Consider the following 51,407-nt stretch of genomic DNA (forward strand, 5'->3'; position numbering starts at 1 on the left):
GGCCAAATGTGGGGTCCAGATGGAAATCAAGCAGATACTAAATTTGTAATTCCAGACAGAAGTTATGCGGGTGTTTACCAAGAAGTTGTTGAGTTCTGTAAAAAGAATGGTGCTTTCGACCCGTCAACTATGGGTAGCGTACCAAACGTTGGTTTGATGGCACAAAAAGCTGAAGAATACGGTTCGCACGACAAAACTTTCGAAATTCCTGCAGCGGGTGAAGTTAAAGTTATCGACCAAGACGGTAACGTATTATTACAACACTCTGTTGAGCAAGGCGATATCTGGCGTATGTGTCAGGTTAAAGACGCACCAATTCGTGACTGGGTTAAATTAGCTGTTAACCGTGCACGTTTAAGCGATACACCTGCAGTATTCTGGTTAGATAAAAACCGTGCGCACGATGCACAACTTATCAAAAAAGTTGAAGCATACTTACCAGAGCACGACACTAGCGGTTTAGACATTCAAATTTTAGCGCCAGTTGAAGCAACTCGTTTCTCTTTAGAGCGCATTAAAGCGGGTCAAGACACTATCTCAGTAACTGGTAACGTTTTACGTGACTACTTAACTGACTTATTCCCAATTTTAGAACTAGGTACAAGTGCGAAAATGTTATCTATCGTTCCATTAATGAACGGTGGTGGCTTATTCGAAACTGGTGCTGGTGGTTCTGCGCCTAAGCACGTTGAGCAATTAGTTAACGAAAACTACTTACGTTGGGATTCTTTAGGTGAGTTCTTAGCATTAGCTGCTTCTTTTGAGCATTTGGCAAATGTAGCTGACAATGCACAAGCTAAAGTTTTAGCAGAAGCATTAGATGCAGCAACAGGTAAAGTATTAGATAACAACCGTTCGCCTTCACGCCGTTTAGGTGGTATCGACAACCGTGGTAGCCACTTCTACTTAGCATTGTACTGGGCACAAGCTTTAGCAGAGCAAACTGCAGATGCAGATTTAGCCGCTAAATTTAAGCCAGTAGCTGAGCAATTAACTGCTAACGAAGAGAAAATTGTTGCTGAATTAGTTGAAGTTCAAGGTAAAGCTGTTGAGATTGGCGGTTACTTCAAACCTGAAGACGACAAAGCTTCTAACGTTATGCGCGCAAGTGCTACACTAAACGCTGTAGTTGATTCGCTATAAGTTTTAGTGAATTAATTAGCTAAATAGCTGATAGTAATTAAAAATAAATCCCCCGCACTCACTGAGTACGGGGGATTTTTTAATTTTGAATATCCGAAAGTTAAATTTAAAAAATCATCTCTCGAAGGTAAGTCAGTTTGTTTGGCTTATTGAAGTAGATGGGTTGCAAATGAATGCCTTAGGGTATGTGGGATAATCGATTTTGTTATTTTCACTTTCACTACAGCCCTGCTAATCGCTTTGCGTACCAATGAATCTAAAAAGAGCTTCAGTTTCAATTGTTCTGAGCGAGTATTGACGTAATAACATGTACTCAGCAGTGCTATTTTTTTATTTAACTATGTTTATTTACGGCTATGTTGTGGTTTGGTGTTGGTAACATAAGGCCTCTTTTATCCACGTTTGCTCTAAATGATTCGTATTAGTCTCCATAAACCTAAACCAGCTCAAAATGTACCTGGCACAATTTGCGCTGAGAAATCGACAGATATGAACTGGTTTTAGTGCGAGTAGTCTGGCTTGTAGTTGGCCATGATTATGAGGGGTTGGGGAATAAGTGTTATTAGATCATATGGGATCTGGCAACTCAATGTTTCTTTTGGGTAAATTACAGATTAAACTTATTTTATTTATTAAAGTTGAGATTGGAGTTTTTCTACAGTCTCGTTATGTGTATCTAGAATGCGGAAGTTAACTCCAAAAGAAGCTGAAATTATTAATAAACTAGTTACATTGGCTAAATTAAAAATTGATACTAAAAATTTACTTGTGCGGCCTTTAAACGATGGTGGTATGGGGAGTCTAGCGTTAGGTGAGAATTATGATAAGCGCATGTTTGGGAAACAAGCGGCAGAGTTTATTTTCAAAGACCTTGACGACACCTTAATATCTGCGGCTCTCAATCTAGACCTTCAAGGTAACTTGTATGAACTAGACTTATGGAAAGTCGACTTTTCACCAACTCAAGTGTTACAGTAAATACGGCGTTATAACTCTTGGAGGTTTTGTGGAATTATCAAGTATTGTGAATTCATGTGAAAAGCTAATACATGCGCAATCATATAGTTTCAAAGAACTTCCAAATGAAATCGCAGCAATAAAATTAGACTTTGAAACGTTTAGTTGCTCTATCAGGTGTATTGAAAATTCTGATGAGCTTGAGCTATCCGATACAAATAAACTTGATGACCTGACTGCAACTAATTATTCACTATTACTTCAAAGCTGTTGCGGCTCCAAATTGCGTTGGGCTTGGGTGTTAGTTAATAATCAAGGCTACTCTGATGGTTTAAGATTTGAATTCGATAATAATCAAATAATTGAGCTCGTTGTTCTTGCATCTTCAATAAAGCAGTTCAGTGTAAACGAGCTATAATCGGGTAGCCAAGGGTATCTAATCCTCAAGCCGCCACAACACCCTGCATGCTGGTCTACCCCAAGGGCACTTTGTCGCTTCGCTCGGGCGCGAAGGGCGTTTCATTTAATAATTATCCATTCGGATAATGCACTTTGATCCATCCGTCTCTGAGTGAATATAATCCTTCTGATTTCAGATAATTTAAGTTTAAAGCCTGTTGAATACCCGGTGCCAAAGGCTAGCGGTTAACTAGCCTAAGCTTGCTCTCACATCCGCAATGGTGATGAAGAGTTTGTTTTCTGCGTCTTGAAATGCTTGAAAACCATAGCGTTCATAGAAATGTTTTGCTCCGCCTTTGGCATCAACGATAACAACTGGAAATGCAACGCTATCACTAGCGGCTAATAGCTTTCTGAGTGCGTCGATAAGCAGCCACTCACCAAAGCCTTTCCCTTTATATCGGTCATCGACAGCAAGACGGGCAATCAGACCACCAGAGGTGGATGATTGGTGCTTTTTTTGTAACTTATCAGGCAATGCATTTAAGTCAATTGGTGTCATTGTTAGCGTGTAAAAGCCGATGACATGTGAGTTGTCGCTATCATCTTCCAAAACAAACGTTCTGGTGTTGTCCTTCTTTGCTTGCTGACTCGCCATTACTTTTAAGTAATTATTGAGAGCTTCGATGCCACAGTTGAATCGGTTTCTATTGTGTTTAGCTTTATCTAGAAGCACCGTATTCATCTTTGACTTTTGCTCGAATATCGATCAGCAGCAGATTTTAGTTTTGAGTTCTGTATCGCAGGGCGGTCTAAAGCTTCCATAAGCAACATCGCATCAGCTTGGCTCAGCTTTAAAGCCTGTTCACGTTCGATAACTTGTTTAGCTTTTTCGATTGCAGCGCTTAAAACAAACGAGTTGATGCTAGACATGCCGGCGATCGCGGCGGCCTTAGTAAGTAAGTCTTGTGTATCGACATCAACTCTAGCGGTGATGCGAGGCAAAGTCGTAGCCATAATCTTATCTCCTGTCGTGTCAAAATGTCACATGTGTATTATGGTCTTAAAGTGTGCAATAAGCAATCTCTGTGTCACTTTGGCACGCAAACTAATCGGGTAGCCGAGGGGTTAGGAGAGTTTATGGCAACGGCACCAAACTCAGCGCTTGTTAAAGCGGCAAAGTTTACCGACGAGAGTGACATTTCCCGTTAATCCATAATCCCTTTAGGCGCATCAGCTTCATAGCTTTTGCAAAACCTTATACCGCTCGCGCAAATACCCAATATCTTCAACTGACAACTCGTTGTCCAACACCATTCGTTTATCTTGCTTAAATAGCGGCCAGTTTGGTATATCTACCCTATTTGGATTTAGGGTTTTGATAAACTGAATAAAATATTTCTGCATTTGCTCAGATGTTTTATAGTCTGCTGCTTGCCAGTCGTAAACTTTGTTATAACGCAAATTACCCAAGGCATATTCTATTTCTGCCGCATGAGCCGCGCCTCTGTCTGTTGACGGGCTTGGGCGAGGTCGTGCATATAAATAGTAATAAACTTGCTTCGGTTGACGTTGGCTAACAGCATCGGCCCATAACCATGTGCTCATACTTAAATATCTATCACTTGCAAGCTGCTGCGCCATTTCTAAAATTTGCTCTGGCGTAGATGCTGGATATAAAACTTTCACCTTGTCAGCATTGTCTGGGTATAGTTTTTCTATCGCTGCATGCCAATCCGCTTGAGTTAGCTTTTTCTTATCAGCCACCTGCCCTAATACAGCTTTATAGCTAGACTCTTGAGTATTTACGCCGGTTAATAACGGAACTTGGTTGTACTTGCCCTGCGCGTATAGTTTATGTGGGTCATCGGTAAAAAACTTACCATCAATTACAGGTTTAAACCAAACAAAGCGTTTTTCCGTCGCCTTTTTTAATAACTGCTCAGCTGATAACTTTCGCATCGCATCGACACTGGTTGCAGCTATCGCATGCTGTAATGCAACCCCTTCATCTTCACCTTCTGCTAAAGAGCGCGAACTAAAATCTAACCCCAGCATAGAGCCGCTTTGTGCCGTCACACCTTTGAGTAAGTTTTTATTGAGTGATGTCAGCATTTGTGCACTAACAGAAATTGAACCTGCTGATTCGCCACCCAATACTATATGTTCAGGGTTACCACCAAACTGCTTTATATTATTTTTTACCCATTGAATCGCTGCTTGTTGATCGTATAAGCCATAGTTGCCTGAGCCTTTGTAATTGGTTTCTTTAGATAACTCAGGGTGCGACAAAAAACCAAATACACCCAAACGATAATTGACTGATACAAATACTATGCCCTGCTTGGCAAAAGCTTCACCATCGTATCTTGCTTCATCACCACTCCCCACTGCGAAGCCACCACCGTGAAAGTAAACATATACAGGTGCATTTTTATTATCGGCTTTGCTCCATATGTTTAAATACAAACAATCTTCACTATGTTTATTTGAGCGGAATATAATGTCGTTAAATATTCTATTTTGTACACACCTAGCCGCAAACTGATTTGCTTGATGGATAACCTCTTTTTTAGAAGCTGATAGCTCTATTGGCTGTGGTAATTTCCAACGCAGCTCACCAACTGGCGGCTTAGCGAAAGGAACGCCTAAATAGCCTACAACACCTTGCTCTAGCTCTACCCCTTGGTATTGGCCTTGATTTAGCTTAACAATATTAGCTGAAGCGTGTGCTTGCGCCTTGGCACATACAGATATGGCTAAAGTGCATATTAGAAAGATGATTTTATTTATTTTCATAGATTTATCCGTGTGCAGTATGCTGATTGAAGCATATTAATCGCCGGTTAGTTACATTTTGGTTAAGCCCATAAAAAGATAAAAGCAAGCTTGAGCACACATCCTGTGCACTCGAGCATTGCTTTGACACACAACAAAATCAATATTACAAAAAGCTATCTAAACCTTTTTTAGATTCAGCTACAGCTTGTAAAGGTGTTAAGCCATTTGGATATTCTTCTTGCTCAACTACTAACCATAAAGTGCCGCCAACTTCTTTATTGGCTTTAATTAAATTTGGCCAATCAATGGTATCTTTGCCGATAATAGGCAACTTACCTTGAGTGCCTTCTGGCAAACGTACTTTATAGTGCGTGGTTAAAGTTCGGCCTGGATATTTGCGCACATATTCAACTGGATCATTGCCTGAGTACTCTGTCCAACCCACATCCTGCTGCAACACTACATTTTCAGAAGTATTTTGCGCCATGTAATCCCAATAGGTAGAATTTTTGTATGCTTCAAATTCTTGCGCATGGTTGTGGTAACCCACTTTCATACCATATGCTGCTAATTTATCTGATAATCTGTTTAGCTCAGCGACTACCCATTCAATGCCATCTGCACTGAAGGCTCTCTCATCGTAAGGTACTATTAACAGGTTGCAGTCTAGTGTTTTATAAAAAGCGACAGTAGATAAGAAGTTTTCATCGTCTAATGCAGAAAATGGCACATGCGCACCACTAGCTTGCAAGTTTAAGCTGGTTAAAAATTGCTTTAAGCCATGCGGGTTTTGTGCGTATGGGCCAAAGTCTCGCGCAAACTCAACGCCTTGAAAACCCATTTTAGATAATTGAGTTAAAGTACCTTTAAAGTCTTTTTTTACATCATCTTTAACTGACCAGAGTTGCACACTAATTTTTGGCATTTGTTCTTTGCTGTCCATTGTTTTTGACGTTGAGGTGGATGTTGCGTTGCAGCCCAGCACCAAAGTGCTTACAGCCGCTACACAAGCTAGTTTTTTAAGGGTGTGTATTATGTTTTTCATGTTTAGAGTCTCTATGTGTTTTATATAATTAATTATTAGATTCGACGGTTTTTCATTTCTTTAACGGCATAATCAACTGCACGAGCGGTTAAAGCCATAAAGGTTAATGACGGATTAACAACGGCAGACGAGCTAAAACTTGCACCATCAGTAACAAACAAGTTTGGAATGTCATGTGCTTGGTTATAGCCATTCAGTACTGAGTCTTTTGGATCGCGTCCCATACGCGCTGTGCCCACTTCGTGTATCGCGATCCCTGGCGGCCTTTCGGTTGCATAACCTTGAATGTTTTTAAAGCCGGCTTTTTCAAACATTTCGCTTGCAACTTCTACTGAGTTTTCCATCATTTTGCGTTCGTTATCCGACCATTCCACATTAAATTCTATTTGCGGTATGCCCCATTTATCTTTTTTAGTTGCATGTAAGGTCATTTGATTATCAGGATTCGGCAACATCTCTCCTTGTGCTTGCAAGCCTATTTTCCACTTACCAGGATGCTGTAATTTATTTTTAAACGATTCTCCAAAACCATCAGCATGGCCAAACGATTGCCAGTCTTCACGGTAAGCACCGCCAGATAACGCATAACCTCGCTTAAAGCCTTTGTGATATTTAGATGGCTCATAATAGAAATTGGGTACATATAAACCCGCTGGGCGGCGGCCAATGTAATATTCATCTTCAAAACCATCAATATCCGCACTGGTACGCGAATTGTAGTTGTGATCCATTAGGTATTTACCCAACACACCCGAGCTATTGGCTAAACCGTTTTTAAATTTATTGGTTTTGCTATTGAGTAATATTTGGGTACTGCCAATGGTTGAGGCACACAAGAACACCAATTTACCGTAGTACTCTCGCTGAGTTAAGTTATCGTTATCGATAACGCGCACGCCTTTTAACCGGTTAGTTGCTTCATCATAAATTAAACTTTCAACCACACTGTTTGGCGCAATATATAAATTGCCGGTTCGCGCTGCCGCTGGCAATGTCGCGCTTTGTGTTGAGAAATATGCTCCGAACGAACACCCTTTTTGGCATTCGTTACGTGCCATACATTTCATGCGACCAAGCTCAACATGAATTTGTTGAGGTTCAGTTAAATGGGCACACCGGCTAATAATAACGGGTTTGTCAGGAAAAGTACCCGCCATTTTCTGCCTAAATGATTTTTCAGGGCCATTCATTTCAAACGGTGGTAAAAATTGGCTGTCTGGCAGTTGTGGTAAGTTATCGTAGTTACCGCTAATACCAACAAATTTTTCTACGTAATCGTACCAAGGCGCTAAGTCTTTATAGCGAATAGGCCAGTCATTGCCAACTCCGTCAGCTTTATTGGCTTTAAAGTCGTAGTCACTTAAGCGATAGCTTTGCCTATGCCATAATAATGATTTACCACCCAATTGGTTGGCACGGATCCAACTAAATTCTGTACCATCTTTCGTTGTGTAGGGTAAATCTCGGTCGTTACCAAAAAAATGTTTAGTACCATCATGAAAGGCATAACATTGTTTTTGAATTTTGTATTGCTGTTCAACTAATAAGTTGTCTACTTTTGTGCGGTTTTCATATTGCCAAGGTGCTTTACCTTCTGCAATGTAGTCTTTGCGGTGTTCAACTACTCTGCCGCGTTCAACCATTAAGGTTTTAAATCCTTTTTCGCAAAACTCTTTTGCAGCCCAGCCGCCTGTCATGCCCGAGCCTATAACGATAACGTCATAAACCTCGCTCGATTCATTTATATACTTTGTCTCTTTCATGTAATGTGTAGTCCAAGGTTAATGCTGCGCTAAATTATTATTTTTATTGCCGCGAAGCTTATTAAATTTATAGTATTTAAATTTTAGTAATATGCTTTAGAACTCCACGCCCTACCTATTTGTTCATAGGGGACAGAGCCTTGATAACCACCTGGTACAGGTAAATATTTCAAAAACTTTAATGCCCCCTCTTCTGAAGTGCAGAAACCAAATACAGTTAGATTTTTAATAAACTTCAAGTTTGCTCTATCCACTTGGTTAAAACCATTACGTGCTTGCTCTGCATCTGTTAACAACGCGAGCTGCTGTTGGTCATTACACAAATAGAACTCCAACTGAAAACGTTTTACCGACATCTCATTCATTTTATTCACCAGCGACACTGCATTCTTTTGTTCTACAGCTGTATGAACATTCGCAAGCTGATGGTCAATAAAGCCATGGCAATCAACGTCTGTCGCGCCGACACTATCCGTAGTAGGAATAATCTGCCCGACTATACTGTGCAATATAATCATTTGATTTTTAGTAAATACACGACCGTCAATTTTGTAACTGTTTACATTTTTTGTGTAACAAAAAGCAGACTTAATTGCCTGCTCTCCTAACAGCTGGCTTGCGGCAGCTGTGCCAAGCACAGCGCCTAAGCCTTGTAACAGTCGTCGCCTATTGGTGACGATTGAACTCATAGAGCCTCTCCAGTTTGATTGGGGGTAACATCATTTTGTGCTTTATTTTTACGCATAAATAAATATAGCGCAGCGAAAGCAACTATGAGTATAGTTGGGAATATGGCTAAATTAGATAAAGCGACTTGACCAGCAACTAATTCGGCCTCTGCGCCAGTCAAGTTTTGCGCTTCTGCAGCTGCACGCGCTGCATCAATCCAACCACCGATAATTGGATTCCACATACTCACTGCAAACATGCCTGCACCACCAATAAGTGACATACCTAAGGCACCTGTTTTAGGTTGGTATTCTGCAATAAACCCAATCATGGTTGGCCAGAAATAAGTTACGCCTAATGCAAACACAATTGCAGCTACATAAACCATACCACCCGTTACAGTGCTCATTAAGTAGATACCTGCTGCAGAGAGCACAGCCGACATCAATAATATTCCAACTGGATTTAGCGTATGTACCAATGGGCCAGCAAAATAACGACCAACAGCCATAAGACCAGTAATCATTGCCATAATTAACATTGGAGATGCACCAGTTGCACCTAAAATGCGTTCAATCCATTGTTGTGTACCTAGCTCTGTGGTTGCAGTTAACGTCATACACAACACCATAAATAAGAACAGCGGTGAGAATAATGCTTTGATATTGGCAGAAGTAGAATTTTCGATATGTACCGCTTCTGGAAACTTCTGAGTAAACATCATGAAACCATAGATTACTGTTGGAATTAGCATAACTGCAATTTGTAACTCCCAACCTAAGCCCATATCTGTCATAAATTTAGAAATTAGTGCGCCAATTACAATACCGCCAGGGAACCACACGTGAAAACGATTCAACATTGTCGTTTTGTTTTTATTGTAAATGTCGGCTATTAGCGGGTTACACCCTGCTTCAACCGCCCCATTGGCAAAACCAACGAAGAAGCTAGAAACTAACAGCAGCCAGAAACCATCGGCCATTATGGTTAATGCTAACCCTAATAAATGGCCTATAAACGCAATTAAAATTAACTTACGCGCACCTATCCAATTATAAAGCAACCCACCAAACATGGTTGCGACCGGAAAGCCTAAAAAGGCCATCGCATTTATCCAACCTAATTGGCTGTCTGTTAAATTAAAACTTTCGCTTAACTGACCCAATATACCTGCGCGAATTGCGAAGGTCATTGCGGTAACCGTTAGTGCTATACAGCTTGCAATAAAAAGCCTATTGGCTTGCTGAGTATTCATATTGTTCGCCTCACAGTCCAAGTATTTTATTATTAAATTCGCGATCTGCTTCGACACCAGCAAAATCATCAAAAGCTTTATCAGTGGTGCGTATTAGGTGTTTAGCAATAAACGGCGCACCTTCTTGAGCACCTTGTTCAGGGTGCTTCATACAACATTCCCACTCCAACACAGCCCAACCTTTGAATCCGTATTGAGTTAATTTGCTAAAGATACCGCTGAAATCTATTTGACCATCCCCTAATGAGCGGAAGCGCCCAGGTCTTTCTTGCCAACCTTGATAACCGCCATAAACACCCGCTTTGCCGTTTGGCAAAAACTCTGCGTCTTTTACATGGAATGCTTTGATGCGATCGTGGTAAAAATCGATAAACTGTAAATAATCTAACTGCTGTAAAACGAAATGGCTTGGATCATAAAGAATGTTCGCTCTTGCATGATTATTAGTTGCTTCTAAGAAACGCTCAAAAGTAACACCGTCATGTAAGTCTTCACCTGGGTGAAGTTCGTAACAAACGTCGACACCATTTTCATCAAAGGTATTTAAGATTGGTAACCAGCGCTCCGCTAAAGCTTCAAAGCCTTGTTCAACTAATCCTGCAGGGCGCTGTGGCCAAGGGTAAACTGTATGCCATAAAAACGAACCCGAAAAACTCGCATGCGCAGTTAAGCCTAGTTTGTTGCTCGCAACCGCGGCGTATTTCATTTGTTGAATGGCCCATTCTGTGCGAGCAGCTGGATTGCCCTTCACTTCATCAGGCGCAAAACCATCAAACATGGTGTCGTATGCTGGATGTACTGCAACCAATTGGCCTTGTAAGTGCGTTGACAACTCACTGATAGCTAAGCCTTGCTCTGCTGCTATGCCTTTAATTTCATCACAATAATCACTGCTTTCTGCGGCGAGTTCCAAATTGAACAATCTCTTGTCCCATGTTGGTATTTGCACGGCTTTATACCCCATACCTGCAACCCATTTACAAATACTCTCAAATGAATTGTATGGTGCTTCATCACCTGCAAACTGCGCTAAAAAAATACCTGGGCCTTTAATTTGACTCATTATTAGTTGCTCCCAATTAAAGTGTTATATTTTGTGGTTCAATGACAAATGTGTGCCATTTAGTGTCTGATTGGCTAGATACAACGGCATTTTCAATAAAGGCCATACCACGCACAGCTTCTTTAATACCGGGTACATCTTGCTCAACGGCGGTAGCTTGAACGCCAGCGGCTTTTGCACGGACTTGCCCTGCAAAATTACGATAAATATTGGCAAATGCTTCTATATAACCTTCAGGATGGCCTGCTGGAATACGCAAATTTGCATTGGCAATATCTGATAATGGGCCAACGCCTGAACGAACAATTTGAATTGGTTGGTCGTTGTATTTAACAATTAAGCTGTTTGGTTCTTGCTGCGACCATTCCAACGCGGCTTTAGTACCGTATGCACGAATACGTAAATTGTTTTCTTCACCCACTGAAATTTGGCTCGCCATTAATACACCACGGCAGCCCGATCTAAATTTCAATAAAATTGTGCCATCGTCATCTAATTTACGCCCTTCAACAACCGAGCCTAAATCAGCACATATTTGCGAAATTTCATCCCCACAAACATATTCAGCTAAGTTCGCCGCGTGAACGCCAATATCGCCCATACAGCAGCTAATGCCTGCTTGTTTTGGGTCTAACCGCCAGCTTGCTTGTTTGTTATCTTCACCCGGCGCTTGAGCTAACCAACCCTGTGGGTATTCAACGACAACTTTGGTAATGTCGCCTAAATCACCATTTGCAATGCGCTGACGTGCTTCTTTTACTAAAGGATAACCAGTGTAGGTGTGAGTTAATCCGTACAACACATCGTGTTTTGAAAGCAAGGATTGTAGCTCTAGCGTTTCTGCTAAGGTAAAGGTTGCAGGTTTATCTGACATCACATGAAAGCCATATTCAAACGCCATTTTTGCAACCGGAAAGTGCATATGATTTGGCGTCACAATGGCAACAAATTGCATGCGTTGCTCGGCTGGTAACTGAGCTTCTTGCTCAAACATTTGTTGGTACGATGCATAACAACGTGCTGGGTCTAAATATAATGCTTTGCCCGATTCAATGCTGCGAGTTTCATTGCTGCTGAATGCACCACAGACTAATTCAATTTGTCCGTCTAAATTTGCAGCCATACGATGTACAGCACCGATAAAGGCCCCCTGGCCGCCACCGACCATACCCATTCTAATTTTTTTAGTCATAAAACCACTCCCAAAGTTATTTTATTGTTAACCATGTTAGGACAAGTTAAACAACTTGAGTTAGAATGAATTCGGTTTATACTAGGACAAATTCGGCGTAGCAAATATAAAAAACTAGATTCATCCCGTTTACTATGAGTGGCTGAATGAAAAAATAGAACGAAGTAGATAATTAAACCACACAAAAATCACGGTATTTTAATAACATATGATTGGCTCCAACAAAATTGAACATCTAAATTCGTTTTTGCAGCAAACTAACATCGCCCAATTGGTTAGCATGTTTGATTTATTGCCCGATATGCTATTTTGGATAAAAAACACCGACAGTCAGATTATTTATGCCAACAGTGCCTTTCAACAACATATTGGGGCGAACAGTTTAGAGCAAGCAATAGGCTTAACCGATTATGATTTTGCACCGCCACATTTAGCCCGGCAATATGTTGTCGACGACCAAAGGGTGATGGCTGGACAGACAGTTGATGATAGATTGGAGATGAACATACTAAAAAACGGTGAACTAAGGTGGTTTACCACATCCAAACGTATTTTATTAGACCAGCATCAACAAGTGATAGGCACCTACGGCGTTTCTCGCCATCTGGAAAAAACGTCACTGGCTTTGACCGGAATGCAGGCCGTTAAAATTCCGGTGGAATATATACGAGCAAACTACATGCATGACATATGCATTGTAAAATTAGCCGAGTTATCACATCTATCCATTAGTGCGCTTGAACGCCGCTTTAAAAAATACTTAAACAAAACCCCCAAACAATTTATCAACGAAGTTCGGCTTGAAAACGCTAGGCGGTTATTGATTGAAACAACCTTACCAATAGCAATGATTGCCAGTGAATGTGGCTTTGCTGATCCTAGCTATTTTACTCGACAATTCACCAAATTATTTGATGAAAAGCCATCAGATTTTCGTTTATCTTTCAACACGGGCTAGTCAAAATTAAGTCAAGCAAAGCATATAAATTAGTCTATTGAATTTGCTTGAATTTTAACAACATGAGGCTAGAGTTAACCTTGACTGCAATTAAATTTAGCTAGGAATTACAAATGGAAGTCGTAAACTTTAGAGTGGGCCAGCGAATCGTATCATTTAACATCCTTGACATTCTCCTGACAGAGAAATTTGCCAATGATCAAACACAAGTGCCGACAAAAGATATCTCCTTTTTAGGGGTCAAAAATTTTATGCATAATGCAACGCCTATTTACGACTTAGGTGCAGCATTAAACGGCGAAACAACCCTTAGCCACAATAAAGCACAACTAAAATACATCCACCAAGCGGAAGAAATTCTTCAAACCGAACGAATTACTGACGCGGTTAAACTGCACAAATGCAACACAGTATTGGCTCAAATCCAATCTCATAACCAAGAAGTCGGCGAAGTATTAAACCAACTCATCTTAAGCCTACAACAAAATACTAAAGTTGATTTTCAGCGCTTGACTCAACAACTGGTTATGCTAGAAGAGTTAATTGTTTCCAGCCATAAACCTGTAACTGTATATACGACAACCAACGGTCAAGTGGCTAACGCTGGATTTGTAGTTGACAAAGTAGAAGATTCAATGCATATAGATGGTCAAAACATACAAAAATTAAATGACCTAGAGTTCCACACTGGCAAGATAGATCCCAGGGTACGCAATATGCTAAAAGGATTGATTTCAAACGAAAAAACATCGAGTCTATTGTTAGACCCAGCGGCTTTCTATCAAGAAGTCGACTTTGCCCCAACCTAACCAAATATTAGCTGTGAGTATAATGAGTAGTTCTGAATTAGAGATTGAATGGATTAGTTTAGAGAATGCATCTGAAATTACAGGAGCTTCTTTGGCGATCATTCAAGATACAATTCGAAAATATCAAGACAATCCACTAGCCTTACGTTGTCAAAGCATAGATGGAGAGGTATTCGTTGACAAAAAACAAATCATCAATCTCTTCCCTGCGTCTGCAAGCGCACTAGAAAAAGAAAAGATCCCAGGTACACTATTTCGCTGGTTTGATGATTTACGCCGTGCATACGAGACCAGTGTAAACACTATGTTTAAACGCGTTGAACAAGTGAAAGATCAACACAAGTTGGACGTAGAAACTCAATACAAACTACATATAAAAATGCTCGAAAAAAAGCATCAGCAGCAACTCAAACAATTTGCGGTGCACTACAAACAAATGCTTGTACATAACAAAAAAACCATTGAAAAATTAGAGCAAGACAGCGAATTCTATCAGCAACAAATCACAGCTCAACAACAAACCATCGCCAAACTTAATTCACGGTATGATGCTGTTATTTTAGCGTTAAAAGATAAAGAAAGACTGACAGAAAAAGACATTACTCCGTCCATGCCCAGTGCGCATGAAACTCACAAAACAATCGAGCAAACAACGGCTGATACAACTGCCCCCGACAACACAGATATTGCAGAAATACTCAACCAAGCATTTGCTGCTCGAGCAGACAAAGACCTTAATCTAGCTGCAGAATTATTTACTCAAGCCGCATATTTAGGAGATGAAAAAGCAATGGGCGCACTAGGGCGCTGTTATTGCATTGGTGAAGGTGTCGATAAAAACCTAGAACAAGGGCTGGCATGGCTGTATTTAGCGGCCGAATTTAATTTTGAGCCGGCAGTTATTAAAATTAACCAAGCTAAACACAAAACACCAGAGGCGTTAGAAAAAGCAATTCAATTAGCTGACGCACTGGCAATTCAAATAAAACTTAAACAAACTGAAAATTCATGAACCTTGAAGACAAAAGACAGCTATTCGAAGCATTTTTTACCTTACCTTTCGAAGTAAAAATAAATCTAGAACAAATAGAACAAAATCACGCGTTTGACCAGCAAGGTTTAGAATTAGAAATCCCCTACCCTTTTAAACTAGCTAGTGAGTTAAACAAAATTGATAACTCAAATAGCTATATGAATTCAAACCAGCAACTCCCGAATGACGTGAGTCGGATTCTAGCCATACAAAACAAAAAAATAGACTTAATGCTGTCCTATTTGTTAATGCAAGAAGATCAACAAAAACATAGATATAGCACAACTCGCTTCGGTGCCGGTGGCCTAACAGTTAAAAGTAACAATAATTGGCTTATCGGTGACAAATTTAAACTAAAAATATTTATGCCAGAAGAAGCTTGTGCCGTATACTGCTTCGCCGAAATTATCGGCGTAATCGACAACGAGTCGGATAAGTTATACGAAATTGTCTATAGCGTGATTCGAGACGAAGACAGAGAGGTCTTGGTTAGAATGGCGTTGCATCAGCAAAGTAAACAACTTAGACAACTTGCATTAGAAAGAGCAAGTCAAGCAAACGAGAACCAATGAACGCATATTTCCTCCCACCAGAATGGTACGGCCAAGACGCTATAATGCTTACTTGGCCACATGAACAAACAGACTGGAAGTCCAACCTAGCTAAAGTTGAGCCTGTGTATGTTGAGCTTAGCCAGCAGATCTGTGCTCGACAAAACTTACTCATTGTTTGCAATCATGATGGGCTAAAACAATCTGTCGAGAAATTGCTAGAACAACAGCAAGTAGATTTAAAGCGAGTCCACTTTGTCGTGTGCCCAACAGACGATACCTGGGCAAGGGATCATGGGCCGATTACCCTAATTAATAAACAAGGCAACCTACTCGCGTTGGATTTTACCTTTAATGGTTGGGGAAACAAATTTAATGCATGCAACGACAACCAAATCAATCAACACATATTTAAGCAGTTTTCAATCAACTACCAAGCGCTAGAATTTGTTTTAGAAGGAGGCGCAATTGAAGCTGATGGTAATGGTTGTTTAATGGTAACGTCGGAATGTTTATTAAATCCAAACCGCAACCCCAGTTTTACCAAGGATGAAATTGAACAACAGCTAAAACGACACTTTGGCTGCAGCAAAGTATTGTGGTTAGAGCATGGAGCGTTAGACGGCGATGACACTGACGCACACATAGATACACTAGCGCGTTTTGCACCGGCAAATAAAATTGTCTATCAGGGATGCGATGATCCACAAGATAACCATTTTAGCTCATTAGCGAAAATGAAATCACAGCTGGCAAAATTTACCAATCATTTAGACCAGCCGTATAAACTTTATCAATTGCCTTGGCCCGACGCCCAATACGACATGCATAATCAGCGTTTACCTGCAACCTATGCTAACTTTTTAATTATCAACGGTGCTGTATTGCTGCCAGTGTATGGTGTTAAGCAAGACCAACAGGCAATCAAAATTATGCAACAAGTGTTCGATAAACATGAAGTTATTCCGATTAACTGTCTTCCCATCATTGAGCAGTTTGGCAGTTTGCATTGCATCACCATGCAGTTACCACAAGGTTTTTTACAACAAGTTTAGTTGAAGTGAATTATGAAAAATTTAAAAGTTGCTTTAATCCAACACGCGAATACCTCAGATACCGCACATAATTTGGCAAAAAGTATCGAAGGTATCAAAGAAGCCGCGCACAAAGGTGCTAAATTAGTAGTTCTGCAAGAATTGCATAGGTCACTATATTTCTGCCAAACCGAAGATGTTGATATGTTTGAATTGGCTGAAACAATTCCAGGCCCCACCACTGACAAGCTATCTGAAGTCGCCAAATCTTTAGGGGTAGTGATTGTAAGCTCACTTTTTGAAAAACGCGCAACTGGGTTATATCACAACACAGCGGTCGTCATTGAGGCTGATGGCACAATTGCTGGGAAATACCGCAAGATGCACATCCCTGACGATCCTGGTTTTTATGAAAAGTTTTATTTTACGCCGGGAGACCTAGGTTTTGAGCCTATACAAACCAGTGTCGGTAAACTCGGGGTATTAGTTTGTTGGGACCAGTGGTTCCCAGAAGGTGCACGTTTAATGTCTATGGCTGGCGCAGAGTTGCTTATTTACCCCACTGCAATAGGCTGGGATCCTACTGACGACCAACAAGAACAACAACGACAACTAGACGCTTGGGTGATTGTGCAGCGGGCACATGCTGTCGCCAACGGTGTACCAGTGCTCAGTTGTAACCGAGTAGGCCACGAAACCGACCCCAGTGACAATAGCCAAGGTATACATTTTTGGGGAAATAGTTTTGTAACTGGACCACAAGGCGAAATTCTCGCCCATGCCGACAGCCAAGACGAAGAAATTTTACTCGCAGATATAGATTTAAACAGAAGCGAAAATGTACGCAGAATTTGGCCATATTTGCGTGATCGTAGAATAGACCACTACCAAGACTTAACTAAAATCTATCGAGATTAGCCAAAGATCACAGTCAAATTTAACGCAGAAATTAAGTGGTAAACGCTTGATTTCCGCGCTTATTCCACAAATTCAGATAAATTGTAGAAATGACTTTACCTTTAACCAAAGTGGTCTAATGTTATAAATACAAACTCATATAGTTTGGCATGTCAGCTAATTCATGGAAGTTTAGGTAGAAGGTATGGCTCAAATACAACAACTGAACAAAAACAAGTGGTTTTGGGGTTCTGTTTTAATTTTTACAACTTCAATCACATTATTGCAGTTTTTTGTAGAAAGCGAACTGGTCAAATCTCATCAGAAACAATTAGCCCGAATCGCTAGTTTGAATATCACCATATTTAATCAAATCTATGTGAAAGAATTAGAACCTGCCTACCACGAAACACAGCAAGTATTTTATCAAGGTCGTAATCCTGACCTACAAGTATCTGTATTGAATGAAGATGCCGAGCTGATTGTACACTCACCAGTGCATTGGAGTGAAATGGCGAGCTTAGTCGATCAATCATCTATGCAAGAGGTCAAGCTATTACAATCAGAGCAAAGTGCATACCTACATAGAATTGATCAACAATCAAATACGCCTTATATCTATTATGCACAGAAGTTCAAATCACCTGACAATAAAAATTACATTATTAGAATCGGGGTACCCAAGAATATTTTTCGCACTGTTTTGAATAATTTTCGGATGCAAATTGCGGTATTTATCATAGTCTTTATATCTTTTTATTGGTTAAGTCATAAATTAGAGCGCAAAAATATCCTCAAACTCGCCAGCGAACATAATGTCGAACTAAAACGTAAAATCGCCCAAACCGCAAATAATTATATTGAGCTACAAAACGCAAGTTCCTGTTTAGCAGTTGCTAAAACAACGGATGAAGCGGTCAACATCAGCCAGCAGTTATTAAAAAGCATATTTGATGATATTTATTCAACAATCGAATTATCTGACAACATTTACAAAAGCAATTCGATTTCATGCTGGGCAATACGAACAGGCCATAGCTACACTGCAAGTGATCCGCAAAGTTATTGCCAACACGCGGTCGCCCCACTGCAACAATATCAGTGTACTCACCATTTGTGTTACCCACTGCTAGCAGAAGGTCGAACATTCGGCGTTTTAACCATACTATTTGCTGAAGATAAAAGCATTATGGTTAAACAAGAACATGAAATACAATTTGAGTTTATCGCACAGAACCTAGCCTTAAACTTAGCTAGAATTGAATTAAAAGATAAATTGAATAAAAAAGCGAACACCGACTCTTTAACAGGTTTGTGGAATCGCCGTTACTTCTTTTCACATATCAATCAGTGGCGGCAAAATAAAGCAAACTTAAAAAAATCAGCTGCTGTTTTAATGTTAGACGTTGATTTTTTTAAACAGGTGAATGACACGCTAGGCCATGATGCTGGTGATGAAGCCTTGCGTATAATTGCAGAAGCTTTAATGACAAATTCACGTAGCGACAAGGATGTGGTCGCCCGCATCGGTGGTGAAGAGTTTGCAATCTTTTGTGAAAACATTGAAGTTGAGCAAGCCACATTAATGTTTTCACGAATCAGCAAATATCTAAAAGAAAATCCATTAAGGGGCCAACGCTTTATCACCGTATCCATGGGGGTTGCTTTTTACCCCAACTTCACCTTAGAAGGTGATGAGCTTGTCCGCCACGCAGACAAAGCGCTTTATGTTGCCAAAGAAAGAGGTCGAGACCAAATTTGTTTTGCACCATCCACTAAGTCTGTGAGAGATGTTAAAGCTACATCCACTAGAAAGACGTAGCCACCGAACATTCGGATTAACAGGTTAACTAAAGTGGCCAACCACCTTTGCTGGCTCAACTTTACTTGCTTTTACAGCTGGGTAAATTGTAGAGATTATTGATAAAAGCAAGGCTACACCGATAGTCAGTGCAACGTCAGACCAGACTAACTCGGTTGGTAAAAAATCGATAAAATAGATATCACCAGATAAAAATTTGCTACCGATTAATTGTTCAATAAAGGCAAAAATATTGCCCAGATAAAGCCCACCGACAACCCCCACTGCACTGCCAATAAGCGTACCTGTTACTCCGGATAAAATCCCCTGAAACACGAAAATCTGTACGATTTGTTGGTTGCGCATACCCATGGTTTTATATATTGCAATATCACCACGTTTTTCGTTAACAGCCATAACTAATGTCGACACAATATTAAAACACGCGACTGCAATAACAAGCGTTAACACTATATACATTACGCTTCTAACGAGCTGAATATCATGGTAAATGTGGCCAAACTGATGCGTCCAATCTTGTATATACACATAAACAGGCAATGTAAAGCCAATTTGCCGAGCAATTCTAGGGGCGTTGAACACATCATCTACTTTTAGCCGAACGCCTTGCACCCCATTTTGCCAACCAGACATTTCTGCAGCTTGATTAAGCTGCACATAACCTAATAGGTGGTCCAACTGACCGTTAGATTGAAATACACCTATTAGCGGTAATCTCGTCAGTTTTGGTGGTTTTATTCGACTCCCTGAATCTAATTGTGGTACCAGAATTTCAACCCAATCACCCACTTCTAGCGATAACTCATTGGCCAACCCCTGCCCCAATAGCAAGCCATTTTGCTGCCTGAATGCATTCTGCACGTCATCTGTGACATATTGACTGAGCGACGAAACAGACAACTCAGCTTGCCAATCAATCCCTCTAATTTCAACTGGCTTTAATTCAGCGCCATTTTGAATTAAGGCGCCTAAAGTAATAAAAGGTGCGACACCTTCGACTTCATCGCTTGATTGCATTATTTGCGTTTTCAACGACTGCCAGTCGTCAATCCCGCTGGCTTCCACTGAGGTATACTCAATATGGGGGATCACCGACAATAGACGTTGTTTTAACTCTCTTTCAAAGCCGTTCATCACAGACAACACCCAAATTAGCACACACGTCCCTAATGCAATGCCGACAACCGACGAAGCAGAAATAAAACGAATAAAACCATTTTGTTTACGGCTGCGGGCGTATCTAAAGCCGATAAACTTTGCCAGTGAACTATACATTTGTAATCTCTAACCCTGACTGGATTTCACCTTTTACCAATCGAAACTGTTTATCCATGCGCGAGGCAAGTGACAAGTCATGTGTCACAAATACAAATGACGTGGCCAAGTTTTGTTTTAAATCATCAATCAGTTTAAAAATACTTTGTGCATTTTCAGCATCTAAATTACCTGTCGGTTCATCCGCCAAAACGATTTTAGGCTGATTTACAATTGCTCTTGCAATCGCTACTCGCTGCCTTTCGCCACCAGACAAAGCCGAAGGAAAGTGTTTAGTTCTATGACTAAGACCGACTAAATCAAGCGTTTGTTGGGCTTTTTTTAATGCTGTGGCTCGTTTATTGCCAGCAATCAATAACGGCATAGCAACATTTTCTAGTGCATTAAACTCAGCCAACAAATGATGAAATTGGTAAACAAAACCTAACGATTGATTACGAAACTCAGCTTGTGCATCTGCCGACAATTGGTGAATATTTGTTTGTTCAAAGGTAACAACACCAGAAGTTGGCTGATCTAAAACCCCCATAATATGCAGCAAAGTACTTTTGCCCGAACCTGAAGAGCCAACAATAGCCACATGCTCTGCTCGATTTACCGTTAGGTTAACGCCCTTGAGCACGTTAACTTGATTGTCACCATCTTGGTAGGTTTTGGTTACATTAGTACACTGCATTATCACTTGTGAATTACTCATGTTTTAGAATCTCTGCTGGTTGCATTTTTGCAGCGGTATAAGCTGGGTAGATAGTTGCTAAAAAGCTCATAACAATGGCTGAAAGAGATGTTAATACCACTTGATTGGCTTCAATGACAACTGGCAAGCCACTCGCTTCATAAGCAGGGTTTACCATTATATGTATTCCCATTAGTTGCATTAGATCATTTAAATAAATGCACAACAACAAACCAAAAATGGTACCGACAACGGCACCACCAACCCCTTTGTACATACCTTGAAAGATAAAAATACTGACGATATCTTTGTCAGTCATCCCCATTGTTTTCAGTGACGCGATTTCAGCTTTTTTGTCATTAACCAACATCACCAATGCTGAGACGATATTAAAAGTAGCCACGGCAATAATGAGTGCCAGCATTAGCCACATAATATTTTTTTCCATTTTGACAGCTTGAAAAAGTTGCCCTTGGGTTTGCCGCCAATCTACTATTTTTAAGTCTGCGTTTTGTGCGGAAATCTGTTGTACAACTTTATCAACTAAAAAAGCGTTTTCTAAATATACTCTGTGAGTACTGATCTCTCCTATCGGTTGACGGAGCATTTTGTTTAGATCATATACATTTACTAACGCAACTGATGCATCTACATCAGAGCCAGCATCAAAAATACCGGCCACCATAAACTTTCGCTGAACAGGCATGCGGCCCATAGGCGTAAACACACTTTTTTCAGCAAGCATTATTCGAACTTTGTCACCCACACGCACATTTAAGCGAGTGGCGAGTTGTCGTCCAAGTACCAGTTGATAGGCACCTGGTTGCAATGCCATAAAATCGCCAACCTGAATATTTTTTGCAATCAGGGACAATGGCTGAGCACTATCGGGATCAACACCCTGAACACTAATCGCCTTCATTTGACTACTAGATTGAACTAACCCACTGGTTTGTATAAACGGAGTTATCCCCATTACATCTGGGATAGCGGCTAGAGAGGTCATATCAATCGCTGGATTTTTATTATTTTGTTCCACGACAACATGCGGAATCACACCTAAAATGCGATTTTTCAGTTCACTTTCAAAACCGTTCATCACAGATAACACTATAATTAGCGCCATAACTCCCAAGCCGATGCCAGCAACAGAAAAAAAAGTAATAAACGATACAAAACCGCTTTTACTCTTACTTTGACTATACCTTAGGGCTATAAAAAATCGATTGGCTTTAAACAATGTCACTTCAGCTTATATGTAAGGAGTTTATGGGCAAGCACTATACTCAATCTCAGCCGAGATTCAAATTTTTAAGTAAGCATATAAAAATTTATTAAACTGCATAATTATTCATCAAAAAAGCAGTTTTATGGTTGCTATTTAAGCCGTTTTCTATTCTAATCTGCACGCCTTTATTCGTCTTGAAAATTGTACACATTTTCTCCATAAATAATCCTATGAGGAACAAACTAAATGATATACACCATGCCACAAGCGCTGGTTAAAAATTTTTTGGGTCAAGCGCCTGATTGGTACAAATTTGCTATTATCGCCTTCCTAATTGTCAATCCAATACTATTTAATATTTCGCCATACATTGCAGGCTGGGTATTGGTCATTGAATTTATATTCACTTTGGCGATGGCGTTAAAATGTTATCCACTACAACCAGGTGGTTTATTAGCTATCGAAGCAATTGGTATAGGCATGACATCGGTTGACCATGTTATGCACGAAATTCAAGCAAACTTAGAAGTACTCCTGCTACTTGTGTTTATGGTTGCTGGTATTTACTTTATGAAGAACTTATTGTTATTTGCATTTACCAAAATGCTTTTAAGAGTACGTTCTAAAATGATGCTGTCGCTGGCATTTGTTTTTTCTTCAGCGGTTTTGTCAGCCTTCTTAGATGCGCTGACTGTTATCGCGGTTATCATCTCGGTTGCGGTAGGTTTTTATTCTATTTATCACAAAGTTGCTTCTGGAAAAGACTTTTCTGCAAAGCATGACCACACATCTGATGAAAAAATCGAACCACTATCCCATGAACAACTCGACCAGTTTAGAGCCTTCTTACGCAACCTATTGATGCATGCAGCGATTGGTACGGCTTTAGGTGGCGTAATGACCATGGTTGGCGAACCACAAAACTTAATTATTTCGGATAAAGCAGGCTGGGGATTTGCAGAATTTGCCATCCGCATGTCTCCTGTCACAATCCCGGTATTGTTATTTGGCTTAACCACCACTCTAGTCGTAGAACGTTTTAAAGTTTTTGGGTATGGCGCTGAACTACCACAGAAAATTCGTCAAATTCTAACCAATTATGATGAATACCAAGACAAAAAAATGACCAAAGTCGATGTGGCTAAATTTTGGGTGCAAGGTGTTATTGCTGTTTGGTTAATCCTAGCACTAGGTTTCCACTTAGCATCAGTTGGCTTAATCGGCCTTAGCATTATTATTTTAGCCACTGCGTTTTGTGGCGTTATTGAAGAACACGCAATAGGACATGCGTTTGAAGAAGCTTTGCCTTTTACCGCATTATTATGTGTATTTTTCGCAATTGTTGCGGTTATTATCGACCAGCAATTGTTTTTACCTGTTATCGATTGGGTGCTTACATTTGAAGGTCGTACGCAGTTAGCAGTGTTTTATTTAGCTAATGGTATGTTGTCTATGGTCAGCGATAATGTGTTTGTAGGCTCAGTGTATATTACCGAAGTTAAACAGGCATTATTAAATGGGCAGATAACTCGTGAGCAATTTGACTTGCTAGCTGTATCAATTAACACTGGTACTAATTTGCCAAGCGTTGCCACACCGAATGGCCAAGCTGCATTTCTATTCTTGTTGACCAGCACATTGGCACCTTTGTTACGTCTTTCATACGGTCGCATGGTATGGATGGCGTTGCCATATACAGTTGTGTTAACGCTAGTTGGTTTATTTTTCACTTGGGAGTTTTTACCTCAAGCAACTGAAACCTTGTATGAAATGCAGTTGATTGAGCACCACAGTGAAGTCGACACCCATGAAATTGACACATCTAGCGCTCATCATTAGGTGTCAATAAACTAGCTTTTATTTTGCAACTTATTGCATAATCAAGGTTCAAAGTCATAAATTTAATGGAGATTTCTTTTGTTGACTCAAATTACCCGTGTTACCAACTTACGTATATTTTGGGTATTGCTAGCACTCAGTGTGCTCGCGCTTGAGGTTGCGGCACTTGTCTTTCAATACGGATTTGGCTTTGAACCTTGCATAAAGTGTGTTTATCAAAGACTCGCACTGTGGGGCGTATTTGTTGCGTTATTGCCCGCTTGCCTTTTTCCCAAAGAAAAAGTCGTTAAGTTAGTCTCGAGTCTCGCCAGTGCTTTTTTTGCTGCTTGGGGTGCAAAAATCGCCATAGAGCACGTCGGTTTACAAAATGCGCCTAACCCGCTGTTTGCATTCTGTGAAGTGGTACCAGATTTTCCACAATGGTTTGCGCCTGACATTTGGTTTCCAGCGTTATTTGAACCAAGAGGCGACTGTAGCGCAATAGATTGGACATTTTTAACTTTGTCTATGCCGCAATGGATGCAAATAATATTTATTGGTTATGCTGTACTAGGTACTGCACTATTTATATTGACTGCAGTAAAAAAGTTTTCCGACATTAGAGGCAGTTAATCTTTGTTGATAATTTGAGCTGAGCGAAAATTGCCTTAGATAAAGCAAAAATAATACAAGGATAAACAGGTTTTATCGCTTAGATTTACGTTGCTGCTGCAGCTTTTTAATAAATTGCTTTTCTTGGTACTTGCGCCAAATTCGGCTGAACAAAGAAATAACCCCCACCAATAATACGACAAACCATAAAATTGGGCTCATCAGAGGGTTTTGGCTATGAGCCCCTTCCAACCATGATTGACCTTCGTCAAATAACCAAATAAACGCCAACGCAACCCCGAGCACACAAGCGGCGGTAATGATGACAACAACAAGTTGGGTAAACAATTGGCGGAATTTAATAATGATATTCTCGTTAATTGAGGTGTAATTATAGTGGGGGCAACTAGAACAAATACAAGAGAGTAGATTTACCGCAAAGCAAATCTACTCTGATATTGGTTAAGAATAAAAAGATTTTCCTTGCGCTTCGTAGTCCAATAAAATTTGCGCAGGTTCAAAGCGGTTTCCAAAACGCAGTTGGTAGCTTTGCAAACGCTCAACCAAATTCTCAATGCCATAACTATCCATGTAACGGAAAGGCCCACCCAAAAATGGCGGAAATCCAATCCCAAATATCGCACCAATATCACCATCTTGCGGTGAAGCAATTATACCTTCTTCCAGACATCGAGCAGCTTCATTCAACATCTGTATAATACAACGCTCGACGATTTCTTCTTGATTCAGTGACTGAGCTGCATCAATGGCTAATAAATCATAAATACGCTCATCAACGACACTTTGTTTGCGTAGCAGCTTTTTGATGGGGTGTGATTTTTGGTAGTTGTAAAACCCTTTGCGGTTTTTCTTACCCTTACGGCCATCTTCTAAAATGCGTTGAAATGCTTTTGGCGCTTCAAATCGTTCACCTAAGTTTTCGGTTAAAATTGGAATAATTTTGGTGCCAACATCAATACCAACTTCATCTAATAGTTTTAGGGGACCAACTGGGAATCCAAATTTAACTAAAGCTCTGTCAATAACCTCTATTGGCTCACCCTCAAGCAGAATCTGTGCAGCCTCATTTATGTATAGAGCCAAAATTCGATTAACATAGAAACCTGCACCATCTTTTACCACAATCGGCGTTTTCCCCTGTTTTCGTGCAAATTCAATTACACTTGTGATGGTTGCTTCACTGGTTGTTTCGTGAGGAATAATTTCAACCAAAGGCATTTTATCTACGGGTGAAAAATAGTGTAGACCAATTACATTTTCTGGACGTTTAGCTTTTGCAGCTATTTGCCCTATTGGTAACGACGATGTATTCGACGCAAAAATAGTCTCTTCATGGCAATGCGTTTCCACCGCTTCAACCATTTGTTGTTTAAGTTCTAAATCTTCAAATACAGCCTCTACAACTATGTCTCTACTTTTAAAGCCACTCCAGTCGATGGTGCCAGACAATTTGTTCAAGTTTTGCTGCATCTGAGCGTAACTCAAAAACCGACGCTTAACTTTTTTGTTAAGCAGGTCGTAACTGTATTTAAGCGCGTGTTGAATGCCCTCTTCACGAATGTCTTTGATTCTAACTGGGTAACCAGCTTTGACTGCGCTGACATAAGCAATACCGCCCCCCATTAAACCGCCACCTAATACTGCAACTTTGTCGCATTTACGTGCTTTATCAGCATTGGCTTTAAATTGTTTCTTTTGTTCTGTGGTCGATAAAAATAAGTGGCGCAATTGAAAGCTTTGTGGCGTTTGGCAAAGTTCAGCAAAACCACGAGCCTCAGCTTGATAGCCTTGAACAATACCATTTTCAACACCAACTCGAACCGCCTCAATTATACGGGCTGGGGCTGGATAATTTCCTAAGGTCTTTTTTTCAACTGCCTTCAACGCTTGGTCAAACAAGATGCCACGGCCAAATGAGTTAGTTTCTAACGCTTTACCAACTAAGTTCAATTTAGCTTTGCTGGCAGCAGGTTTACCTGCCAACACACGTTTTTTCGCAACTTCTAATAATATAGACTGTGGTACAAGATCATCAATCAACCCCAATCTCAGCGCTTTTTTTGCACGTACCTGCTTACCAGTTAACATCATATCCAAAGCATTTTGAATACCGATGAGTCTCGGCAATCTTTGGGTGCCACCACTACCTGGCAACAAACCTAATTTCACTTCTGGCAGGCCTAGTTGTGTTTTATCGTCATCAGATGCAACTCGGTAGTGGCATGCTAAGCTGAACTCAAGGCCACCACCTAAACAAATACCGTGAATTGCCGCTGCAAATGGTAAGTGTGACTTCTCTACTCTGGCAAATATTGCTTGACCACGACGAGCTAGGTCTTCTGTTTCATCAATTGTTGTGCAAGCAGAAATCATATTAATGTCAGCACCAGCAATAAACGAGTCAGGCTTGCCACTGGTTAAAACCACCCCTTTGAGGTCACGGTTGCTTTCAATTTGGTTTAAAATAATTTCAATTTCATCCATGGTTTGCCCAGACAATACATTCATGCTTTCATCTGGCACATTTAATGAGATAATCGCAACTTTATCCTTGTCGATGCTCATAGAAAAATGCTGTAGCTTACTCATTACGCTGCCTCCACTATCATTGCTGCACCTAACCCACCAGCAGCACAAGCGGTTGTTAAACCTAGGCCACCACCTCGACGTTTCAATTCACGTAATGTTTGGGTAATCATACGAGCACCTGTTGCTGCAAAAGGATGTCCATACGCTATGGAGCCACCGTTTACGTTAAACTTATCCATATCAATTTCGCCAATTGCTTGGCTTCGGTTCAATTTTTCTTGTGCAAATTTCTTACTTGCAAACATCTTCATATTAGCAAGAGTTTGCGCAGCAAAAGCTTCATGCATATCTACTAAATCTAGATCAGACAATTGCAAGCCGACTTTATCCAATACTTTAGGCGTTGCATATGACGGCCCCATTAACATATCTTCCCACACATCAATTGCGGTAAATGCATAGCTATGAATGTAGCCAAGAATATCTAAGCCTAACGACTTTGCTTTGTCTTCATTCATTAACAGAACAGCTGCGGCACCATCAGTCAAAGGCGTTGCATTTGCCGCAGTGACACTGCCATATTTGCGGTCAAATACAGGTCGCAATTTAGCGTAAGAGCCTAAGTCGGAATTTGCCCGAACATTGTTGTCTTGCTTTAAAAAACACTTAAACGGTTCAGGGAACGCTGTCATAACTTCGTCATCCAACAGCCCAGCAGCCCAAGCTTTGCCAGCTAAAGAATGAGAACGATGAGCCAGTTCATCTTGCGCTTGGCGGCTAATGCCATGCGTTTTGGCCATTTGTTCTGCTGTTTGCCCCATACTCAATCCAGTAGAATATTCAGCAACAGCTGGTGGAACTGGCGCAAGATCTTTTAAGCGCAAGCGCTTAATGACACTTAACCTTGCCCCTAAACTTCGGGCTTTGTTTAAATCGACTAAAATTCGCGCTAAATTTTTAGACACGCCAATCGGAAGAACCGACGATGAGTCCGCACCACCGGCAATACCACAGTCAATTGTACCTGCCATAATAGATTCCACTACATTCGCAGCAGCCTGAAAACTTGTGGCACAAGCACGAGTGACACTGTAGGCATCTGTGTGGACATTCATTCCTGTACCCAAAACAATTTCACGTGCAATGTTGGGGGCAGCTGGCATTTGCACAACCTGACCAAACACAACTTGCTCTATCCACTTTGGGTCATACTCATTCTTGACCATCATTTCATTCACGACCATTTTGGCCAAATCTAGCGCTGGTACGCCATGGAACTCTGTTGCTTGTTTCGCAAATGGCGTGCGTAAACCAGAAACAACCGCGATTCGTTTACCGCTAGTAGTTATGCAAGGTGAAGCTTTAGACATGTCGATTGCCCTTTTTTAAGTGGGTGTAAATTTTGTGGATTTAAGAGGTCTGACCTGAAAATCCATTTTAAAACCTTATGTACAAATTTAAAACACTTGTTTGAATTTTTCCATGACCTATTGATTAATTTAAGCAAAATTTATTAAAAACAACTTTTAAGTGTAATTTTAGACGACACAGATTAAAATGCTGCGTTTTTAGCATAACCAAGAGAAAAACTATGTTTGATGTAAACAGCTACTTCGATGGAAAAGTAAAATCAATCGCATTTCAAGGCGAAAAATTGCCTGCAACTGTGGGTGTTATGGCAGCCGGCGACTATGAATTTGGTACCAGTCAAAACGAAGTAATGACAGTCATTAGCGGAGCGTTAACTGTTTTATTGCCAGGTTCAAGCGATTGGCAAACTTTTACCTCTGGTCAGTCTTTTGAAATTGCAGCAAACCAAAAGTTTGGTGTAAAAGTTGAGCAAGACACTGCTTATTTATGTACTTATGAGTAATACTTAACAGTACACTTAGCCCAAGTATTTTACTTGGGCACCGACCAACCAGCAGCCGCCTGCCCCACCTGCTCTAGAAAAATGTCATGATTAGCCTGCACAAAAAACCCGCCATGCAATAACAAGCTAATTTTGCTAAAATCGGTTAAGAAAAGCAGGAGTATGCATGAAACTATTATACTGGTTAGACGATTGGTTGTCCCAAACCCCAGAGCAGCAACAAACTTCATTGCCTTTTGCTGGCAGTGATTTGCTCGGCGATGTATTTGTTAAATATCATTTTATTGACACTAATAAACCGTTACTGTTTACTTTTTCTCCTGCTGGAACCAATTTACAAGAACAAGATTTACACGAAGATTTTAATCCTTGGGGTTACAAGCTTGCTCGCTCGCAACAAGTAAATATTATTTCTTTTCAACACCTTGGCCGCAGCAATTGGTTTCGCAGCCGTAATTTAATCTTTTTTATAGAACAATTAGCAGAGCTGCTCGGCCCATTTAAATGCCGATTAGGTTATGGCTTAAGCCGTGGCGGATTTGGCGTGGGTGCATTCGCCAATTTGTTAAAACTCGATCAAGTTTTACTTTTCCATCCAGTCAGCACTAAAAATAAAGCCAAAGTACCTTGGGATCAACGATCGAGTACAGATATTGCGCAAAAATTTGATTGGCTAGGTGACTACCACGATGTCGATTTAGGCCACGCCAAGGGTTATATCATTTACGACCCAACCAATCCAACCGACAGACAACACGCTAAGCGCTACCCTCAACTCAACCATTTACGCGTATATGGAATGGGGCATGGTACTCACGCAACCTACCTGACAAAGTTTGGTTTTTATAAACAAGTTGCGGTCGATTTTATTGCCAATCAACAAATTGATGTTGCTGCGTTTCGCCAACAAACTCGTACACTGCGCTTTAAAGAGGACTACTATAAAAAACTTAATAAAGCCAATGCGCAATCTGCACACAGGCTAAGTTTGCTCAGCAAAGCTCATCAAATTCTGTTAGAAGAAAAAGCACAGCATATCCAAGACCATCAAGCGCAAATAGATGTGCAACCTTTAGTTGATATTGCCCTTAAGCATGAACAAGACAACCCACAAGATGCAATCCAGCTCCTGGAAGTGGCGCAACAATTATCACCCGAAGACCCTTTAATCGATCATAAACTTAAACAGCTAAAGTAAACCTAAGTTATGTAATTGCCAGATTGTCCAAAACTTTAGCTAAAGCAGATTGGCTAATATGCTCTGTTTGGGTAATCCGGATTAACGCAAACCGCCCTTGCATTAAGCTTTTCAGCCATTCCCGCTGTTGTTTGGCTGATTCATCCAACGCAAGCTCAAACACAACAACTACTTTGCCCGTTAAGTCAGTGACCACAGCATCAAGTGCTTTTTGTTGGCTATATTTTTTTAAAACTCTGTCTTCTACATCTAAAAGTTGACTCACTAGCACGTCCTGATGAACATGGTACTGCTCACCCAGCATTTGTTTTAATAACAAACTGAGCTGCTGCTTTGGCGATAATTGCACAACTGCTTTAGCTTGAGCTTGATTAAACTTTAACGAACCTTGCTTTTGGTTATAAACTTGCCAAAGTTTTACCCCAATAAGCAAACTAATAAATACCGCAGCCACAATAAAAATTTGCATAAAACAGCTAACTCACCTGCATCTAAGACAAAGAACGTAATAAAGCTTGCGTATTAATTTGCATCATACGCCAACAACTCATTAAGCCTAAACACCCAACAAGCACTGCACCTGTCACAATGCCAACTAGCCAATATTCAAAATGAAAACTTGCTTGCATTTTGAATACCTCGGTTTGAAGGACATATAAAGCGACTTCATTTGCAAGTGCAGCAAATAGTCCAGCCAATGCGCCAAGAACAACAAATTCGATTAACACACTTGCACGCAAAAACTTAGATGACGCCCCTAAAGTACGTAAAATAACTAATTCTTGTTTACGCTCGAACATACTTGCTTGAGTCTGTGCAACAAAAACCAAAATACCGGCAAAAACAACCAAAATTAGAATAAACTCTACTGCAAGTGATACTTGCTGAATAATTTCCCGAATTTGCTGAATAATCGCATCAACATCGATTAAACTCACGCTCGGGTAATTCATTAACAGACCTGACAATTCTGGCTTTTTATCGCTGGGTACGTAAAAACTTGCAATATGCGTTGCGGCAAATTCTTCCAACGTTTTGGGATTAAATATCATGAAAAAGTTTGGTTTCATTGATTCCCATTTTACAGTGCGAATACTGCTGACCACAGCAGTAAATTCTATTCCGCCAATATTAAAGGTTAATTCATCTCCGAGCTTTAAATCCATACGCTCGGTTAACCTTTGTTCAACTGATACATGATTTTGCTGTCGCTGCTCTGCTGGCAGTTCATTAAACCAAGTGCCCTGAACAATTTCATTCTCGTCAGGCAATTCTGCTGTTGCCGTTAAATTGAGTTCGCGCCCGATTGACCTCGGTGCATCTTCATCGGCGACTTTTTCCTTTTCTTTGCTGACCCTATCCCTAACATATTCACCATTAATCGCAATTAACCTTCCGCGTGTTACCGGATAGGTTTGCTCAACACGAATTCCTTTATTCGCAAAGTCGGTTTTAAAATTTTCGATATCAAAGTCGTTTACGTTTATAACAAAGTGGTTCGGAGTTTGTTCTGGTAGCTGAGATTGCCATTGCGCCAACAAATCGTTACGCAACACTAACACAATCAACAACAACTCGATTGCAAGGGTAAAGCTAATTAATTGCACACTGTTTGAAGTTGCTCTGCGATATAACCCCGCTACCGCCAATTTAAATGCACTACCTGCGTTGGCCCCCGCCTTTCGGCTGGTCCATATAGTGCTGCGCGCTAGCAACAACAATACTAAAGTAATACCGCCAGCAGATAACAACAAAGCTAAACTGAGTTTAATATTTTGACTGTAAATCCACATCAATAAAAAGATTGCAAATGCCGACACCAGCCAATTGAGCCAATCTTTAGCTTTGAACCCTTCAATATCTCGACGCAACACACGCAACGGAGGAATCGCAAATAACTTCAACAAAGGATAAACAGAAAACAAGGCTAAACTAATTGAACCCGTTAAAACTGCCAACCACCATGGTCGCGCTCCAACTTGTGGAATGTCTTCAGGTAAATACTCCGCAAGTAGCTGTAGAATTACGACTTGCCCGACATAACCAATCGCTAGCCCAAGGACAATGCCAATCAGCATCAAGGAAATCAGCTGGCTATTAAAAATCCATTTAATTTGCTTGGTTGAACCACCTAGGGTTTTGATGATAGCCACCAAGTCAAAGTGTCGTTCACAGAAACGGCTCGCGGCAACTGCGATAGCTGTCGCAGCAAGCACAATTCCCAGCAAACTAGCTAACAAAAAATATTGTTCGGCCCTTTCTACGGCTCGTAACATAGCAGACTCATCTGACTCGGTAGAACGCCAGCGATGGATATCTCGATTAAGTAAAGGTAACAAATAATCTTCGAATTCTGTTAATTGGTCAAAATCACCCGCCAAACTCAACCAATAACTAATTCGAGAACCAGGCTGAATAACCTGTGTTGCGGCGACATCATCAATATGCATAATAGCCATAGTACTGGCATTAAATACATTTAAATCGGCATCTGGCACAGTATCAATAATGCGAGTAAATTTTAGTTTAGTCGCACCGATTTCTACCCAATCCCCTAAAGCAACCTTGAGCTGACTAACCGATTTGCTATCCAACCAAACTTCGCCAGGTTGAACCGCTAGCTCAGTTTCTTGACCAGAAGTCCAAGCTTTATCGGTCAATAACACTTTGCCTCGCAGTGGGTAGTATTGATCCACCGCACGAATAGCGGTTAACTGCATATAATCGTTGGCAAACAGCATTGACGAAAAACGGATTTGAGCAGACGTGTTCAGTTCAAGTTGCTGGGCTTGCCTATGCCAACTCGGGTCAATTTCTCGGGACGATTCTAATACTCTGTCGGCCGCTAAGAACTCGGCGCTTTTAACCTGCAATGCCATTTGCAAGCGTTCGCTAAACATGGCTAAAGCGAACACACTTGAAACAGACAGCACCAATGCCAACAACATGATGGTCAATTCACCACGCTTAAACTCCTGTTTGAGTAGGCGTTGTGAAAGTGAAAACGACACCGCTAGTTGATTCATCAAAAACTCCTAAATCCTTTGCAATTTATGCAACTTGTTCTTTTTTATCTGATGCTTGTTCGTCAGCTGTATAGTCTGATTGGACACTGTTTTCAACACCTGTACTTTCAGTTAAATGGCCTGCTTGCATGGTTAATTGGCGTTGGCAACGTTTTGCAAGTTGAGTGTCGTGGGTCACCAACACTAAGGTTGTACCCGCTTGTTGATTAAGTTCAAATAACAGGTTTTCAACTATTTTGCCGTTTTCTGCATCTAAATTGCCAGTTGGTTCATCTGCAAATAGAATTTTTGGTTGGCTAGCAAACGCACGAGCAACAGCGACTCTTTGTTGCTCCCCACCCGATAATTGATTTGGATAATGATGACCACGCTCTTTTAAACCGACTTTTTCCAGCAACTCAAGCGCATGCTGTTTCGCATCTGTTTTGCCCGCGAGTTCTAACGGCAACATCACATTTTCAAGTGCAGTTAAACTTTGCACCAACATAAATGATTGAAAAACAAAACCAACATATTGTTTGCGCAGGGCGGCTCTTTGCTCTTCAGACAATTGGTGTAATTGGTGTTCACCTAGGCTAATCTCTCCTGACGAAACCACATCTAATCCAGCTAATAAACTTAGTAGTGTAGACTTACCCGAACCTGATCGGCCAATGATTGCAACACTCTCTCCATCCGCAATTTGAAAACTAATCGGGTGTAATATCTTGAGATCTTCTCCATTTGACCTTACTGTTTTAGTAATCTGCTCAACTTTTAATAATGTGGTCATATGTACAATCCTGTATCTGCTAAATGGTTTCGATTTATTCTATTCATTACGTTCAGTGTACCTTTATTGGTTCATTCTGCCCAATCACAAGTCAAAATATTAATTTTAGGTGACAGCTTGTCAGCAGGCTATGGGTTAGAGCTACAAGATGCTTGGGCCAGCCAACTTGACCGAGCAACGCCTGATTGGCAAATCATTAACGCCAGTATTAGTGGTGATACCACCCAAGGTGGTCTAAACCGCCTACCAAAACTTTTACAACAATATCAACCCGACTATGTATTTATCGAATTGGGCGGCAACGACGGTCTACGTGGATTTCAGCTCCCTGTTATTAAACAAAATTTAATTCAATTAGTTCAATTAACCTTAAAAAATGGTGCTAAACCAATTTTGGCTGAAATTAAAATTCCACCGAATTATGGCCAGAGATATTTAAAAATTTTTATTGAACAATACCAACAAATAGCCGACCAATTCGCAATTCCGTTAATTCCATTTTTTATTGAAGAGGTCGCGGTGAATCCAGAGCTAATGTTGAAAGACGGTATTCATCCAAATCTAGACGCGCAAGCGATAATTGCCGAACATATGAAAAAACAATTTAGCAAAGTGATTGAGGGTTGAATCATTTTGTGCCTTTGCGCACAATACGCGGCATATTTAATTGTATAAACTAACATCTTAAAGTAGAAAAAAATCGCCATCCAATCAGGCTGTTTTAAAGTCTTGCTTCAAGGTGCTTGAACGAAAAACAAATAAGAGAACAAACAATGGCAAAATCACTCGCAGAACAGCTAATGCAGGCTGGTGTTGTTAACCAAAAACAAGCAAAAAAAGCGTCGAAGAAAAGTAAAAAAAACCGTGAACTTAAACGAGAAGTTCAGGCTGCAGTACAACAAACCCAACAACAAAATGTACAAAAGTCAGACCAACAGAATGAAAAAATTCGCTTAGAAGCCCAACAAAAAGCCATCACTGCGCAAATCAAACAACTGATAGAAGTGAACGCAATTGAAAGTAAAGGTGACCTTGAGCACAACTTTAATTTTGAAGGTAAAGTAAAAACGTTGCGCGTATCATCTCAACAAAAACAACAGCTTGCCAATGGCTTTATCGCGATTGCACATCTTGGCGAAAAATTTTATATGTTGCCTGCAGCAGTTGCCGAAAAAATCGAACAGCGTGGTGAAGGCTACATAGTGTTGCTGAACGACAAAATTGAAGAAGACGAAGATGACCCGTATAAAGACTACCCAATCCCAGATGATTTAATGTGGTAAACCAACAAAGGTCCTTGTATGTTTAAACGCCGACTGAAGTTAACTAAGTTCACAAAAATAAGTCGCACACTGTTTTGCGCAGGTTCGCTGTTATTGTTAAACAGCTGCTCTAGTGTGCTTGAATTGGTTCAGCCGAACTTAGCGACCGATATGTCGGTGTTTAAATCAGGCGAATTCCAACTAGACACGGCCCATAGCTCACTCATTTTTAAAGTTAAACATATGGGCCTATCTTATTTTGTTGGCCGTTTTAACCAATTTGATGCCAACCTAGCATTTAATGCCGACCAGCCAGAACAAGCGAAACTTGGCGCTGTAGTTGATATGGCGTCTTTAGATGTGGTAGATGACGATTTTGAGCAAACCATTAAGAGTGATGATTGGCTTAATACAGCCCAGTTCCCCAAAGCTTATTTTGAAACAACAACCGCAACTCAAATCAATTCAGAAACCTTGCTGTTTGACGGCAACTTAACCTTTTTAGATGTCACTAACCCCGTAAAAGTCGAAGTTAAATTTAACGGTGCAGGTACAAATTTATTGACTTACAGCTATACGATTGGATTCTCAGCCAACATGACATTTAACCGTTCAGACTTTGGCTTAGACAAATATATCCCAACGGTTGGTGATCAAATCCTCATCGAAGTTGAAGCTGAATTTCAACGAAATTAAATTCAATCAACATAATTTACACACGTCATTGACAATTGTTAACAGTTTACCTATATTCGATAGGTATTCTTTAGATTATCTAACATTCAAGGCCGTATAATTATGAATTTAATGAATGATATAAAACCTCTCACTCTCAGTCTAATCACAATTGCGCTATTAGCAGGCTGTGGTTCTACGAGTCAATCAGAGCCTACTGAAACTGAACAACCCATTGATAATCAACAACCTGATAACGAAAAAGCACCGGACGACTCCGAAACACCGGAACAACCACAGGCCAAAGTAATAGATGTTAACAAGGCTGATCCAACTTTACCCTCTTTTGTTTCATTCGATAACACGACGCCTGACGGAAAGAAATGGCAAAAAATAGAAAACATGTCAGACGAATTTGATTTCTGGGATGATTCTAAGTGGATGAAAACCTACTGGAATTATGGCGATACGCCTGTCAACATGATGTCTAAAAATGCTGGCGTATCTGAAGGTAATTTATGGATAAAAGCAACACTAGACGAAGGTAGCGCCGACCAATGGTTTGAAACTGCTCGCGTTCGTTCTAAAGGAAAAATTAAGTTTCCTGTTTACACTGAAAGCCGAATTAAAACAGCGCACATATCTGCTTACAACACCTTTTGGTTAAATAACGGTGACTCAAACAACCGTGACGAAATCGATATTATCGAAAATAATTCCAACCCTTCTATGCAGGGTGCTAAGTACGATAGATACCCGCTAGAAATGCATTCTCAGTACTTTATTGTTAAAGATGGTGTCACCGAACGAGCTGGTGATAAAAACCCATCACATAGCAATCAGTTATCTGAAGGTAATACTTTACGCGGCGTACAATGGAACGAAGACTACCATGTATATGGCGCTTGGTGGAAAGACGAACACACAGTTCAATTTTACTTAAACGGTGAGCCTGTCAACTCGGTTACATCAACCCAAGAATTTACTTTAGAACAGCATATTATTTGGGATTTATGGACTCAAGATTCATCTTGGGTGGGTGGTTTACCAGCAAAATCTGATTTACTCGATGATAGCCGCAATACTATGAAAATCGATTGGGTTAGAACTTGGCAATTAGTTGACGAATAACACGTGATTTATCGCTAACCACAGCTCGATTGTGGTTAGCTAATGGAATCTTCGCACTAAAGTTTTTTAGTTAGACCTACCTAGATTAAAATCTAATCTCATCGAATAATTTTTTGTTTCAAGCGGCTGCCCATTTACCACCTTTGGCTGATAAAACCATTGTGATAAAGCATCTGTAGCTGCTTTATCAAAAACTTGGTTAGGCATAGACTCAATTACCACAATATTTACAGGTTTACCGTCTTTACTTATATCAAAAGACATTTTCACCCATCCCTGTACACCTGATTTAGCGGCGCTTTTTGGATACTTAGGTTGAACTCTTTTAATGAGTTGAGGTTTGGCTCTGTCAGTTAGAACAACTGTATTCCCTTGGCCAGATAAACTTGCACATCCTACCAAAAGCGTGAATAAAACCACCAATGAGGCGGTTTTGTTTAATTTTATATTCAATTTATCAATCCCTTATCTGTTCTGTATTTATTCAAACACAAATGTACCACAGCGACAAAATTAATCAATTAAAACCATAAAGCACCAAAACAAACCAACAAAAATTCAAACCAATCAAATAAAATCACACAAACCACAATAAAACATTCGTAATCTAGTTCATCTGCAGCATGTTTTATTTAACCCAATGCCGCTCCCTGATATATGGTTTTCTCCTTAAGCCGTCCACCGACCTACTGGGCTGCTATCTTTGACTTCAAACCCATACATTTTGTCAAAATCAGGTATATTCTTTTCCCAGTTTGGGGTTTCTTTGCCAATAAAATCACGAACGGCTTCAAAAAACAGTTGAGTACGAACCGGTAAGCCTCGGTGTGGGTAAACAGCTTGCACACTATGGTAATCGGGTAATTTGACATGGGTTAGGATAGGCACGAGTCGACCGCTCATTACCTCATCGCTAATAACAAATGCAGGCACCGCACAGTATGCAGTACCAGATATCGCTTTGGATATCAGCACATCACCATCATTAGCTCTAAATTGGCTATTTATGGTGATTGTGGTTTCGTTGCCTTTAGAATCATAATAAGGCAATTGCGACACTTTTAAAGCGTCGCTAGCATATGTTGCCGCAGGTAATTTAGCCAATTGCTGCATGGTTTTTGGTTCGCCATATGTTTCTAAAAACTTAGGGGCCGCGACGATCAACATTCGATTACGTGCAATCGCACGAGAGATTAAACTAGAATCGCGCGGTGGACCAACTCTAAAAGCTAAGTCGTACCCTTCACCTACAACGTCCACTAACCTGTCTTCTAACCTTATTTCCACTTCAACTTGAGGAAAACGTTGTTGAAATTCAATTGCAACAGGCAAGATATACCGTTTACCAATAATGGTCGAGCTGGTTACTTTTAGCAAACCTTTCGGCTCGGTATGATAATTTTGCGCAATGGTTAGTGTTTCCCCCAGTAGCTCTCTGAGTTCTTTAGCTTTTTTGAGCATCTCAGAACCAGCAGCAGTTAATGAAAATGAGCGCGTAGTACGATTGAGCAAACGCACACCCAAATCATCTTCCAATTTATTCATTTGCTTCGAAACAACCGACCTATCAATATTTCTTCGCTCAGCTACCTTTGCAAACGACCCCTGCTCAACCACTTCGAGAAACATTAAAATTCGACTGGTTGTATCCATTGTTGTACCTGTACCTTTAAGTTTATTGTTGCCATTGTGGCACTAATAAATGGAAAAATGAATGCTTTTTCTTTGACTTGGTAATTTTTACTATGGTGTCATTGTAATTAGGAGATAAAGCATGTTCGTATTTAATAAGACTATCACCCAACTGGTTGTAGCTACTAGTTTGATTTTCACAGTGGTAGCTTGTAACCAAACAGAAGAAACCAATCAACAGGAACAAGCCAGTAAAACACCACCTTTGCCAATTGAAGTAGCACAAGTAGCCTATAAGCCCGTGCAGAGCTGGTTTACTTATTCTACTAGACTAGAAGCGCCAGAAAAGATCGCGCTTAGACCGAGAGTGTCTGGTGTTATTAACTCAGTTGAATTTACTGAGGGCCAACAGGTTAAGCAAGGTCAATTATTATTTACACTTGACCCACGACCTTTTGAAGCTCAAGTCGCGCATTTAAAAGCAGAGTTAGCCAGTGCACAAGCGGCGTTTGAACAAGCAACAAATGAAGCTGAACGTGCGCAAAGATTACGTAGCCGCAATGCAATTTCAGCAGAAGAAGCTGAAGCACGTACAACGTCGGTTAAACAGTCTGAAGCACATATTGAAGCGATTAAAGCCCAATTAGCAACTGCGCAGTTGAATTTAGATTTTAGCCAGGTTCGCTCACCGATAGATGGCATAATTTCCCGTGCTGAAATCACCAAAGGCAATACAGTCAATGCGAATCAAAGTGTTTTAACCAATATTGTTTCAAACGAAAAAATGTATGCTTATTTTGACGTTGACGAACGTACGTGGAATCAACATTTTGGCCAACAAGCTTATCATTCTGGCTTATCGGTAGTCATGCAATTACTCGGAAACGAAGTTTTTGCACATCAAGGGAAAGTTGATTTTATCGATAACCAAATAAACCCTTCAACTGGTACCCTGCGCGTACGAGCTGTGTTTAGCCAACAAGATGCTGATTTGCGTTCAGGCGCGTTTGCAAGAATTAAAATTGCTGGTAGTAAAGCCGAACAACAAGTGTTGATTCCAGAAAAAGCACTTGGCACAGACTTAAAGAACCGTTTTGTGTTGGTAGTTGATGAGCACAATGTATTGCAATATCGCCCTGTTACTCTAGGCGATAGGTACGGCGAATTTAGAGCGATTAAGTCTGGCTTGAAACCTCAAGACAATATTGCGGTTAACGGGCCAGCTCGAGTATTCCCTGGTATGCCGGTAGCGCCACAAATGATCCAATTAGACACTTCGCAAATTGCCTTAACACTTGGGGATTTTTCACCTGTGAACGCTAGCGATCAAACTGTATTAACGGCACAAGCTCAATAAGGTTCAGCTCGTTTATGAATTTCTCACATTTTTTTATTAAGCGGCCTATTTTTGCCGCTGTACTGTCAATGATTATCTTTATTGGTGGTGCAATCTCTCTATTTCAATTACCAATCAGTGAATATCCTGAAGTGGTACCCCCAACTGTGGTTGTCAGTGCCTCGTATCCTGGTGCGAACCCAAAAGTTATAGCCGAAACAGTTGCAACGCCACTAGAGCAAGAAATTAACGGCGTTGAAAACATGCTGTATATGGCGTCACAAGCGACAGGCGATGGCCGTATGTCATTGACAGTCACCTTCGCGTTAGGAGCTGATTTAGACAAAGCTCAGCAGCGTATTCAGAACCGAGTAAATGCTGCGCTGCCGCGTTTACCTGAAGAGGTGCAACGTTTAGGGGTAATTGCGCAAAAATCGTCACCAAACTTAACTATGGTTGTACATCTGTATTCGCCCGACGAAACTCGTACTTCGGACTATTTATCCAATTACGCAGATTTATACGTTAAAGACCAAATTGCGCGCATCGGCGGTGTTGGCCAAGTAAGAGTATTTGGTGGTGGTAAATATGCCATGCGAGTTTGGTTAGACCCTGATGCCTTGGCGGCGAGACAATTAACTGCATCTGATGTCGTTAATGCCTTACGTACACAAAACCGTCAAGTTGCGGCTGGTAGCTTAGGCTCTCAACCTGTGCCATCTGAAGCTCAGTTCCAGCTATTGCTTAACGTTAAAGGCCGTTTAGAAAGTGTTGAAGAGTTTGAGCAAGTAATTATAAAAGTTGGCGATAATGGTGCAATAACTCGATTAAAAGATGTTGCTCGCGTTGAAGTGGGTCAAGACAGCTATGCATTGCGTTCACTATTAAACGGCCAACAAGCAGTTGCAATGCCAGTATTCCAACGACCAGGTTCAAACGCAATTGAGTTATCTGATCAAGTACGTACAACTATGGCTGAATTGGCGAAAGAGTTTCCAGCAGGCATGACCTACGACATTGTTTACGATCCAACAGTTTTTGTTCGCGGTTCAATCGAAGCCGTGATTAAAACATTGTTAGAAGCGGTGATTCTTGTTGTCATAGTTGTAGTGGTATTTTTGCAAACTTGGCGGGCATCAATTATCCCTTTGATAGCAGTGCCAGTTTCATTAGTCGGTACATTTGCAATTATGCAATGGTTAGGTGTCAGCATTAATACCTTGTCTTTGTTTGGTTTAGTCCTCGCCATTGGTATCGTAGTGGATGATGCCATCGTGGTTGTTGAAAATGTTGAACGAAACATTGCCAATGGATTATCTCCATTTGAAGCAACGAAAGTTGCGATGACAGAAGTTACTGGACCAATTATCGCTATTGCGTTGGTATTATGCGCTGTATTTATTCCAACTGCATTTATCACTGGGTTAACCGGTCAATTTTATAAACAATTTGCATTAACGATTACAATTTCAACGTTAATCTCGGCATTTAACTCACTGACCTTGTCACCAGCTTTATCAGCTTTATTGTTAAAGCCACATGGCGCTAAACCTGATGTATTAACGCGCATTTTAGACAAACTGTTTGCAAATTGGTTATTTAAACCCTTTAACCGCATGTTTGAAAAAAGCGCCAATGCTTATCAATTCACCATAAAAAAACTAATCCGTTTTGCCGCGGTCGTAGGCGTGGTATATGTCGGTTTGCTCGCGTCAACTGGTGGGCTATTTAATGCAGTACCAGGTGGCTTTATACCAGCGCAAGATAAACAGTATTTAGTTTCGATAGCTCAGCTACCAGATGCTTCAAGCCTAGATAGAACGGAAGCTGTGGTTATGCAAATGTCAGAAATTGCCCAACAAGTGCCAGGCGTTGCAAACACAGTCGCGTTCCCTGGGCTAAATATCAATGGCTTTACTAATAGTCCAAATAGTGCGGTGATATTCACCCCACTTGAAGATTTTGACCAACGTAACGACCCAAGTATGTCTGCCGCAGCAATTGCTGCCGAGTTGAACAAACGATATGCCGTCATCGACGAAGCGTTTGTTGCAGTGTTTCCACCACCACCTGTGCTAGGTTTAGGTACAACTGGTGGATTCAAATTACAACTTGAAGACAGAGGGAATTTAGGTTTCGAAGCCTTATTTAACAGCTTGCAACAAGTGATGGCTGCGGGCAACCAAAGACCTGAATTAATGGGACTATTTTCAAGCTTCCGTATTCAAGTACCACAAATGGATATTGACATCGACCGAGAACAAGCATTATTGCAAGGCATTCCACTGACAGAAGTATTCAACGCACTACAGGTGTATTTAGGTTCAGTTTATGTGAATGACTTTAACATGTTCGGTCGTACTTATCAGGTAACAGCCCAAGCGGATGCCAAGTATAGATTGGACGCAAAACAAATCCTTAGCTTAAAAGTTCGCAACAATCAAGGTGAAATGGTTCCATTAGGTGCGGTGATAAAAGTAACCCCAGCAACAGGGCCTGACCGAGTAATGCACTACAATGGCTATCCGAGTGCAGAGTTAAATGGTAGCGCTGCGTTTGGTTACAGTAGTGATCAAGCTAAACAAGCGATTGAACAAGTGTTGGCAGAAACGTTACCTGAAGGCATGGCTTTTGAGTGGACAGAAGTAACTTATCAACAAATCTTAGCGGGTAATACTATGGTATACATTTTCCCTCTTGTCGTGTTGTTGGTATTTATGGTTTTGGCTGCACAGTACGAAAGTTTACGTTTGCCATTGGCGATTATTTTGATTGTTCCAATGACAATATTCTCTGCCCTTGCGGGTGTATGGTTAATCGGTGGTGACAATAATATATTTACCCAGATTGGTTTAATTGTATTAGTGGCGCTTGCCTGTAAAAACGCAATCCTTATGGTTGAGTTTGCTAAAGAACAACAAGACGTGGGTATCAGCAAGCTTCAAGCTATCGTTGAAGCTGGTCGATTACGTTTACGCCCAATTCTAATGACCTCTATTGCCTTTACTGCAGGTGTTGTGCCCTTGGTGCTCGCGTCTGGCGCGGGTTCAGAAATGCGACAAGCAATGGGTGTCGCGGTATTCTCTGGCATGATAGGTGTCACAGTATTTGGTTTGTTATTCACGCCTGTGTTTTATGCATTGGTCGCAAAAGAAACGGGGCAAGCTATCGAATCGAATAAACAAATATCAAGCGAGTCAGAATAAATGAACAACTTGTACACTAAACCGAAAGCAGTGTGGACTGCAGTTGCAACCAGTTTATTGTTGGCAGCTTGTAGCAGTACAACTGACTATCAGCAGCAAGCAGCAACTGAAACAGCTAAACATAGCTATTTTAGCGACAATACAAATACACAAAACTATAGTCATCCGCTGTTGCAACAAACCGGAGCATCAGACTTGACCATGAAAACTAAACAATGGTGGCTTAATTATAAAAGCGAACAGTTGAATGCTTTAGTGATTAATGCACAGCAAAATAACCTTAATTTGCAAAGTGCGGCAAAACGATATGCTGCCGCACAACAAAGACTGGGCGCAAATAAAGCACAGTATTTGCCACAAGGTGGTTTAAATGCAGAAGCCACTCGCGCATCAGTTGCAAATCAAATTACCGAAGAAGCCAGTTTTGGTTTAGGTTTGACGTGGCAACTAGACTTATTCGGTCGAATTTCCTCATTGGTTGATGCTGCGCAAGCCGCTACAGCCAGTGCATATGAAACTCAGATCGCAATTAACACTCAAGTTACGGCTGGTGTTGTACGCAGCTTTATTGAGTGGCAAGGTTTAACCCTTAAACAGCAAATTGTCCAAGCGCAAATCGATGCATTAAACGAAAGTGTCGATGTATTGCAAGCTAGAGTTGATGAAGGTTTTGCTTCGCATTTAGATTTAGATAGAACTTACGCGCAGCTCAATCAACAACTGGCGATTTTGCCACAGCTGCAAACCCAAAGGTTTAACTTGCAAGCGAGCATTGCAGTACTGACGGCCACTACACCAGAGCAAATAAACTTAAGCTTTGAACCGAGTTTATTCAGCGATAATTTAGCCGCCCCACTACAAATAAAAGATAGTAAACAGGCTTTATTGTTGCGACCTGAAATTGGCCAAGCTTATTATCAGTTAATGCAACAAACAGCGTTGTCAGATTCGGCAAAAGCAGCTTTATGGCCAGATATATCCATTGGTGGTTTTGCAGGGTTATTAAATCCTAGCAATATAAGTTTGTCAGCAGATGACGATGCTTGGTCAGTAACACCAAGTATCAACTGGTCAATTTTAAGCTGGCCTGCTTTGCAACAACAGGCTGAAGCGCAGCAAACTTTGACAAAGGCGGCCTACGATAACTACCAGCATAGTATTATTGAAGTCGTTGCTGAATCGCAAGTGGCGCTAAATAACTTGTCGCAGTCTCACAAATTAACCGACTATGCGGGTACTCGATTAAGTTATGCCGATAAAGCCTTAACTCAAGCACAAGCAATGTATGAAGAAGGCCAAGTTCCATATTTGGATTTATTGTCCGCCAGACAAGACGCATTACTTGCCAAGCAAGCTGCTGTCGATGCTAAAATTAACTTAATGTTAGCAAAAGTATCAACTTATAAAGCGTTTAGTGGTGTTTGGAGTCGTTAGCCATGCAAAATATACCTAAGTTTATGAAAGCCATTGCGCTGGAATCTGCAAATGAGAATTTTAAATTAGTCGAGATTGAACAACCCGTGCCACAACCGACCAGCAGTGAGTTGCTGGTTAAACTAGAGTACGTAGGTTTGAATCCAGTTGATGCAAAGTTAGCTAAAAAAGGATTTCCAGACTGGCAATACCCTCATATTCTTGGGTTAGATGCAGTTGGCACTGTAGTAAAAGCGCCTGTTGGCGCCTCACCTAGTGTTGGTGAGAGAGTAATGTGGCATGCTGACTTGTCCGGCCAAGGCGTATTAAGTGAATATACAACCATCGCTAATTATGCAGCCACCGCTGTACCTGATGATATAGCTCCACAAGATGCAGCCACACTGCCCTGCGCGGGTTTAACCGCTATATTTGCGTTAGATAAAATTCAGATTAAACAAGGTGATTTGTTTTTTGTTGATGGTGGCGCCGGTGCTGTTGGCCAATATGCAATCCAACTGGCCAAAAAGCGTGGTGCGATTGTTTATGCAAGTGCGTCGAAGAAAAATCACGCTCTATTGCAAAAGCTTGGCGCGGAAATGGTATTTGATTACCAGCAAAAAAACTTTATTCAGCACGTTCAGCAACAAATTGAGCAAAGCCAATTTGACGCTGTGTTAGATACAGTTGGGGGTGATAACACAGCTAGAAATATTGAAATGATGCGATTTTGCGGTCGAATAGCGTGCTTGAATGGTTTACCCCCGCTCGATAATCAGATGCTGTTTAGAAAAGCGCCCAATATCAGCATAGTTTTTCTAGGTGGTGCTTGGCTGACTAAAAGTTTATGTGCGCAACAGTGTATGAGTATGTCAGGCAAAAGCTTAATTGAAGAAGTACAGCAAGGCCATTTAAAACCGCTAGAGGTGATTCCTGTTGAGTTTAATGCAGCGGCCATCACCCTAGCACTGCACGATCAACTTGCTTTTAAGCAAGTGGGCAAACGTGTGGTGGAAATTGGTTAAAATTCAACCTGATATCAATAAAAAAACCCGCAGCTGAAACTACGGGTTTTATTTGTGTGCTTTTGTGCATCTATCTTATTAATAAACGTTAAAAACCACCTTGAGCTTGAGTCACGTCACAATTACCTGTGTTAAAGCTATTGTTTGGATCTTGCTCCCACTGGCGCACTGTAAATGGTGAATCTTCTTGACGAATAATACATTTCCACGACACTTGAGTGTTTTTAGGAATGTTAATTACACCTTCCCAAGTTGGGTAGTTAGTTGGATTCAACTTAACCGCATCGGCTGCATTCCAACTGCCAGTTTCAGTTGCACTACCCACTATGTATACACTGTCACCCATATTGGTATTACCATTGGTACATGTGAAAGTGATTGGGCATGAGCCACCAGTGATTGGCTGCTCTTCTTCTACCGATAAACCTGCACAATTAGCTACAGTTGGGTCAAATGTAATTTTGTAGGTTTTATTTGCTTCTACCGCAAAATCAGCAGTTGGGCAGTTATTGTCCCAGTCAGTATTTGAATCACGCACTTTAAAACGTGGGCCTCCATTTGCGTCACCCGCACCGAATGATTTAGTAATGGTAAACACACTGCCTTCTTGCGTCATTTGCTCAGCACCCCAGCTATTTGCTGTACCACTGAAATACCATTCTGCTGGCGGTGGTGGAGGTGGTGCGGTGGTGGAGGTGGTGTACCGCCGCTCAACCACATGCGAGCAGAACGTGCTGGAATCGTCACACCTTGGCTAGCACCAGAAATAGTTAAAGTAGAACCAGAAATTTGGTCAGTATAAGTACCAACATTTAAACCCGTTGTGTTAAGCGTTTTAGTAACTGCATTACCACATTTGTTAATACCCACTAAGCCTGAATCACCACGACGGAAGTAAATTGAGCAACCGTCAGATGATAGCACTTGCATTGGTGTGCCTTGTACTGAATTGTGGAAGTTGATCATGCCAGCTAATTCGCCATCTTTATAGGCATCAACCCAACGGCTATTAAATTTTGGTGTTTCATTATTGTCTGTGTACACCAAAGGCACACCGCCATCGCGACCTAGAATATAGGCATAAGCCAATTTCTCATCTTCTTCTGAAAATAAGAAACCATTAAAGCCATCATTTTGTGGCATATCATGGGTAATAACAAAAGTAACCGCTCTATCGTTTGGCAAAGTATTTGGTTGAGCGAGTGAAGATAAACTACCGTTCATATCCATAGCATGGTCTATTTCATTAAATAGACGGAAATCATACGCGCCCATACGCACGTCTGTATTATCTAAATACGGTTGTAAATAAGTGCTATCGTCAGCGCCACTATGAGAAATAATTTCAGAGAATACATGAATGCCATCTAACACATCTGAGTTAAATACCCAGTTTAAATGTTCCCATTTCATGTGTTTAACCGCATCAATACGGAAACCGTCAACACCTAAAGCCTTCATCGATTCAAGGTATGCAATTTGATTTTGGCGGATCCATTCACCAGAGCCGTCAGTTGCTTCACCACGTAAATCCGGTAAACCTACATCTGGCGCCGCACCACACAAGCGATTCCAAGTAGAATCGTACCAATCACCCCAATTTGAAATACATTTAGCATTGGCACCATCATGAAAATCACCCGGGCCAAACAAACCACCTGACAAATCACCGTATAGTTTGTTTGCATTGTATTCAGGCGTATTAACATTAAAACCAGGGTACTGTTCCTGTCCTTTGGTCATGCCCATGTTAGCCATGTGGTTAAAAATAACGTCAACGTATAAATTAACACCACGAGCTTCAAGCGCGTTTATCATGTCGATAAAATCTTGTTTGTTACCCAATGGGCCTAAAAGAATTCGGTAATCTAATGGTTGATAACGTGCCCACCAGGCTTGGTCAGGGTTTGACAGGTAAGGCGGAGAGACTAAAACAGATTTGTAACCTAAAGCAGCAATTTCATCAGCGCGCTCGGTTACAGAGTCATATTGCCAGTTAAATGCGTGTAACATAACATCCGCAGATGCAGTGTTTGAAAAAGTGGTTGATAAAACGGCTGCGGCTAGCGCGCCCTTCACCGCTTGTGTGAGTTTTTTGTTCATTTATATCCCTCAATTTTGTCATGTGTATGTATGCTTGGTAGATTCAAATGAAACAATTAAGCAACATTTAAATCACATACATTAATACCTAAAACTCACAGTGCCTGGCAATTTGAATACGTATGCATTTTTACCCACCAAAATAAATTTCAGCTTAGATATTGAGAGGGAATAAACTTTGCTTTGTTGCTTTAACCTATGTATAAACACCTAATTTATCGGCTTATATTCCACTCAAGTTTCTAGAGATAAAACAGATAGTCTCTGCTAAAAAAGCAAAAATAAAATTTAATCAAACTCAAGTTCGAAAACATTTTTTCTTGACAAGAGCATAAAACTACCAACATAGCAAAGATCATAAATTTAACTTGAAGATTCAATAAAATTTAGCCAAAGATAATCCCTATTTTCGCTGTAGATTTAATAAAAAAAGCGTATATTACCCAAGCAAAAATTCACTTTGGTTTAGAAAAATGACAAACAAACTTCAAGTAACCCTTTCAAACGATGCCCCGCCCTCACCATGGAATCAAAACGCTGACATTTCCACCAATGAAGGTGGTTTTATTATCCATGGCGCCTTTAAAAAGTCAGAACAATTAAAGCTTATTCAAACCTGTGCGCGCAAAATTCAAAGCTTGGGCGTAAACGATATCAAACTCACAGGCTCGTGGAGTATTGAGCAACAATGGGCGTTTTATCAGGGCTTCGTAACCGCCAAACTTAAACAAAACGTTGAATGGACAGCAGTAGGTGCACCTATATTGCAAGACTATAAAACCGTATTTGATTGGGCGAAACTCTTGGTCAACTTGCCACCCCAAGACATTTACCCACAAAGTTTGGCCGAGCAAGTACAAAGTTTTATTTCGCTACTCGCACCAGATCATGTCAGTAGTGAAATGCTCATTGGCGATGAATTATTAAATCATGGTTGGGTCGGTACTCACACAGTGGGGCGCGCCAGTGTTCAACCACCAGTCATGTTAATACTCGACTACAATCCAAGTGGAGATCCTGCGCAGCCGATAGACTATGCTTTGGTTGGCAAAGGCATTACATTCGATAGTGGTGGTTACTCACTTAAATCGTCGGAAGGTATGCTCAGCATGAAATGCGATATGGGAGGTGCTGCAACGGTTTCAGCGGCCTTAGCGTTAGCCATACTTCAAGGCTGTCAAAAACGAGTAAAACTCATTTTATGTTGTGCCGAAAATTTAGTCGCAGGTAACGCAGTAAAACTAGGCGATGTTATCACATATAAAAATGGTACCAGTGTCGAAGTTGTTAATACAGATGCCGAAGGTAGGCTTGTTTTAGCGGACGGACTTCTATTGGCAACTGAACTTGGTGCTAAACATATTATTGATGCTGCAACTTTGACTGGTGCGGCTAGTGTCGCATTAGGCCCTGACTACAATGCACTATTTTCACTAGATAAAAGCTTATTACAACGAGCAATTGTTGCCGCTGAAGAAAATAACGAAGGAGCTTGGCCTTTACCTTTAGAACCCTTTCACCAGTTAAGATGCCCTTCTCCATATGCCGACACGGCCAATAGCAGAGCTATGAAAGGAGGTGGTGCTGGAGGTGCATCAAATGCTGCAGGCTTTTTATCTCGTTTTGTCAATGAAACAGGTTCAGGCTGGCTACACATCGACTTAGCAGCAGCGTTTCAACAATCAGATACAGCTTATTTCGCTGCGGGTGCAACAGGTATTGGAATCAGAACAATTGCGTCTTTGATTAACTAAGCGTAAATTGTATAAATTGCTATACTTTTCTACGGCCTGCATATCTTTGTTCATAATAATACAAAAATAAACAGGCCCTAAAACTTCGATACGTTTTGAATAATAACTAACTATAGGGAAAAACATGAAATTTGAATCAATTGCCCTTCACCATGGCTATGAATCTGAAGCAACCACAAAGTCAGCTGCAGTGCCAATTTATCAAACCACTTCGTATACGTTTGATAATACACAACATGGTGCTGACCTATTTGATCTTAAAGTACCGGGTAACATATACACCCGTATAATGAACCCAACCACAGATGTGTTAGAGCAACGTGTTGCAGCATTAGAAGGCGGTATCGCTGGCTTAGCTTTGGCTTCAGGCATGGCGGCAATTACTTATGCAATTCAATGTATCACAGAAGTTGGTACTAACATCGTCAGTACCAGCCAGTTATATGGTGGTACCTATAATTTGTTTGCTCACACCTTACCTCGCCAAGGTGTTGATGTGCGCATGGTATCAGCTGACGATTTTTCAGGGTTTGAAAATGCAATCGACGAAAATACCCGAGCTGTTTTCTGCGAGTCAATTGGTAATCCAGCGGGTAATGTAGTAGATATTGCTAAGCTAGCAGAGATTGCTCACAAGCATGGCGTGCCATTAATTGTTGATAATACAGTTGCGACCCCTTATTTATGTCGTCCAATTGAGCACGGTGCTGATATTGTGGTGCATTCTTTAACTAAATACATTGGTGGACACGGTACTTCGGTTGGTGGAATTATCGTAGACTCTGGTAAATTCGACTGGGTTGCAAATAAAGAAAGGTTCAAACTATTAAATGAACCAGATCCTTCTTACCATGGGGTAGTTTATACTGAAGCATTGGGTCCTGCTGCTTATATTGGTCGTTGCCGAGTTGTACCACTGCGCAATACTGGTGCTGCGATATCACCGATGAACGCCTTTCAAATATTACAAGGTTTAGAAACACTAAGCTTACGTATGGAACGCCACTGTGAAAATGCTGAAAGGCTGGCCGCATTTTTACAAAAACACGACAAAGTTGAATGGGTTAACTATGCTGCACTACCAGACAGTCAATACAATCAAACTTGTCAGAAAATATCTGGTGGCAAAGCGTCTGGTATTTTAAGTTTTGGTGTAAAAGGTGGTGCGGAAGCCGGCGCTAAATTTATTGACGCATTGCAAATGATATTGCGCTTAGTCAATATTGGTGACGCAAAATCACTAGCTTGCCACCCAGCGAGTACAACGCATAGACAACTTAATGAAGAAGAATTAGCAAGTGCTGGTGTCAGTGCTGAGCTAGTTAGAATTTCAGTTGGCATCGAAAATATCGATGATATTATCGCTGATGTTGAACAAGCGCTTAACGCGATATAACGGCCAGCGCTAAGCGATATACCGCAACAAAGCCCTCTTTTAGAGTAATGCCAGTCAGTTAACAACGGACTGGCA

47 protein-coding genes (1 of these 47 only partly in view) are annotated in these 51,407 nt (G+C 40.8%); 24 read left to right on the forward strand and 23 right to left on the reverse strand.

Annotated features, from left to right (window positions below):
* Nucleotides 1–1,143 carry the 3' portion of an NADP-dependent isocitrate dehydrogenase gene (locus DS2_RS04420; RefSeq protein ID WP_035013432.1) on the forward strand. 1,086 nt of this gene lie to the left of the window's left edge, so only the last 1,143 of its 2,229 coding nucleotides appear in the window; its start codon lies off the left edge, out of view; its stop codon occupies nucleotides 1,141–1,143.
* Between the two features lie 146 nt (nucleotides 1,144–1,289).
* Here the strand turns inward: DS2_RS04420 and DS2_RS20780 are convergent, their stop codons facing one another.
* Entirely contained in the window at nucleotides 1,290–1,421 is a 132-nt protein-coding gene (locus DS2_RS20780; protein WP_326979539.1) for a tyrosine-type recombinase/integrase, read from the reverse strand.
* A 403-nt stretch (nucleotides 1,422–1,824) separates the two neighbouring features.
* Between DS2_RS20780 and DS2_RS04425 the strand changes: the two genes are divergently transcribed.
* Together DS2_RS04425 and DS2_RS04430 are read left to right on the forward strand one after the other, a co-directional pair.
* Nucleotides 1,825–2,121 (forward strand): DUF6984 family protein, encoded by a 297-nt coding sequence (locus DS2_RS04425; protein WP_035013433.1) that lies wholly within the window; start codon nucleotides 1,825–1,827, stop codon nucleotides 2,119–2,121.
* 28 nt (nucleotides 2,122–2,149) lie between these two features.
* Complete coding sequence (locus tag DS2_RS04430; protein WP_035013434.1) at nucleotides 2,150–2,518, forward strand: DUF6334 family protein; 369 nt, start codon at nucleotides 2,150–2,152, stop codon at nucleotides 2,516–2,518.
* Nucleotides 2,519–2,749: 231 nt separating this feature from the next.
* Here DS2_RS04430 and DS2_RS04435 read toward each other — a convergent pair whose 3' ends face one another.
* The 9 genes from DS2_RS04435 to DS2_RS04475 form a co-directional block, all read right to left on the reverse strand.
* On the reverse strand, nucleotides 2,750–3,244 hold the full coding sequence (locus DS2_RS04435; RefSeq protein ID WP_035013435.1) for a GNAT family N-acetyltransferase: 495 nt from the start codon (nucleotides 3,242–3,244) through the stop codon (nucleotides 2,750–2,752).
* Complete coding sequence (locus DS2_RS04440) at nucleotides 3,241–3,516, reverse strand: DUF1778 domain-containing protein (protein WP_035013436.1); 276 nt, start codon at nucleotides 3,514–3,516, stop codon at nucleotides 3,241–3,243. Before DS2_RS04440 ends, DS2_RS04435 begins: the two co-directional genes overlap by 4 nt.
* A 222-nt stretch (nucleotides 3,517–3,738) precedes the next feature.
* Nucleotides 3,739–5,298 carry a carboxylesterase/lipase family protein gene (locus DS2_RS04445; RefSeq protein WP_035013437.1) on the reverse strand — a complete coding sequence of 520 codons (1,560 nt, stop codon included), beginning with the start codon at nucleotides 5,296–5,298 and terminating at the stop codon, nucleotides 3,739–3,741.
* 145 nt (nucleotides 5,299–5,443) lie between these two features.
* Complete coding sequence (locus DS2_RS04450) at nucleotides 5,444–6,325, reverse strand: sugar phosphate isomerase/epimerase family protein (RefSeq protein WP_035013438.1); 882 nt, start codon at nucleotides 6,323–6,325, stop codon at nucleotides 5,444–5,446.
* A 35-nt stretch (nucleotides 6,326–6,360) separates the two neighbouring features.
* On the reverse strand, nucleotides 6,361–8,088 hold the full coding sequence (locus DS2_RS04455) for a GMC oxidoreductase (RefSeq protein ID WP_035013439.1): 1,728 nt from the start codon (nucleotides 8,086–8,088) through the stop codon (nucleotides 6,361–6,363).
* Nucleotides 8,089–8,171: 83 nt separating this feature from the next.
* A complete protein-coding gene (locus tag DS2_RS04460) occupies nucleotides 8,172–8,777 on the reverse strand; it encodes a gluconate 2-dehydrogenase subunit 3 family protein (protein ID WP_051479615.1) in 606 nt (201 codons plus the stop codon).
* Nucleotides 8,774–10,012 (reverse strand): MFS transporter, encoded by a 1,239-nt coding sequence (locus DS2_RS04465; RefSeq protein WP_035013440.1) that lies wholly within the window; start codon nucleotides 10,010–10,012, stop codon nucleotides 8,774–8,776. The genes DS2_RS04460 and DS2_RS04465 overlap by 4 nt, the downstream gene beginning before the upstream one ends.
* 10 nt (nucleotides 10,013–10,022) lie before the next feature.
* On the reverse strand, nucleotides 10,023–11,075 hold the full coding sequence (locus DS2_RS04470; RefSeq protein ID WP_035013441.1) for a sugar phosphate isomerase/epimerase family protein: 1,053 nt from the start codon (nucleotides 11,073–11,075) through the stop codon (nucleotides 10,023–10,025).
* 16 nt (nucleotides 11,076–11,091) lie between these two features.
* Nucleotides 11,092–12,267 carry a Gfo/Idh/MocA family protein gene (locus DS2_RS04475; RefSeq protein ID WP_035013442.1) on the reverse strand — a complete coding sequence of 392 codons (1,176 nt, stop codon included), beginning with the start codon at nucleotides 12,265–12,267 and terminating at the stop codon, nucleotides 11,092–11,094.
* Nucleotides 12,268–12,475: 208 nt separating this feature from the next.
* Between DS2_RS04475 and DS2_RS04480 the strand changes: the two genes are divergently transcribed.
* The 7 genes from DS2_RS04480 to DS2_RS19655 all read left to right on the forward strand — a co-directional run bounded on the left by DS2_RS04480 (nucleotide 12,476) and on the right by DS2_RS19655 (nucleotide 19,371).
* Nucleotides 12,476–13,225, forward strand: a complete 750-nt coding sequence (locus DS2_RS04480; protein ID WP_035013443.1) for an AraC family transcriptional regulator — start codon at nucleotides 12,476–12,478, stop codon at nucleotides 13,223–13,225.
* Between the two features lie 113 nt (nucleotides 13,226–13,338).
* Nucleotides 13,339–14,034: a hypothetical protein gene (locus DS2_RS04485; RefSeq protein WP_035013444.1), complete on the forward strand. Its 696-nt coding sequence runs from the start codon at nucleotides 13,339–13,341 to the stop codon at nucleotides 14,032–14,034.
* Nucleotides 14,035–14,056: 22 nt separating this feature from the next.
* A complete protein-coding gene (locus DS2_RS04490; RefSeq protein ID WP_035013445.1) occupies nucleotides 14,057–15,046 on the forward strand; it encodes a tetratricopeptide repeat protein in 990 nt (329 codons plus the stop codon).
* Nucleotides 15,043–15,639 (forward strand): PilZ domain-containing protein, encoded by a 597-nt coding sequence (locus DS2_RS04495; RefSeq protein WP_051479616.1) that lies wholly within the window; start codon nucleotides 15,043–15,045, stop codon nucleotides 15,637–15,639. The genes DS2_RS04490 and DS2_RS04495 overlap by 4 nt, the downstream gene beginning before the upstream one ends.
* Nucleotides 15,636–16,673, forward strand: coding sequence for an agmatine deiminase family protein (locus DS2_RS04500; RefSeq protein ID WP_035013446.1), 1,038 nt, complete (start codon nucleotides 15,636–15,638; stop codon nucleotides 16,671–16,673). The genes DS2_RS04495 and DS2_RS04500 overlap by 4 nt, the downstream gene beginning before the upstream one ends.
* A gap of 12 nt (nucleotides 16,674–16,685) precedes the next feature.
* The gene (locus tag DS2_RS04505; RefSeq protein ID WP_035013447.1) at nucleotides 16,686–17,570 is read left to right on the forward strand and encodes a carbon-nitrogen hydrolase; all 885 of its coding nucleotides are present in this window, start codon (nucleotides 16,686–16,688) and stop codon (nucleotides 17,568–17,570) included.
* Between the two features lie 184 nt (nucleotides 17,571–17,754).
* Nucleotides 17,755–19,371, forward strand: coding sequence for a diguanylate cyclase (locus DS2_RS19655; RefSeq protein ID WP_051479617.1), 1,617 nt, complete (start codon nucleotides 17,755–17,757; stop codon nucleotides 19,369–19,371).
* A 24-nt stretch (nucleotides 19,372–19,395) separates the two neighbouring features.
* Here the strand turns inward: DS2_RS19655 and lolE are convergent, their stop codons facing one another.
* Genes lolE through DS2_RS04525 form a run of 3 tightly spaced genes read right to left on the reverse strand, consistent with a single transcriptional unit; the run spans nucleotide 19,396 to nucleotide 22,568 of the window.
* The gene (gene lolE, locus DS2_RS04515; RefSeq protein WP_035013448.1) at nucleotides 19,396–20,646 is read right to left on the reverse strand and encodes a lipoprotein-releasing ABC transporter permease subunit LolE; all 1,251 of its coding nucleotides are present in this window, start codon (nucleotides 20,644–20,646) and stop codon (nucleotides 19,396–19,398) included.
* Nucleotides 20,639–21,343, reverse strand: a complete 705-nt coding sequence (gene lolD / locus DS2_RS04520) for a lipoprotein-releasing ABC transporter ATP-binding protein LolD (protein ID WP_035013449.1) — start codon at nucleotides 21,341–21,343, stop codon at nucleotides 20,639–20,641. Before lolD ends, lolE begins: the two co-directional genes overlap by 8 nt.
* Nucleotides 21,336–22,568: a lipoprotein-releasing ABC transporter permease subunit gene (locus DS2_RS04525; protein ID WP_235188540.1), complete on the reverse strand. Its 1,233-nt coding sequence runs from the start codon at nucleotides 22,566–22,568 to the stop codon at nucleotides 21,336–21,338. Before DS2_RS04525 ends, lolD begins: the two co-directional genes overlap by 8 nt.
* A gap of 228 nt (nucleotides 22,569–22,796) precedes the next feature.
* On the opposite strand from DS2_RS04525, the gene nhaB reads away from it, so the two are divergent.
* Together nhaB and dsbB are read left to right on the forward strand one after the other, a co-directional pair.
* The gene (nhaB, locus tag DS2_RS04530; RefSeq protein ID WP_035013451.1) at nucleotides 22,797–24,389 is read left to right on the forward strand and encodes a sodium/proton antiporter NhaB; all 1,593 of its coding nucleotides are present in this window, start codon (nucleotides 22,797–22,799) and stop codon (nucleotides 24,387–24,389) included.
* 78 nt (nucleotides 24,390–24,467) lie between these two features.
* On the forward strand, nucleotides 24,468–25,001 hold the full coding sequence (gene dsbB, locus DS2_RS04535) for a disulfide bond formation protein DsbB (protein WP_035013452.1): 534 nt from the start codon (nucleotides 24,468–24,470) through the stop codon (nucleotides 24,999–25,001).
* Between the two features lie 72 nt (nucleotides 25,002–25,073).
* Here the strand turns inward: dsbB and DS2_RS04540 are convergent, their stop codons facing one another.
* The 3 genes from DS2_RS04540 to fadI form a co-directional block, all read right to left on the reverse strand.
* The gene (locus DS2_RS04540) at nucleotides 25,074–25,328 is read right to left on the reverse strand and encodes a hypothetical protein (protein ID WP_035013453.1); all 255 of its coding nucleotides are present in this window, start codon (nucleotides 25,326–25,328) and stop codon (nucleotides 25,074–25,076) included.
* A 114-nt stretch (nucleotides 25,329–25,442) separates the two neighbouring features.
* Nucleotides 25,443–27,590 (reverse strand): fatty acid oxidation complex subunit alpha FadJ, encoded by a 2,148-nt coding sequence (fadJ, locus tag DS2_RS04545; protein WP_035013454.1) that lies wholly within the window; start codon nucleotides 27,588–27,590, stop codon nucleotides 25,443–25,445.
* Nucleotides 27,590–28,900, reverse strand: a complete 1,311-nt coding sequence (fadI, locus tag DS2_RS04550; RefSeq protein WP_035013455.1) for an acetyl-CoA C-acyltransferase FadI — start codon at nucleotides 28,898–28,900, stop codon at nucleotides 27,590–27,592. The genes fadJ and fadI overlap by 1 nt, the downstream gene beginning before the upstream one ends.
* A 221-nt stretch (nucleotides 28,901–29,121) precedes the next feature.
* Here fadI and DS2_RS04555 point away from each other — a divergent pair, with 221 nt between their 5' ends.
* Together DS2_RS04555 and DS2_RS04560 are read left to right on the forward strand one after the other, a co-directional pair.
* A complete protein-coding gene (locus DS2_RS04555) occupies nucleotides 29,122–29,403 on the forward strand; it encodes a pyrimidine/purine nucleoside phosphorylase (protein WP_035013456.1) in 282 nt (93 codons plus the stop codon).
* Between the two features lie 166 nt (nucleotides 29,404–29,569).
* Nucleotides 29,570–30,601, forward strand: coding sequence for a hypothetical protein (locus DS2_RS04560; RefSeq protein ID WP_035013457.1), 1,032 nt, complete (start codon nucleotides 29,570–29,572; stop codon nucleotides 30,599–30,601).
* Between the two features lie 7 nt (nucleotides 30,602–30,608).
* On the opposite strand, the gene DS2_RS04565 is transcribed toward DS2_RS04560, so the two are convergent.
* From DS2_RS04565 to DS2_RS04575, 3 genes are read right to left on the reverse strand one after another with little or no spacing between them, the layout of a single operon-like run.
* Complete coding sequence (locus tag DS2_RS04565; RefSeq protein ID WP_035013458.1) at nucleotides 30,609–31,070, reverse strand: hypothetical protein; 462 nt, start codon at nucleotides 31,068–31,070, stop codon at nucleotides 30,609–30,611.
* A 22-nt stretch (nucleotides 31,071–31,092) separates the two neighbouring features.
* Nucleotides 31,093–33,627, reverse strand: coding sequence for an ABC transporter permease (locus DS2_RS04570; RefSeq protein ID WP_035013459.1), 2,535 nt, complete (start codon nucleotides 33,625–33,627; stop codon nucleotides 31,093–31,095).
* Nucleotides 33,628–33,652: 25 nt separating this feature from the next.
* On the reverse strand, nucleotides 33,653–34,399 hold the full coding sequence (locus DS2_RS04575; RefSeq protein ID WP_035013460.1) for an ABC transporter ATP-binding protein: 747 nt from the start codon (nucleotides 34,397–34,399) through the stop codon (nucleotides 33,653–33,655).
* Between DS2_RS04575 and DS2_RS04580 the strand changes: the two genes are divergently transcribed.
* The 4 genes from DS2_RS04580 (at nucleotide 34,400) to DS2_RS04595 (ending at nucleotide 37,467) form a co-directional block, all read left to right on the forward strand.
* Nucleotides 34,400–35,026, forward strand: a complete 627-nt coding sequence (locus DS2_RS04580) for an arylesterase (protein WP_035013461.1) — start codon at nucleotides 34,400–34,402, stop codon at nucleotides 35,024–35,026.
* A gap of 146 nt (nucleotides 35,027–35,172) precedes the next feature.
* Complete coding sequence (locus tag DS2_RS04585) at nucleotides 35,173–35,682, forward strand: DUF2058 domain-containing protein (protein ID WP_035013462.1); 510 nt, start codon at nucleotides 35,173–35,175, stop codon at nucleotides 35,680–35,682.
* An 18-nt stretch (nucleotides 35,683–35,700) separates the two neighbouring features.
* Nucleotides 35,701–36,357: a YceI family protein gene (locus tag DS2_RS04590; RefSeq protein WP_051479618.1), complete on the forward strand. Its 657-nt coding sequence runs from the start codon at nucleotides 35,701–35,703 to the stop codon at nucleotides 36,355–36,357.
* Between the two features lie 102 nt (nucleotides 36,358–36,459).
* Nucleotides 36,460–37,467, forward strand: coding sequence for a family 16 glycosylhydrolase (locus DS2_RS04595; RefSeq protein ID WP_235188541.1), 1,008 nt, complete (start codon nucleotides 36,460–36,462; stop codon nucleotides 37,465–37,467).
* Nucleotides 37,468–37,533: 66 nt separating this feature from the next.
* On the opposite strand, the gene DS2_RS04600 is transcribed toward DS2_RS04595, so the two are convergent.
* Nucleotides 37,534–37,920 carry an energy transducer TonB gene (locus DS2_RS04600; RefSeq protein ID WP_051479619.1) on the reverse strand — a complete coding sequence of 129 codons (387 nt, stop codon included), beginning with the start codon at nucleotides 37,918–37,920 and terminating at the stop codon, nucleotides 37,534–37,536.
* Nucleotides 37,921–38,136: 216 nt separating this feature from the next.
* Nucleotides 38,137–39,120 (reverse strand): LysR family transcriptional regulator, encoded by a 984-nt coding sequence (locus DS2_RS04605; RefSeq protein WP_035013463.1) that lies wholly within the window; start codon nucleotides 39,118–39,120, stop codon nucleotides 38,137–38,139.
* Nucleotides 39,121–39,241: 121 nt separating this feature from the next.
* On the opposite strand from DS2_RS04605, the gene DS2_RS04610 reads away from it, so the two are divergent.
* Genes DS2_RS04610 through DS2_RS04625 form a run of 4 tightly spaced genes read left to right on the forward strand, consistent with a single transcriptional unit; the run spans nucleotide 39,242 to nucleotide 46,079 of the window.
* Entirely contained in the window at nucleotides 39,242–40,456 is a 1,215-nt protein-coding gene (locus tag DS2_RS04610) for an efflux RND transporter periplasmic adaptor subunit (protein ID WP_051479620.1), read from the forward strand.
* 14 nt (nucleotides 40,457–40,470) lie between these two features.
* The gene (locus DS2_RS04615) at nucleotides 40,471–43,641 is read left to right on the forward strand and encodes an efflux RND transporter permease subunit (protein ID WP_035013464.1); all 3,171 of its coding nucleotides are present in this window, start codon (nucleotides 40,471–40,473) and stop codon (nucleotides 43,639–43,641) included.
* Nucleotides 43,642–45,075, forward strand: coding sequence for a TolC family protein (locus DS2_RS04620; protein WP_051479621.1), 1,434 nt, complete (start codon nucleotides 43,642–43,644; stop codon nucleotides 45,073–45,075).
* Nucleotides 45,076–45,077: 2 nt separating this feature from the next.
* Entirely contained in the window at nucleotides 45,078–46,079 is a 1,002-nt protein-coding gene (locus DS2_RS04625; protein WP_035013465.1) for a zinc-binding dehydrogenase, read from the forward strand.
* A gap of 88 nt (nucleotides 46,080–46,167) precedes the next feature.
* Here the strand turns inward: DS2_RS04625 and DS2_RS04630 are convergent, their stop codons facing one another.
* Nucleotides 46,168–46,695, reverse strand: a complete 528-nt coding sequence (locus DS2_RS04630; RefSeq protein WP_035013466.1) for a carbohydrate-binding module family 20 domain-containing protein — start codon at nucleotides 46,693–46,695, stop codon at nucleotides 46,168–46,170.
* A complete protein-coding gene (locus tag DS2_RS04635; protein ID WP_051479622.1) occupies nucleotides 46,692–48,182 on the reverse strand; it encodes an alpha-amylase family glycosyl hydrolase in 1,491 nt (496 codons plus the stop codon). Before DS2_RS04635 ends, DS2_RS04630 begins: the two co-directional genes overlap by 4 nt.
* Before the next feature lie 473 nt (nucleotides 48,183–48,655).
* On the opposite strand from DS2_RS04635, the gene pepB reads away from it, so the two are divergent.
* Both pepB and DS2_RS04645 read left to right on the forward strand, forming a co-directional pair.
* Complete coding sequence (gene pepB / locus DS2_RS04640) at nucleotides 48,656–49,936, forward strand: aminopeptidase PepB (protein ID WP_035013467.1); 1,281 nt, start codon at nucleotides 48,656–48,658, stop codon at nucleotides 49,934–49,936.
* 124 nt (nucleotides 49,937–50,060) lie between these two features.
* Entirely contained in the window at nucleotides 50,061–51,332 is a 1,272-nt protein-coding gene (locus DS2_RS04645) for an O-acetylhomoserine aminocarboxypropyltransferase/cysteine synthase family protein (RefSeq protein WP_035013468.1), read from the forward strand.
* The last annotated feature ends 75 nt before the right edge of the window (nucleotides 51,333–51,407 follow it).

The organism is Catenovulum agarivorans DS-2 (assembly GCF_000568405.1).
Lineage (GTDB): Bacteria > Pseudomonadota > Gammaproteobacteria > Enterobacterales > Alteromonadaceae > Catenovulum > Catenovulum agarivorans_A.

Excerpts from the sequence above, each read along its gene's own strand:
- DS2_RS04425 (WP_035013433.1), top strand. The coding sequence starts at position 1,825 with ATGCGGAAGTTAACTCCAAAAGAAGCTGAAATTATTAATAAACTAGTT.
- DS2_RS04435 (WP_035013435.1), bottom strand. The coding sequence starts at position 3,244 with ATGAATACGGTGCTTCTAGATAAAGCTAAACACAATAGAAACCGATTC.
- DS2_RS04440 (WP_035013436.1), bottom strand. The coding sequence starts at position 3,516 with ATGGCTACGACTTTGCCTCGCATCACCGCTAGAGTTGATGTCGATACA.
- DS2_RS04445 (WP_035013437.1), bottom strand. The coding sequence starts at position 5,298 with ATGAAAATAAATAAAATCATCTTTCTAATATGCACTTTAGCCATATCT.
- DS2_RS04450 (WP_035013438.1), bottom strand. The coding sequence starts at position 6,325 with ATGAAAAACATAATACACACCCTTAAAAAACTAGCTTGTGTAGCGGCT.
- DS2_RS04455 (WP_035013439.1), bottom strand. The coding sequence starts at position 8,088 with ATGAAAGAGACAAAGTATATAAATGAATCGAGCGAGGTTTATGACGTT.
- DS2_RS04460 (WP_051479615.1), bottom strand. The coding sequence starts at position 8,777 with ATGAGTTCAATCGTCACCAATAGGCGACGACTGTTACAAGGCTTAGGC.
- DS2_RS04465 (WP_035013440.1), bottom strand. The coding sequence starts at position 10,012 with ATGAATACTCAGCAAGCCAATAGGCTTTTTATTGCAAGCTGTATAGCA.
- DS2_RS04470 (WP_035013441.1), bottom strand. The coding sequence starts at position 11,075 with ATGAGTCAAATTAAAGGCCCAGGTATTTTTTTAGCGCAGTTTGCAGGT.
- DS2_RS04475 (WP_035013442.1), bottom strand. The coding sequence starts at position 12,267 with ATGACTAAAAAAATTAGAATGGGTATGGTCGGTGGCGGCCAGGGGGCC.
- DS2_RS04480 (WP_035013443.1), top strand. The coding sequence starts at position 12,476 with ATGATTGGCTCCAACAAAATTGAACATCTAAATTCGTTTTTGCAGCAA.
- DS2_RS04485 (WP_035013444.1), top strand. The coding sequence starts at position 13,339 with ATGGAAGTCGTAAACTTTAGAGTGGGCCAGCGAATCGTATCATTTAAC.
- DS2_RS04490 (WP_035013445.1), top strand. The coding sequence starts at position 14,057 with ATGAGTAGTTCTGAATTAGAGATTGAATGGATTAGTTTAGAGAATGCA.
- DS2_RS04495 (WP_051479616.1), top strand. The coding sequence starts at position 15,043 with ATGAACCTTGAAGACAAAAGACAGCTATTCGAAGCATTTTTTACCTTA.
- DS2_RS04500 (WP_035013446.1), top strand. The coding sequence starts at position 15,636 with ATGAACGCATATTTCCTCCCACCAGAATGGTACGGCCAAGACGCTATA.
- DS2_RS04505 (WP_035013447.1), top strand. The coding sequence starts at position 16,686 with ATGAAAAATTTAAAAGTTGCTTTAATCCAACACGCGAATACCTCAGAT.
- DS2_RS19655 (WP_051479617.1), top strand. The coding sequence starts at position 17,755 with ATGGCTCAAATACAACAACTGAACAAAAACAAGTGGTTTTGGGGTTCT.
- lolE (WP_035013448.1), bottom strand. The coding sequence starts at position 20,646 with ATGTATAGTTCACTGGCAAAGTTTATCGGCTTTAGATACGCCCGCAGC.
- lolD (WP_035013449.1), bottom strand. The coding sequence starts at position 21,343 with ATGAGTAATTCACAAGTGATAATGCAGTGTACTAATGTAACCAAAACC.
- nhaB (WP_035013451.1), top strand. The coding sequence starts at position 22,797 with ATGATATACACCATGCCACAAGCGCTGGTTAAAAATTTTTTGGGTCAA.
- fadJ (WP_035013454.1), bottom strand. The coding sequence starts at position 27,590 with ATGAGTAAGCTACAGCATTTTTCTATGAGCATCGACAAGGATAAAGTT.
- fadI (WP_035013455.1), bottom strand. The coding sequence starts at position 28,900 with ATGTCTAAAGCTTCACCTTGCATAACTACTAGCGGTAAACGAATCGCG.
- DS2_RS04555 (WP_035013456.1), top strand. The coding sequence starts at position 29,122 with ATGTTTGATGTAAACAGCTACTTCGATGGAAAAGTAAAATCAATCGCA.
- DS2_RS04560 (WP_035013457.1), top strand. The coding sequence starts at position 29,570 with ATGAAACTATTATACTGGTTAGACGATTGGTTGTCCCAAACCCCAGAG.
- DS2_RS04565 (WP_035013458.1), bottom strand. The coding sequence starts at position 31,070 with ATGCAAATTTTTATTGTGGCTGCGGTATTTATTAGTTTGCTTATTGGG.
- DS2_RS04570 (WP_035013459.1), bottom strand. The coding sequence starts at position 33,627 with ATGAATCAACTAGCGGTGTCGTTTTCACTTTCACAACGCCTACTCAAA.
- DS2_RS04575 (WP_035013460.1), bottom strand. The coding sequence starts at position 34,399 with ATGACCACATTATTAAAAGTTGAGCAGATTACTAAAACAGTAAGGTCA.
- DS2_RS04580 (WP_035013461.1), top strand. The coding sequence starts at position 34,400 with ATGTACAATCCTGTATCTGCTAAATGGTTTCGATTTATTCTATTCATT.
- DS2_RS04585 (WP_035013462.1), top strand. The coding sequence starts at position 35,173 with ATGGCAAAATCACTCGCAGAACAGCTAATGCAGGCTGGTGTTGTTAAC.
- DS2_RS04590 (WP_051479618.1), top strand. The coding sequence starts at position 35,701 with ATGTTTAAACGCCGACTGAAGTTAACTAAGTTCACAAAAATAAGTCGC.
- DS2_RS04595 (WP_235188541.1), top strand. The coding sequence starts at position 36,460 with ATGAATTTAATGAATGATATAAAACCTCTCACTCTCAGTCTAATCACA.
- DS2_RS04605 (WP_035013463.1), bottom strand. The coding sequence starts at position 39,120 with ATGGATACAACCAGTCGAATTTTAATGTTTCTCGAAGTGGTTGAGCAG.
- DS2_RS04610 (WP_051479620.1), top strand. The coding sequence starts at position 39,242 with ATGTTCGTATTTAATAAGACTATCACCCAACTGGTTGTAGCTACTAGT.
- DS2_RS04615 (WP_035013464.1), top strand. The coding sequence starts at position 40,471 with ATGAATTTCTCACATTTTTTTATTAAGCGGCCTATTTTTGCCGCTGTA.
- DS2_RS04620 (WP_051479621.1), top strand. The coding sequence starts at position 43,642 with ATGAACAACTTGTACACTAAACCGAAAGCAGTGTGGACTGCAGTTGCA.
- DS2_RS04625 (WP_035013465.1), top strand. The coding sequence starts at position 45,078 with ATGCAAAATATACCTAAGTTTATGAAAGCCATTGCGCTGGAATCTGCA.
- DS2_RS04630 (WP_035013466.1), bottom strand. The coding sequence starts at position 46,695 with ATGACGCAAGAAGGCAGTGTGTTTACCATTACTAAATCATTCGGTGCG.
- DS2_RS04635 (WP_051479622.1), bottom strand. The coding sequence starts at position 48,182 with ATGAACAAAAAACTCACACAAGCGGTGAAGGGCGCGCTAGCCGCAGCC.
- pepB (WP_035013467.1), top strand. The coding sequence starts at position 48,656 with ATGACAAACAAACTTCAAGTAACCCTTTCAAACGATGCCCCGCCCTCA.
- DS2_RS04645 (WP_035013468.1), top strand. The coding sequence starts at position 50,061 with ATGAAATTTGAATCAATTGCCCTTCACCATGGCTATGAATCTGAAGCA.